The 57,671-nt window shown below is 51.6% G+C and carries 58 protein-coding genes (2 of these 58 cut by a window edge); 36 read left to right on the plus strand and 22 right to left on the minus strand.

Annotated elements, in window-relative coordinates; translation table 11 throughout:
• The 5 genes from B1728_RS29700 to B1728_RS29720 form a co-directional block, all read right to left on the minus strand.
• On the minus strand, positions 1–1,308 hold the 5' portion of the coding sequence (locus B1728_RS29700; RefSeq protein ID WP_079914052.1) for a hypothetical protein. Its footprint begins 966 nt before the window's first position; the window shows 1,308 of its 2,274 coding nt (coding positions 1–1,308); it begins with the start codon at positions 1,306–1,308; its stop codon lies off the left edge, out of view.
• Between the two features lie 405 nt (positions 1,309–1,713).
• Positions 1,714–3,366, minus strand: coding sequence for a hypothetical protein (locus tag B1728_RS29705; protein ID WP_079914053.1), 1,653 nt, complete (start codon positions 3,364–3,366; stop codon positions 1,714–1,716).
• A gap of 39 nt (positions 3,367–3,405) precedes the next feature.
• Entirely contained in the window at positions 3,406–3,840 is a 435-nt protein-coding gene (locus B1728_RS29710) for a divergent PAP2 family protein (protein ID WP_179136257.1), read from the minus strand.
• A gap of 114 nt (positions 3,841–3,954) precedes the next feature.
• Positions 3,955–4,308, minus strand: a complete 354-nt coding sequence (locus B1728_RS29715; RefSeq protein WP_256865581.1) for an EamA family transporter — start codon at positions 4,306–4,308, stop codon at positions 3,955–3,957.
• 22 nt (positions 4,309–4,330) lie between these two features.
• The gene (locus tag B1728_RS29720; RefSeq protein WP_377740202.1) at positions 4,331–5,188 is read right to left on the minus strand and encodes a decaprenyl-phosphate phosphoribosyltransferase; all 858 of its coding nucleotides are present in this window, start codon (positions 5,186–5,188) and stop codon (positions 4,331–4,333) included.
• A gap of 384 nt (positions 5,189–5,572) precedes the next feature.
• On the opposite strand from B1728_RS29720, the gene B1728_RS29725 reads away from it, so the two are divergent.
• Genes B1728_RS29725 through B1728_RS29750 form a run of 6 tightly spaced genes read left to right on the plus strand, consistent with a single transcriptional unit; the run spans position 5,573 to position 13,577 of the window.
• A complete protein-coding gene (locus B1728_RS29725) occupies positions 5,573–5,884 on the plus strand; it encodes a helix-turn-helix domain-containing protein (protein ID WP_079914056.1) in 312 nt (103 codons plus the stop codon).
• Positions 5,885–5,915: 31 nt separating this feature from the next.
• Positions 5,916–7,745, plus strand: a complete 1,830-nt coding sequence (gene glmS / locus B1728_RS29730) for a glutamine--fructose-6-phosphate transaminase (isomerizing) (RefSeq protein ID WP_079914057.1) — start codon at positions 5,916–5,918, stop codon at positions 7,743–7,745.
• Between the two features lie 37 nt (positions 7,746–7,782).
• The gene (locus B1728_RS29735) at positions 7,783–8,997 is read left to right on the plus strand and encodes a HEAT repeat domain-containing protein (protein WP_079914058.1); all 1,215 of its coding nucleotides are present in this window, start codon (positions 7,783–7,785) and stop codon (positions 8,995–8,997) included.
• Positions 8,994–10,454 carry a glycosyltransferase family 2 protein gene (locus B1728_RS29740; RefSeq protein ID WP_079914059.1) on the plus strand — a complete coding sequence of 487 codons (1,461 nt, stop codon included), beginning with the start codon at positions 8,994–8,996 and terminating at the stop codon, positions 10,452–10,454. Before B1728_RS29735 ends, B1728_RS29740 begins: the two co-directional genes overlap by 4 nt.
• 54 nt (positions 10,455–10,508) lie before the next feature.
• On the plus strand, positions 10,509–11,324 hold the full coding sequence (locus B1728_RS29745; RefSeq protein ID WP_079914060.1) for a response regulator transcription factor: 816 nt from the start codon (positions 10,509–10,511) through the stop codon (positions 11,322–11,324).
• 36 nt (positions 11,325–11,360) lie between these two features.
• Entirely contained in the window at positions 11,361–13,577 is a 2,217-nt protein-coding gene (locus B1728_RS29750; protein ID WP_079914061.1) for a hypothetical protein, read from the plus strand.
• Positions 13,578–13,613: 36 nt separating this feature from the next.
• Here B1728_RS29750 and B1728_RS29755 read toward each other — a convergent pair whose 3' ends face one another.
• From B1728_RS29755 to B1728_RS29765, 3 genes are all read right to left on the minus strand, one after another.
• Positions 13,614–13,946 (minus strand): helix-turn-helix domain-containing protein, encoded by a 333-nt coding sequence (locus tag B1728_RS29755; protein ID WP_079914062.1) that lies wholly within the window; start codon positions 13,944–13,946, stop codon positions 13,614–13,616.
• A gap of 163 nt (positions 13,947–14,109) precedes the next feature.
• The gene (locus B1728_RS29760) at positions 14,110–14,280 is read right to left on the minus strand and encodes an anti-repressor SinI family protein (RefSeq protein ID WP_079914063.1); all 171 of its coding nucleotides are present in this window, start codon (positions 14,278–14,280) and stop codon (positions 14,110–14,112) included.
• Between the two features lie 231 nt (positions 14,281–14,511).
• Positions 14,512–14,895 (minus strand): MerR family transcriptional regulator, encoded by a 384-nt coding sequence (locus tag B1728_RS29765; protein ID WP_079914064.1) that lies wholly within the window; start codon positions 14,893–14,895, stop codon positions 14,512–14,514.
• A 227-nt stretch (positions 14,896–15,122) separates the two neighbouring features.
• On the opposite strand from B1728_RS29765, the gene B1728_RS29770 reads away from it, so the two are divergent.
• From B1728_RS29770 to B1728_RS29795, 6 genes are all read left to right on the plus strand, one after another.
• Positions 15,123–16,061: an aldo/keto reductase gene (locus B1728_RS29770; RefSeq protein WP_144028052.1), complete on the plus strand. Its 939-nt coding sequence runs from the start codon at positions 15,123–15,125 to the stop codon at positions 16,059–16,061.
• Between the two features lie 235 nt (positions 16,062–16,296).
• Complete coding sequence (locus B1728_RS29775) at positions 16,297–17,154, plus strand: sugar phosphate isomerase/epimerase family protein (protein ID WP_079914066.1); 858 nt, start codon at positions 16,297–16,299, stop codon at positions 17,152–17,154.
• A gap of 197 nt (positions 17,155–17,351) precedes the next feature.
• Positions 17,352–17,573, plus strand: coding sequence for a DUF2905 domain-containing protein (locus B1728_RS29780; protein WP_079914067.1), 222 nt, complete (start codon positions 17,352–17,354; stop codon positions 17,571–17,573).
• 265 nt (positions 17,574–17,838) lie between these two features.
• Positions 17,839–18,942 carry a DUF3048 domain-containing protein gene (locus B1728_RS29785; protein ID WP_179136258.1) on the plus strand — a complete coding sequence of 368 codons (1,104 nt, stop codon included), beginning with the start codon at positions 17,839–17,841 and terminating at the stop codon, positions 18,940–18,942.
• Between the two features lie 103 nt (positions 18,943–19,045).
• Complete coding sequence (locus tag B1728_RS29790) at positions 19,046–20,326, plus strand: Gfo/Idh/MocA family protein (RefSeq protein WP_256865571.1); 1,281 nt, start codon at positions 19,046–19,048, stop codon at positions 20,324–20,326.
• A 294-nt stretch (positions 20,327–20,620) separates the two neighbouring features.
• Positions 20,621–21,502: a glycoside hydrolase family 43 protein gene (locus B1728_RS29795; RefSeq protein ID WP_079914070.1), complete on the plus strand. Its 882-nt coding sequence runs from the start codon at positions 20,621–20,623 to the stop codon at positions 21,500–21,502.
• Between the two features lie 45 nt (positions 21,503–21,547).
• Here B1728_RS29795 and ahlS read toward each other — a convergent pair whose 3' ends face one another.
• Positions 21,548–22,396 (minus strand): AhlS family quorum-quenching N-acyl homoserine lactonase, encoded by an 849-nt coding sequence (gene ahlS, locus B1728_RS29800; protein WP_079914071.1) that lies wholly within the window; start codon positions 22,394–22,396, stop codon positions 21,548–21,550.
• Positions 22,397–22,512: 116 nt separating this feature from the next.
• On the opposite strand from ahlS, the gene B1728_RS29805 reads away from it, so the two are divergent.
• Positions 22,513–22,887 (plus strand): winged helix-turn-helix transcriptional regulator, encoded by a 375-nt coding sequence (locus B1728_RS29805; RefSeq protein WP_079914072.1) that lies wholly within the window; start codon positions 22,513–22,515, stop codon positions 22,885–22,887.
• A gap of 150 nt (positions 22,888–23,037) precedes the next feature.
• Here the strand turns inward: B1728_RS29805 and B1728_RS29810 are convergent, their stop codons facing one another.
• From B1728_RS29810 to B1728_RS29830, 5 genes are all read right to left on the minus strand, one after another.
• On the minus strand, positions 23,038–24,177 hold the full coding sequence (locus B1728_RS29810; RefSeq protein WP_079914073.1) for a Ger(x)C family spore germination protein: 1,140 nt from the start codon (positions 24,175–24,177) through the stop codon (positions 23,038–23,040).
• Positions 24,174–25,706, minus strand: coding sequence for a spore germination protein (locus tag B1728_RS29815; RefSeq protein ID WP_079914074.1), 1,533 nt, complete (start codon positions 25,704–25,706; stop codon positions 24,174–24,176). The genes B1728_RS29810 and B1728_RS29815 overlap by 4 nt, the downstream gene beginning before the upstream one ends.
• Positions 25,703–26,791 carry a GerAB/ArcD/ProY family transporter gene (locus B1728_RS29820; protein ID WP_079914075.1) on the minus strand — a complete coding sequence of 363 codons (1,089 nt, stop codon included), beginning with the start codon at positions 26,789–26,791 and terminating at the stop codon, positions 25,703–25,705. Before B1728_RS29820 ends, B1728_RS29815 begins: the two co-directional genes overlap by 4 nt.
• Before the next feature lie 294 nt (positions 26,792–27,085).
• Positions 27,086–28,135 carry a hypothetical protein gene (locus B1728_RS29825; RefSeq protein WP_179136259.1) on the minus strand — a complete coding sequence of 350 codons (1,050 nt, stop codon included), beginning with the start codon at positions 28,133–28,135 and terminating at the stop codon, positions 27,086–27,088.
• Positions 28,110–28,700 (minus strand): sigma-70 family RNA polymerase sigma factor, encoded by a 591-nt coding sequence (locus tag B1728_RS29830; protein ID WP_079914076.1) that lies wholly within the window; start codon positions 28,698–28,700, stop codon positions 28,110–28,112. Before B1728_RS29830 ends, B1728_RS29825 begins: the two co-directional genes overlap by 26 nt.
• Before the next feature lie 203 nt (positions 28,701–28,903).
• Between B1728_RS29830 and B1728_RS29835 the strand changes: the two genes are divergently transcribed.
• Both B1728_RS29835 and B1728_RS29840 read left to right on the plus strand, forming a co-directional pair.
• Positions 28,904–29,542, plus strand: a complete 639-nt coding sequence (locus tag B1728_RS29835; RefSeq protein ID WP_079914077.1) for a TetR/AcrR family transcriptional regulator — start codon at positions 28,904–28,906, stop codon at positions 29,540–29,542.
• A gap of 32 nt (positions 29,543–29,574) precedes the next feature.
• Entirely contained in the window at positions 29,575–30,084 is a 510-nt protein-coding gene (locus B1728_RS29840) for a DUF4188 domain-containing protein (RefSeq protein ID WP_079914078.1), read from the plus strand.
• Positions 30,085–30,179: 95 nt separating this feature from the next.
• Here the strand turns inward: B1728_RS29840 and B1728_RS29845 are convergent, their stop codons facing one another.
• Both B1728_RS29845 and B1728_RS29850 read right to left on the minus strand, forming a co-directional pair.
• On the minus strand, positions 30,180–30,344 hold the full coding sequence (locus B1728_RS29845; protein WP_079914079.1) for a DUF1328 domain-containing protein: 165 nt from the start codon (positions 30,342–30,344) through the stop codon (positions 30,180–30,182).
• A 53-nt stretch (positions 30,345–30,397) separates the two neighbouring features.
• Positions 30,398–30,844, minus strand: a complete 447-nt coding sequence (locus B1728_RS29850) for a YflT domain-containing protein (RefSeq protein ID WP_079914080.1) — start codon at positions 30,842–30,844, stop codon at positions 30,398–30,400.
• A 321-nt stretch (positions 30,845–31,165) separates the two neighbouring features.
• On the opposite strand from B1728_RS29850, the gene B1728_RS29855 reads away from it, so the two are divergent.
• The 9 genes from B1728_RS29855 (at position 31,166) to B1728_RS29895 (ending at position 43,644) form a co-directional block, all read left to right on the plus strand.
• Positions 31,166–32,311: a SpoIIE family protein phosphatase gene (locus B1728_RS29855; protein ID WP_079914081.1), complete on the plus strand. Its 1,146-nt coding sequence runs from the start codon at positions 31,166–31,168 to the stop codon at positions 32,309–32,311.
• A gap of 31 nt (positions 32,312–32,342) precedes the next feature.
• Complete coding sequence (locus tag B1728_RS29860; protein ID WP_079914082.1) at positions 32,343–36,023, plus strand: response regulator; 3,681 nt, start codon at positions 32,343–32,345, stop codon at positions 36,021–36,023.
• Positions 36,024–36,067: 44 nt separating this feature from the next.
• Complete coding sequence (locus B1728_RS29865; protein ID WP_256865572.1) at positions 36,068–36,946, plus strand: CheR family methyltransferase; 879 nt, start codon at positions 36,068–36,070, stop codon at positions 36,944–36,946.
• Between the two features lie 36 nt (positions 36,947–36,982).
• The gene (locus B1728_RS29870; RefSeq protein ID WP_079914083.1) at positions 36,983–38,173 is read left to right on the plus strand and encodes an ATP-binding protein; all 1,191 of its coding nucleotides are present in this window, start codon (positions 36,983–36,985) and stop codon (positions 38,171–38,173) included.
• Between the two features lie 338 nt (positions 38,174–38,511).
• A complete protein-coding gene (locus B1728_RS29875; RefSeq protein WP_079914084.1) occupies positions 38,512–39,711 on the plus strand; it encodes a glucose-1-phosphate adenylyltransferase in 1,200 nt (399 codons plus the stop codon).
• Positions 39,712–39,788: 77 nt separating this feature from the next.
• Positions 39,789–40,343, plus strand: a complete 555-nt coding sequence (locus B1728_RS29880) for a hypothetical protein (protein ID WP_079914085.1) — start codon at positions 39,789–39,791, stop codon at positions 40,341–40,343.
• Positions 40,344–40,516: 173 nt separating this feature from the next.
• The gene (locus B1728_RS29885) at positions 40,517–41,566 is read left to right on the plus strand and encodes a Leu/Phe/Val dehydrogenase (protein ID WP_079914086.1); all 1,050 of its coding nucleotides are present in this window, start codon (positions 40,517–40,519) and stop codon (positions 41,564–41,566) included.
• Between the two features lie 443 nt (positions 41,567–42,009).
• A complete protein-coding gene (locus B1728_RS29890) occupies positions 42,010–42,432 on the plus strand; it encodes a helical membrane plugin domain-containing protein (protein ID WP_079914087.1) in 423 nt (140 codons plus the stop codon).
• A gap of 33 nt (positions 42,433–42,465) precedes the next feature.
• On the plus strand, positions 42,466–43,644 hold the full coding sequence (locus tag B1728_RS29895) for an NAD(P)/FAD-dependent oxidoreductase (RefSeq protein WP_079914088.1): 1,179 nt from the start codon (positions 42,466–42,468) through the stop codon (positions 43,642–43,644).
• Between the two features lie 130 nt (positions 43,645–43,774).
• Here B1728_RS29895 and B1728_RS36465 read toward each other — a convergent pair whose 3' ends face one another.
• Positions 43,775–43,933, minus strand: a complete 159-nt coding sequence (locus B1728_RS36465; RefSeq protein ID WP_179136260.1) for a hypothetical protein — start codon at positions 43,931–43,933, stop codon at positions 43,775–43,777.
• Positions 43,934–44,120: 187 nt separating this feature from the next.
• Here B1728_RS36465 and B1728_RS29900 point away from each other — a divergent pair, with 187 nt between their 5' ends.
• From B1728_RS29900 to B1728_RS29930, 7 genes are all read left to right on the plus strand, one after another.
• Positions 44,121–44,564, plus strand: coding sequence for a DUF948 domain-containing protein (locus tag B1728_RS29900; RefSeq protein ID WP_079914089.1), 444 nt, complete (start codon positions 44,121–44,123; stop codon positions 44,562–44,564).
• A gap of 216 nt (positions 44,565–44,780) precedes the next feature.
• Positions 44,781–45,035, plus strand: coding sequence for an STAS domain-containing protein (locus B1728_RS29905; RefSeq protein WP_306293561.1), 255 nt, complete (start codon positions 44,781–44,783; stop codon positions 45,033–45,035).
• A 20-nt stretch (positions 45,036–45,055) separates the two neighbouring features.
• Entirely contained in the window at positions 45,056–45,505 is a 450-nt protein-coding gene (rsbW, locus tag B1728_RS29910) for an anti-sigma B factor RsbW (RefSeq protein WP_079914091.1), read from the plus strand.
• The gene (locus B1728_RS29915) at positions 45,502–46,278 is read left to right on the plus strand and encodes a sigma-70 family RNA polymerase sigma factor (RefSeq protein WP_079914092.1); all 777 of its coding nucleotides are present in this window, start codon (positions 45,502–45,504) and stop codon (positions 46,276–46,278) included. Before rsbW ends, B1728_RS29915 begins: the two co-directional genes overlap by 4 nt.
• Positions 46,279–46,671: 393 nt before the next feature.
• The gene (locus B1728_RS29920; RefSeq protein ID WP_079914093.1) at positions 46,672–47,637 is read left to right on the plus strand and encodes a magnesium transporter CorA family protein; all 966 of its coding nucleotides are present in this window, start codon (positions 46,672–46,674) and stop codon (positions 47,635–47,637) included.
• 88 nt (positions 47,638–47,725) lie between these two features.
• On the plus strand, positions 47,726–48,043 hold the full coding sequence (locus B1728_RS29925) for a hypothetical protein (RefSeq protein WP_079914094.1): 318 nt from the start codon (positions 47,726–47,728) through the stop codon (positions 48,041–48,043).
• 10 nt (positions 48,044–48,053) lie between these two features.
• Positions 48,054–48,260 (plus strand): hypothetical protein, encoded by a 207-nt coding sequence (locus B1728_RS29930; RefSeq protein ID WP_079914095.1) that lies wholly within the window; start codon positions 48,054–48,056, stop codon positions 48,258–48,260.
• Here the strand turns inward: B1728_RS29930 and B1728_RS29935 are convergent.
• The 3 genes from B1728_RS29935 to B1728_RS29945 form a co-directional block, all read right to left on the minus strand.
• Positions 48,251–48,700, minus strand: coding sequence for a YtxH domain-containing protein (locus B1728_RS29935; protein WP_079914096.1), 450 nt, complete (start codon positions 48,698–48,700; stop codon positions 48,251–48,253). The two genes, B1728_RS29930 and B1728_RS29935, sit on opposite strands and share 10 nt — an antisense overlap.
• Positions 48,701–48,731: 31 nt before the next feature.
• Entirely contained in the window at positions 48,732–48,992 is a 261-nt protein-coding gene (locus B1728_RS29940; RefSeq protein ID WP_028549951.1) for a GlsB/YeaQ/YmgE family stress response membrane protein, read from the minus strand.
• A 148-nt stretch (positions 48,993–49,140) separates the two neighbouring features.
• On the minus strand, positions 49,141–49,521 hold the full coding sequence (locus tag B1728_RS29945) for a glyoxalase superfamily protein (protein ID WP_079914097.1): 381 nt from the start codon (positions 49,519–49,521) through the stop codon (positions 49,141–49,143).
• Between the two features lie 256 nt (positions 49,522–49,777).
• Here B1728_RS29945 and B1728_RS29950 point away from each other — a divergent pair, with 256 nt between their 5' ends.
• The 3 genes from B1728_RS29950 to B1728_RS29960 all read left to right on the plus strand — a co-directional run bounded on the left by B1728_RS29950 (position 49,778) and on the right by B1728_RS29960 (position 53,148).
• The gene (locus tag B1728_RS29950) at positions 49,778–50,614 is read left to right on the plus strand and encodes a GNAT family N-acetyltransferase (RefSeq protein WP_179136261.1); all 837 of its coding nucleotides are present in this window, start codon (positions 49,778–49,780) and stop codon (positions 50,612–50,614) included.
• A gap of 135 nt (positions 50,615–50,749) precedes the next feature.
• The gene (locus B1728_RS29955; RefSeq protein ID WP_377740205.1) at positions 50,750–51,685 is read left to right on the plus strand and encodes an MraY family glycosyltransferase; all 936 of its coding nucleotides are present in this window, start codon (positions 50,750–50,752) and stop codon (positions 51,683–51,685) included.
• A gap of 206 nt (positions 51,686–51,891) precedes the next feature.
• Complete coding sequence (locus B1728_RS29960; RefSeq protein ID WP_079914100.1) at positions 51,892–53,148, plus strand: M16 family metallopeptidase; 1,257 nt, start codon at positions 51,892–51,894, stop codon at positions 53,146–53,148.
• A gap of 153 nt (positions 53,149–53,301) precedes the next feature.
• Here the strand turns inward: B1728_RS29960 and B1728_RS29965 are convergent, their stop codons facing one another.
• Entirely contained in the window at positions 53,302–55,341 is a 2,040-nt protein-coding gene (locus B1728_RS29965) for a peptidoglycan D,D-transpeptidase FtsI family protein (protein WP_256865573.1), read from the minus strand.
• Positions 55,342–55,375: 34 nt separating this feature from the next.
• Positions 55,376–55,507, minus strand: a complete 132-nt coding sequence (locus tag B1728_RS37065) for a hypothetical protein (RefSeq protein ID WP_256865574.1) — start codon at positions 55,505–55,507, stop codon at positions 55,376–55,378.
• 242 nt (positions 55,508–55,749) lie between these two features.
• On the opposite strand from B1728_RS37065, the gene B1728_RS29970 reads away from it, so the two are divergent.
• The gene (locus B1728_RS29970) at positions 55,750–56,292 is read left to right on the plus strand and encodes an RNA polymerase sigma factor (RefSeq protein WP_079914101.1); all 543 of its coding nucleotides are present in this window, start codon (positions 55,750–55,752) and stop codon (positions 56,290–56,292) included.
• On the plus strand, positions 56,289–57,671 hold the 5' portion of the coding sequence (locus B1728_RS29975; protein WP_079914102.1) for an ABC transporter substrate-binding protein. The gene runs 162 nt beyond the window's last position; the window shows 1,383 of its 1,545 coding nt (coding positions 1–1,383); its start codon is at positions 56,289–56,291; its stop codon lies beyond the right edge, outside the window. Before B1728_RS29970 ends, B1728_RS29975 begins: the two co-directional genes overlap by 4 nt.

Genomic DNA, 57,671 nt, shown 5'->3' on the forward strand with positions numbered 1-57,671 from the left:
CTCGAGCGTGTTCCAGGTGATTTTGAACCATTCGTCCTGCCACGAGAACAAGACGGCGCCGTCGTAATTTTCGTTGTATATGCTTTGATATAGAGCGGCGTCGATTTCACCCTGCTCCTGCTCGGTATGCAGGCCCTGGTTGCGATTCAGCGGACCGTAGTGGGCGAGGCCTCGGGAGCTAGGGACACCATACTCCGCCACAATCAACGGAATGCCTTTGTGATGCTCTCTTAAATCATGCAAATAACCGGCGTACGGATTGATTTCGCCCGTACTGTCCTTATAGGTCTGGTACTTATCCTCGTAGCTCAGCAGATCGGGATAATAAGGATAAATATGGTAAGAAGCGAAGTAGCCTGCCTTCCACGATTCCTGTGGATGAATATGCATCGGATCGACAGATGCCAAATCTTCGTTCTCCGCCGGTTCATTCGGATGCGTAAGCGGGTCCGTTGTCACCCAGTTGGTGAATGAAACCGGATGCTGCCAGCCATATTTCATCTCCTCCTGTGCCACGGTTTCAAGCATTTGCGCAAGCCAGCTCTCGAATGCGGAAGCCTCCGGCTTGGCCTGGAAATACGTCCCTTGAAACGGCTTCAAATCCGGATGCGCATCATTGGTTGCCTTGACCGCATAAGGATCCCATTCTGTGCCTACAACCCAGCCCAATACATAGGGCGAAATGTCCGCATCGTATTTGCCGGAAGCATGTCCAGGCTTGGCCTTTCGGTTGAGATTGCCGTGAACGGCATGGACGGCGTCTTGAATCTCTTGTTTAAATACGGCTATCGTATCTTCCTGATAGGCATCCCTCCCTTCGCCGCCATTCCCGTTCAACTGGTCCTCCGGGGCCCAAATGCCGTGAAGCATGTAGAGCGGGTCTTGGCGGCCGCTGTTGAATTCCGCCAGAGCCTCGTAGAAGTAGGGCGGCAAAATCGTATAGACGCGGATGACATCGGCATGCATCTCTTTGATTTGCCCGAACCAGCGCAAATAATCTTCCTTGGTCGGGCTGAGCTCTCCAGGCGCATGGCCGGGAGTAGTCGCGCCCAGATTGACACCGGTCCAAAATTGCGGTGTCCAGCCGCTGCCGTTGTATACTTCCAAATGGCCGTCTTTAACCGAGGAGGTCTGCTTAATTCCCTGCTCTTCGAATACCGGCAGCACCGATTGCGGAGCGGTCTTGGCCGGTCCGGCGAACCAGCCTCTTGTCCCATGCGATAACGTCCATGCAAGCGCCGCAACGGCAAACAGCGCAAGGACCGCCAGAACGAGCAGGGGGCGTTTGTTAACCGAATTCACTTGCATGATATCCTCCTTTTAAAAAGCTCTATCTTCTTATCTATGAAGGGTGTGATGTTTAGATTGTTGAAAAACCTGATAATCTGAAAATTAGCTTCGGTACCCCAATGGGGTATCCCCCTCCGGTCGCTGTTGTTCTCAGGAAATAAGGATTATATTTGCTTTATAGTGGAAATTTCCTGAGAACAAAGGCGAACGCTACCGCTCCTACAGGGGATACCCCATCTATTACCTTTCGTATTTTCCGTATGACAAAGCTTTTCAACAATCTGGGTGTCGATAGACGGTTTTCTCTCCACAATAGAATTTATAAGATTCCGAGATCATCGGAAGTGAAAATTATATTTGGCGATAATAACTTCCGCTTAACGCGGTCGCTCATCTACGGAAGGACGCCAATAAAAGTTTTTCTTACTTCAAGCATAAGGAGGTGCCCGACTTTACGAGTGTCATTTTGTCGGTACTGCAGCTGAGCTCCCGTTCTTCCTTCACTTCGATTCCGAGAGCTCTAAGCCGTTCCTGATTGGACCAGCTGTACGTGAATTCAGCCGGAATCGGCTGAGGCACCTGACGCAGCTCGGCAAGCTGGCCCCTCAGCTCCTGATTCCAGGCGAACTGTTCCTTCGTGTACATGCCGGTGACGAGCAGCGCATTCGCTGCAATCAATACGGCCAAGGTCCAACCGGCGGCCTTTATGGTCCGGTAGCCGTTTTGCAGACTCAGCGCCAGCCAGACGCAGATCAGCGGCACGAACCATAGCTGCGGCACGTAGCGGGCCCACCACGCCGCCGGATTGACGAACGCCGAGGCCGCCAGCAGCAGGATAATGCCAATGGCCGCTAACGTCCAGCCGGTGCGCCTGCGAAAGGCGAGCAGCAGCACCAGCAGCGACAGGATCAACGTCCCGCTGAACAGAGGGCCGAAGCCGGATACCGCTACATCGGGCTCTCCGTACACTTGCAGTTCGCGGTCCGTGAAGGTGAACGGCCATTTGAATTGGGTCGGCCTTTTCTCCGTGCTGTTGCCGACGGTCGTCGCAAAATAGGAGGAAGCCGCTTGCTCGAAGCGGTTCATCATTTCGAGGTTGCGCGGGATGAAGTTTTTGACGACGTCAATCGCTTCTTCACTGGCTAGCGGGTAGAACGGATGCCCGTCCCGGACGGTATTCGTCACATACGGGTTGTAGCCGACCAGCAGGACGCCCGCTAGCCCGCCGATAGCGCCGATGCGGAACAATCGCTTCAAGAGCCCGAATTGCTCACTCATATACAAAACGATGAGCAGCCCGACGGTCAGCAGGCCTGCATACGCGATCGCTGTAAATTTGATATTCATGATGAGAATCATGGTCAAGGTATAGCCGAATAGCAGAATCCGGTTTGCACGTGAATAGATTAATGCGCCGAGCGCAACCAGACACAGCAAGAGGGACGCCAGCAAGCCATCGACATAGTAGCTGAATGCTTGATAGATGCTCACAGGGTTTAGAGCAAGCAGCACCGCAACGATCCAGGCTTGGACGCGCTGGTTCGGCCGCAATTGCAGCAGGGCCGACAAGCTGAGCAGAGCGGAGGCAGCGATGGTAAGCAGGTTGATGGCTTTGCCGCCCTCCAGCAGGCCCGTTGCTTTATAAATAGCCGCAGCCGCAGTCTCCGCGCCCTTGGCATAATGGTTGACCCAGATGCTGTTTCCTGTCGGCATGGACACGGGCGCATCATAGACCGGATTCCACCCGTTGGAGAGCAAAATAATCGCTTCCTGGTGGTACGCTTGTCCGTCGTAGGATAAATCGTAAAAATAGGCGCTGATCAGGAGACTGCCAGCAAACAGCAGAGCAGTGCACCCGATGGATGCTCCGAAGAGCCAGCGAGGCAAATCCTCTCCTGAAGCCTGGAACACGAGCCATGCCGTTCCGACTGCCGCCGCCGCAGCTAGCCAAAAATGCAGCGGCAATAGCGGCACATGGACCAGGAACAATAGTGACGGAATGACGAAGCCGGCTACAACCAGCATCAATAGTGCCATTCCGGTCATCAAACTAAAGGAAGCAAGTCGGTTCTTCATTAGGTCACCCCTCCATTTTCATGCTTATACAATAGGATTTTAAGAGAGGCATTGTGAAGCCGCCCAGCCCAGCATCGTGCCTACGGCCAGTCCGCCGAGCAGCTCCAGGCGGGTATGCCCTTGACGTTCCCGCAAACCGGCTTCCGCCGTCGGGGTATTGTCACGGACCAGCTTATTGATCCATTTGGCGCTATCTCCAACAGCCCGCCGAATGCCTACCGCATCGATCATGACGATATAGGTTAATGCTACGCCTAGTCCGAACATCGGGGTATCGAAGCCCTGATCGAAGCCGGTCAGCATCGTGACCGAGGAGACGACGGACGTATGGGTGCTCGGAAACCCGCCGTTCCCGATAAGATGACGCGCGTTCTGTCCATGCCGGATGCGGTTGATAGCGTATTTCAAGGTTCCGGACACGACCAATGCTATAAAAGGCAGAGCCGGATATAGGATGCGGGAGCTGATGTCCATGATCTGATCACCTCGATTCTTTTTGCCATGGAATCTTTTCTCTAAAATTCCGCGATTAAATCCGTGATTAAATAGGGTAGCGGGGGAAGGCCCGGAAAAGAAGGCTTACCCGGTTCATGACGCTCGGGCGATCACCAGCACTCCGGCTGAGATCAGGATCGCGCCGCACCATTTTTGTACAGAAAGAGTCTCTTGGAATAAGAAGAAGCTGAGCACCATGACCAGGATATAGCTCAGACTGACCATCGGATAGGCCGTACTGAGCGGGAATTGCTTCAAAGCAAGCAGCCAGAAAATCGAGCTGAGCCCGTAGCTTCCGATACCGGCGATCACAGGCCAATAGGCCTTCAAGCCCGTCCACGTTAATAAGGCAGCCCCCGCAGGCTTAACCCCGTCAACGCCCCATTTCATCAAAATCTGCCCTGAAGCACCCAACAAGACGGAGGCAATTAACCATATGTATTTCATCACACTATTGGTTCACTCCCTTTTAATTGCTGAAAAACAGCAGGATGCAGCCGACGGAAAGGCCGTACAGCACAACCGTTATTAAAATATGCTTGTCTTCCAGCAGCAGCTTTTCCGGACGTCCGCCTTTATCCTCGATATGAATCAAATACAAATAACGGAACATGCCGTACAGCACGAAAATGAGCGTCCACATCAGATGGATCGTGCGTCCCGACGTAAATGTAAACAGAGCGTAGCTCATGATCGTGGCTGTCGTAGCGATGGCCGACATTTGGTCCAGCATTTCCACCGAATACGACTCCAGCACTTTGCGGTGAGCCCCTTTGCCGCCTTCGAGCAGCGCCAGCTCATGACGCCTTTTACCGATTGCGAGGAATAAGGCCAGCAGCATGGTGCAGATCAGAAACCAGGGCGTAAGGGCCACACCGATCACCAGACCGCCTCCAACAGCCCGCAGAACAAAGCCGGATGCAATAATCAGCAGATCAAGAATGACAACATGCTTCAGCTTTAAGGAATAGAGCACGTTCAAGAAAAAATACGCCGACAGGACAACGCCGAACAAAGGCTGAAAGCGAAACGCTACAAGAACGCAGCACAGCAGCAAGACAAACCCGAACACCAAGGCCATCTGCGGCTGAATGGCGCCGGAAGCCAGCGGCCGATGCTTCTTCTCCGGATGCATCCGGTCTCTTTCCCGATCCACGTAATCGTTCAAAATGTACACGCAGCTCGAGACGAGACAGAACAGGACGAAGCCGGTCATAGCCCGGATCAGCATATTCAAGTCTGCCTGTTGGATGGAAAAGATGAGTGCGGCGAACACCAGCAGGTTTTTGGTCCATTGCCGCGGTCGCATTAACGCCAAGTAGTGCATCGGCAGCGCACGGCTTTCCCCTCGCTTCAGTTTGACTTGAGCTTTCGTTTGGTCCATACCCCATTCTCCTTTTCGTTTTGATTTTTGACACGTGCAGGGCAGAGGGGTGTCTGGGATTCCTTCGGTTCCGGCATTCATTATATCGAAAACGCTATTCGATAAAAAGAACGAAATCATGCCGTTTTTTGGAGAATTCTAGAGGATTTTTAATGATTTCGTTCTCTAAATCGAAATAATTCGCTATTTTGAATTTTTATTTTGGGTAATTCTGCGGTATACTCCAAGATATCGTTCTGTAGATAGAACAATTCGACTGTTCTCTGCATAGAACGATCTCGGCCGATACTCGACCAAGCATCTATTACAACAAAGGATCGATGGCGCATGTTGGGAAAGCGAGTGAGGAAGCTGCGCTTGGAGAAGGGACTTTCCTTATCCGAGCTGTCACAAGCCTCAGGTGTGGCCAAATCGTACCTGAGCACCCTTGAGCGGGACATTCAGTCGAACCCGTCCATTCAATTGGCGGTTAAAATTGCAGCTGCATTGGACATCTCTTTGGAGCAGCTGGTGCAGCCGGAAGTGAAGCAGCAAGCACCTTTATCGAGGCAAGACTGGTACGAGCTGTTCGAAGAGGCGGCGAATGCCGGCATTAGCCGGGAAGAGCTCAAGCGGATGATTGAACTGCAAAAACGATAGTGATGAAAACAACCACGAGGAGGAGTAAACAATGTGCGGTATTGTAGGCTATATCGGAAGCAGAGATTCGCAGCCGATTCTTTTGGAAGGATTAAAGAAACTGGAGTATCGCGGATATGACTCGGCCGGAGTGGCCATCTATACGGACAGCGGCCTGAAGCTGAAGAAAGCGAAGGGAAGAATTACTGAGCTGGAGCATCGGCTGCAATTCGAGCCTTTGGCGGGCTCGGCAGGCATAGGCCATACACGATGGGCGACCCACGGCAAGCCGTCGGATGAGAATTCCCATCCTCACACAGACAAGGATCGGACTATCTCTGTCGTACATAACGGCATCATTGAAAATCATATGCAGCTGAAGGAGGAGCTGGAGCAGCTCGGCTATACGTTCGTGTCCGAAACGGATACGGAGGTGCTGTCCCATCTGATTGCCCACTATTATGAAGGCAGTCTTGTACAGGCCGTTCGCCATGCAATTTCACGGATCCGGGGCGCCTACGCCATTGCTGTGCTATCGGCCTATGAGCCGGACAAGCTGGTGGCGGTACGAAATGCGAGCCCGCTAATTATCGGAGTCGGGCACGGTGAAAATTTCATCGGATCGGATATTCCGGCCATATTGGAATATACGCGGGACGTCTACATCCTGAATGATGGGGAAATGGCCGTATTAACCCGCGAAGGGGTTGATCTTATGACCCTGGAAGGCAATTTTATCGCAACACAGCTGTTTCATATTGACTGGGACCTGCTGATGGCCGAGAAGAATGGCTTCGATACGTTCATGCTGAAGGAAATTCACGAGCAGCCGAGAGCTTACCGGGATACGATGCGCGGAAGGATCGACGAGAAGCTGCAGAAGGTCGTGCTGCCGGGGATGCAGCTTACCGGGGAGCAGGTTCGTTCCATAAAGCATATTCATATCGTCGCCTGCGGAACCGCCTATCATGCGGCATTGGTCGGGAAGAACGTCATAGAACGGCTGACCCGCATCCCCGTGGAGGTGGATTTGGCATCGGAATATCGATACCGGATGCCTGTCATTCCGGAATCTACCATGGTCATTGCCGTCAGCCAGTCCGGGGAAACCGCCGATACGCTCGCAGCGATGCGCGAAGCCAAGGAGAATGGGGCACGAGTACTGGCCATAACCAACGTAGTCGGAAGCTCTGTCGCGCGTGAAGCCGACGATGTTCTATTTACGCTGGCAGGGCCGGAAATTGCCGTTGCCTCGACCAAAGCCTATACGACACAGCTGATCGGCTTCTATTTGCTCGGATTGTATATGGCGGAAGCACGGGGCACTATCGATAAAATTACGCAGCTTGAGATTCTTGCTATGCTCGAACGGCTGCCTATGCAGGTAGAAGGGATGCTTCAATACCTGCAGCCGATAGAACAGCTCGCCCATCAAATAACGCGTCACGAGCATCTGTTCTTTATCGGCCGGGGACTGGATTATTGCGTCGCGATGGAAGCTTCCCTCAAGCTGAAGGAAATCTCCTACATTCATTCGGAGGCTTATGCGGCAGGAGAGCTGAAGCACGGATCGCTGGCCTTGATCGAGGACGGAACCCCCGTCATTGCCCTGGCAACCGATGACCGGCTGATGGAGAAGACCCTCATCAATATTAAAGAAGTCAAGGCGCGGGGGGCGTACGTTATCGGCATTGCATTAGAGGGCAACACGGAGGTTGCCAAGACAGCGGACCATGTCATTTATGTGCCGTACACCCACTCTCTGCTGACGCCTGCCGTTAGCGTAATCCCGCTGCAGCTGCTGGCTTATTATACCGCTGCCCTCAGAGGCAACGATGTGGACAAGCCGCGCAATTTGGCCAAAAGCGTTACGGTAGAATAAATAAAAAATACAGCGTGCTGTTGGAGGAGAGAAACGTATGGAGATGGAGCCATTACAACAGACGGCTTCCGTATTGTACGTACTGGGAGCCGCAATAGCCGGCGGGTTCGGCATCTTGGGGCTGCTGCGATTCCGACATCAAAGCAACGCCAGGCAGCTGAACGAAGGCCTTGCCAAGCATCAGGACTACTTTGCCTATTTAAGTGTCCAGATGGATGAAGCCCAGGCTCTACTGCCCCCGCCCGGTTCTTTAACCCGTATGGAGCTTCGAGCGGTGCAATCCAAGCTGCTGGAATGGATCGAAACGATCCGGGGGCCGCACCGGGACAAGCTTACAGCCTTGTGCCGTGATATGGGACTGATCGATATGGAGCTGAGACGGTTGAACAGTCCTTGGCATGCCGTTCGCGTGGAGGCTGCATACCACCTGGGCGTTATGCGCGCCGGTGAATGCGCCGAAGCACTGCTAAAGCTTCTGGAGCGCGAGATAGCGGAGTCCACCGCGTTCGTGGTCGGACGTGCGGCGGCCAAATGCGCGCAGAGGCCGGAGGAGCTGCGGCGGCTCATCTCGCTGCTCATGGAGCGGCATCCCCATGCGCAGCAGCTGACAGCGGACATTCTGTCCGCATCATCGCTCGATCCGTCGCCCCTGTACGCCGAGATATTGGATACCGAGACGAATCCGGCGCTGCTCAAGCTGGCTTTGACCGGCTTGTCCGGCGGAAGCCGTCCGTGCAGCTTAGCATCATTGGAGCGACTCCTGAGGTCGGAGGACGCAGACGTGCGTCTCCAAGCGGCAAGACTGCTGCTGAGGTATCCGCAGGTTTTGCCGCCAGGCCGTGTCGGCGAGCTGCTTGCTCATCCTGATGGAGAAATCCGGGCCGCCGCTGCACAAGCGGTTGGCGAGCATCAGCTGTTGTTCTACACTGAACCGCTGAAGGCTTCCCTTGCCGATCCAGACTGGCGGGTGCGCTATGGCAGCGCCCAAAGCTTGATCCGCCTGGGTCTCGACGGCTTTGAAGTCTTGTGCGAAGCCGCCCGCGATATGCAAGCAGGGCCGGCCAAGGATACGGTGTGGAACGCCATTCATGAGGCAATGGATCTGTCGGCCGCTGCGGCCGAACGAGAGATGCGGCAAATCCCGCTGCATAGTGAGATGTCGCGCTTATACCGCACGAAGTTTCAACAAAATTACACGAGCCCTTCTGCTGCGACGGATTCCCATCGGTTCGTAGAAAGAGGGACAGGATGAGAACTTTTTTATTGGATTATGGAATTGCAGCCACTTATTTAATTATCGGGTCCAGCCTGCTCTACTTGTTCATTCTGGCTGTATCCCATCAGAAAATGCTATCGCTGGTCAAAAGCACGATGTACTCCCGCTATAGGGAGCTTGCAGGCTCAGAGCACGTACCGCCCGTATCGATTCTGGTCCCGTCCCATAATGAGGAGCTGACGATTATCGAGAGCGTACGCTCGTTGATGCTGCTGGAGTTTCCGGTCTACGAGGTCATTGTGATCAATGACGGGTCCAAGGACCGCACTCTACAGGTATTGATAGAGGAGTTCGACCTAAAGCCGACCCGCCTGACTCATTATCAGCCTCACCTAGAGTCCAAGCCGGTCCGGGGGATGTATCATAACCCTCTATATCCGAAATTGGTCGTCATCGACAAAGCAAACGGCGGCAAAGCGGACGCATTGAACGCCGGAATCAATGTCTCCCAATACCCTCTTGTTGCGACCATCGACGCCGACAGCTTATTGGAAAAAGATGCGCTAATCCGCTTGGTCAAGGTTTACATGGAAAACCCGGAGGAGCATATCGCTATCGGCGGCAATGTGCGCATTGCCAACGGCAGCACGGTAGAGGACGGCCGCGTCACCTCCGTTCGCCTGCCGGACCAATGGCTTCCCGCCCTGCAATATGTGGAATATATGAAAGCATTTCTCGGCGGGAGGATCGGCTGGAGCTCGGTGAACGGGCTCCTGATCGTATCCGGTGCCTTCGGATTATTCCGCAAGGACTGTTTGATTGAAGTCGGCGGCTATGAGGAGGATTGTCCGGGCGAGGACATGAATATCGTCATGAAGCTGCACCGGAATAGACTCGCCCGGAATTTGCCTTACAAGATCATCTTTTGCCCCGATGCGGTTTGCTGGACGCAGGCGCCTGATACGCTGAGCATCTTGGGCTCACAGCGCCGCCGCTGGATCCGGGGCACGCTATGGAACGTGATCCGATTCCGTTCGATGCTGTTCATCCCGAAGTATAAGGTCATTGGCTGGCTATCGCTGCCATATACCATTTTATATGAAACGATCAGCCCTTACATCCGCTTATCCGGGCTGGCCGCGCTGGCCGGGTATGTGCTGATGGACATGACCCAGCTGCCGGTACTGCTCGTCTTCCTGCTGGCGAACCTGCTGATTGGACTTATCTTCACACTAGGCTCCCTCATTATCGAGGAGATTGCCATGGGGCGAAAGGTCAGCGGTCCAAGCTTGCTTCGCATTCTAGGCTTATCCGTTATCATTTCCGTATATTATGATCCGTTAAATGCATGGTGGAAGCTGCACGGCCATTGGGATTATCTACGGCGCAACCAAGGCTGGGGGAATATGGTCCGGCGCAGCTGGACGACAGATACGGCGAAAGCTACCGCCTCCGCTGCGGAATCCAGTGCTTCCAAGGCACAGGCCATCTAATGGTTTGCTGACTATGCTCTCAATCAACTTTGAAACGAATGGAGTGAATCTGTTATGAAAGCTTCTTTGTTAACTCAATCCGTAGGATCAGACCATCTGTACCATCAAATTAACCAAGTGCTTCAATCCTCGGCAGGGTGGAGCAGCTGCGGTGTTATAACCGCCGAGTCCCACATGCTGAGCTCCATAGAGCATCAGGATTTGGAGACGCGATTGAAGATGGAGGACTTGAACTTGATGGTGCTCACCGAATATGAAGCGAATGAGGGTCTTCTAACCATTCTGCTCCCCGGACAATCGCTCTCCTTTACCCATTATTTGGCCATAACGGTGAAGGCATTCCTTCATGACGCCGGATTGCTGTCCGGCAGTCTTGCGGTTGCCAGCTTCCCCGAGAGCTCGCTGCTCACGCCGGAGGCAATTCGGGATTTTCTAGCGCTGATAGAGGATGGGGAACGTATGGGGCATGAAATCGCCATTTACTCGGGGCAGCCGGCCAGGGCATCGGTTCCAAGCATCGTCATGGTTGAGCCGAATGGCGATCTGCAGGAATTTCTCCATATGCGCCTCGGCCACCGCGGATATGACGTTCATCCTGCGCAGGACGGTCTGGAGGGGCTGCGGCTCATTGAGGCGGTCAAGCCCGATCTGGTTCTTACAGAGCTGATGCTTCCCGCACTCGACGGATACCAGCTTATTCACCGCGTATCGCAATCGGACCAGGCACCGGACTGTCAAGTCGTTGTAATGACGGATCTGGGTGTGGAGCAGGATGTATACAAATGCTTCGAGCTTGGCGTAGCGGACATTATCCGCAAGCCGTTCTCTCCCGTAGAATTGGAGGCTCGTCTGCGAAGATTGCTGGCTTGATCGAACTGAATAGGGAGTAGATAAGGAGCTTAAATTATGAAGGGTACCCGCTTCCCGGTCACTTGGCTGCTGCGCCTGATTGCGGTTGTTCTCGTCGGCACCCTCATCTGGCATTACTGGCCTGCCATGAAGGTCGAGAGCATGAAGAGCGCCGACGGATCGCACATCAAGTTTCGCACCCAGGGTGATCACATCGAAATGTACGATAAACAGCAATGGACTCCTTTTTTCGTAAAAGGGGTCAATGTAGGCGCAGCGCTGCCGGGGCATGATCCCGGGGAGCTGCCTATAGACAAGGAAACGTATTTGAAATGGTTTCAGCAAATTCAACAGCTTGGCGCCAACACCATTCGGGTATACACCATTTTGTCCCCGGTCTTCTATGAAGCGCTGGTGGAATATAATCAGAAGCATGCGGACAATCCGCTTTATTTTATCCAGGGTGTCTGGACACCGGAGGAAGAATTAATCGAGAAAAAAGACGCTTATCTGGACGACATCTACCAGCAATTCGAGAATGAAATTACGCTGGCCGTCGGGGCCGTCTACGGGACGGTGGAGATTCCGGAGCGCTTCGGCAAAGCGAGCGGCGCGTACCGTGCCAATGCCGGTCCGTACCTGCTTGCCTGGCACCTGGGTACGGAATGGGAGCCGAATATGGTGAAGAACACCAACGAGAAGCATAAGGATAAAACCCAGTACCAGGGCACCTTCATATCGGCCAAGCCCGAAGCAAGCCCGTTCGAAAATTGGCTGGCGCGTCTGCTCGATCATCTGGCCGTACAAGAAGAGCAGAACGGCTGGAAGCATCCTCTCACCTTCACGAACTGGGTGACGACCGATCCGCTAAAGCATCCTGGAGAAATCCTGATCCAGGAGGACATGTCCAGCGTGGATGCGACCCATCTGGATGCTGCCGGCTGGCAGGGCGGTTACTTTGCATCGTTTCACGTTTATCCGTATTACCCGGACTTTTTCCGGCTGGATACGACGCTGCAGGATGTTAAGAATGCCGACGGCACTGCCAATACCTACCGAAGCTATCTGCGCCAGCTGAAGGCCTATCATAAGGGGATGCCTGTTATGATTACGGAGTTCGGTATCCCGTCTTCCGTCGGGATAGGGCATCTGGCCAACATGGACCGGAATCAAGGCGGGCATGACGAAATGGAGCAAGGACGGATCAATGCCTCGCTGCTGCAGGATATTCATGCCGAAGGAATGGCAGGGGGCATTGTCTTCTCCTGGCAGGACGAGTGGTTTAAACGGACGTGGAACACGATGGAGTTCGAAATTCCTCAGGCACGCCGAAAATATTGGCACAATGTGCTGACGAACGAGCAGTATTTCGGGCTTGTTGCGGAAACGTCCGGCAAGGAGGGCGTGCTCAATATCGATGGAGACGGCAGCGATTGGAATAAGCTGAAGGCGGAGGACAAGCAAGTTCTCCCAGGCTCTTATCCAGGATTCCAATCGATAACCATGACGCATGATGAATCTTATGTCTATATCCTTGCGGAGCTCACGAAGCCGTTTGATCCCGAGCACGAGCTGCTGAATCTGGGAGTGGACACGCTGCCCGGAGGCAACAAGCATGCGAAGGAGCTTGGCGGACGCCAGTTGGATGAAGGTTTGGAGACGCTCATCACGTTAGGCAAAGATAGCGAGAGCGAAGTGAAAATCGCATCGAATTACGATTTCCATACCCGATTATACGGGAAGCTGTATGGTATGCTTCAGGTGAAGCCGGAGGAGATGAAGGATGATTCCGGACTGTTTCACCCGTGGAAGCTGGCCGTCGGATTGGAGATGATCCCTCCGGATTCAACCCAATACTATCCGTTTGAGGATGTGGCCGCTGGCCGCTTGACGAGAGGAACGACCGACCGTACTTCGCCAGACTTCAATTCTCTCGCGATGTGGCAGGCCAAAGGGAGTATCGTCGAAATGCGCATCCCGTGGATGCTGCTTGGTTTTACCGATCCGAGCTCCCTACAGGTCATGAGCTACGAAGAGAAGGACGGCAAGCTGACAGCGGTAACAACCCAAGGCATTCGTCTCGTTCCCTGGATTCAGCAGCGAAGCGGACCAAACGCTCCGACAGCGGGGGAGGCTGCTGCCGAAACGGTCGCCGTATCCAAGCTGCCTGTCTACAGCTGGCCTGTCTGGAATAAGGTCGAATACCATGAAATATTGAAGCAAAGCTATGATCTCATGAAAGCAGCGTTCGAACAGATAAAAAGCCCTTCCTGAACCGGAAAGGACTTTGCCAAGCCCCGGCCTTCGGGGCTACTTTTGTTTGTTGCGCGAGTTGCGCCATTTATTGAATTCCAAAAATTCCGCAAACTGCTCCTTGCTGACCCCGGATTCCTTTGCTTCCCGTAACAGCTCCATCCATTCCTCATCCAGCTGCCCTTGAGGGGTGGTGTCGTTATGGAATAAGGTTTCTACGGAAACCCCCAGCACTTGACTGATCTTTTCCAAAAAATGAACGGAAGGATTCGATCTCAGATCTCTCTCTATCGAGCTTAAATACGATTTGGCCACACCGGCCTTCTCCGCCAGCTCGGAGATAGAAAGCCCTTGCTCCAAACGCAATTGCTTGACTTTTTTGCCAATCATGGTCGTGACCCCTTTATGTTCTATCGTCAGTTCTACTAGTTATTTACACTAAGTATTTATTATATTTTAGCAAAGAATAAGCCGTCTGTGGCTTTATTTTAAATGTAACCGTTTTCAATGTAAAATAAAAAAGAAGAATCCGCAGATTCTATAAGAAAATAGCCTATTCTTCTTCTTGGTTACTCTTGTTTTTCATCTTTATGTTTGTTTTTTTACATTCATTGAAAAATTGCCGGACTTCCTCTGTGGAAAGTCCCGAATCACGGGCGGCGATCATCAGGTGAACCCAATTCATATCCTGTCTTTTCGTATGCACTGTCGAAGACAACGACATAGCCTAATCCCTCCTGGTTTCGGAAATTTGGCACATTATACTGTTCGTCCGACGATCCGGATTTTTGTCCGCTGAGGGTCATATTTGGGATTTTTTGCCTATTTATTTTAGGGAAATGAATCGTATGACCCAATAGAATCATACATTCAGAAGCCGCTTCGAATCCAAGGGTTGAGGGGGGAGGGCAGGTCATTCCGACATGACGATTTAGGTACTTTTATTACGAACGGGTCAAATTTTAAGCGTTTTGTGATCCATTTGAGCTTCAAGAACATCGTATAACGCCAATTTGTAATTGATTTTATCTAGATTGTAGTAAAGTTCTTTTATTTTTTTCTCAATTTCTGATTTATGGGTTAACATCATTTTTTTGCGTATTGAAATCGTGCGATCCCCCTCTTTAAATAGGTTTACATATTCCTGGATTTGAGTGATGGGCATTCCTGTTGCCCGAAGTGCGGTTGTAAAGCGAATCCACTCTAAATCTTCCTGGTCATATACGCGGTTCCCATTTTCGCCGCGCTTTACATAAGGGAGAAGTCCCTCGCTTTCATAGTATCGAAGTGCGGAAGCCGATAGTCCTGTTATCTTAGTAACTTCTTTTATACTCATCATAGTTCTTCTCTCCTATATTAAAGTGTACTTTAATACATTTTCAAACAACGTTAGATAGATATTTGTATGATAGCTGCCAATATCCATAAGAACCAAACTTGGTGCGGGGAAATATGGGGATAATTATACAAAATTTATCGAAAGGAATAAACGGTTGACTTCAAGTCCGCTTTAGCATGTACGCTATAAAAGGAATTAAATCCCGCTTTGGAAAGGATGAGAGGATTTTGAAAACTAGACAATTAGGTCATAGCCATCTGGAGGTTTCGGCAATTGGTTTAGGCTTGATGGGAATGTCAGAACTGTATGGAAAAGCGAATGATGAAGAATCGACTCGCACAATTCATCGTGCATTAGAATTGGGCGTTACGTTGCTTGATACAGCCGATTGCTATGGAAATGGCCATAACGAGGAATTGCTCGGTAAAGCATTAAAAGGACGCCGTGAACAAGCGATTATTGCGTCCAAGTTTGGTGTGGGACCCAATTTTGAAGGAGTATTCGGACGTCCCGACTATGTGAAAACAGCGATCGATAGAAGCTTAAAACGGTTAGGTGTTAATTATATTGACTTGTATTATTATCACCGCATTGATCCTGAAGTGCCAATTGAGGAAACGGTAGGAGCGATGTCCGATTTGGTGAGGGAGGGAAAGGTGCGGTATATCGGTTTGTCAGAAGCATCGTCAGATATCGTGCGCCGAGCCCATGCCGTTCATCCTATTTCCGCTTTGCAAACAGAGTATTCACTTTGGAGCCGGGAAGTAGAAACAGATATTTTACCTACTGTAAACGAATTAGGCATTACTTTCGTAGCGTATAGTCCATTAAGCAGAGGATTTTTGTCTGGAGGCGTTCGTAAGTTCGAGGATTTTGCCGAGACCGATTATCGCCGAGTCCTGCCGCGCTTCCAAGGGGAAAACTTCCAGAAGAACCTTGAGTTGGTTGACAAAGTGAAAGAAATCGCCAAAGAAAAAAATTGCACGCCTTCACAATTAGCCATTGCTTGGACGATGGCCAACGGAACTTTGCCGATTCCTGGAACGAAGCGCGTGTCCTATTTGGAAGAAAATATAGGATCGTTGGAAGTTGCACTGACTTCCGAAGATTTACGTCGTATAGAAGAAGTAATGCCCAAAGATTCTGTAAGCGGGGATCGTTATTAATGAAATTACTCATCGCGGCTTCTTGAATTCGGGCAATGACACCGACTACGGTGGGAGAGTGCATCGCTGAAAGCCCGGACGATAGAATAAGAGCTATGACGCGATCGACGTCATGGAACGGCATCAAATAATCTGAATATTAAAAATGTTCACGTGAACATAGATAAATGCTCTCCAGCCTGTTATAATTTTATTAGCAAAACCAAGTCTAAAAAATGAAGCTGGAGGTTCCATGATGAAGCTTTCCGTATTTACTGTCGTTACACCGGACCTATCCCCTGAAGAATTAGCTGCAGCTGCCAAAGAAGCAGGAATTGACGGCATCGAATGGCGCTTTAAAGAAGTTCCAGAGGAATTTAAAAATGAGAAGCCTTCCTTCTGGCGCAACAATCTGTGCTCGATCGATCCTTCCGCTACGGATGAAGAGATTGAGCGTTTTGCACGCGTAGCCCGTGAGCATGGCCTGCAAACGATTAGCGTTACGCCTTATTTGAAGGCCGGAGATATTGAAGCTACGGAGCGTGTCCTTCAGGTAGCCCAAAAGCTGGGTGCCAAAGTGATCCGCGTCGGCGTACCTAACTATGACCGCTCGACTCATTATAATGAGCTGTTCGATCTGGAGGTTCGTTATTTGGAGGCGGTAGAGCCGCTGGCCAAAAAATACGGTGTCAAATGTCTCGTCGAGACTCATCACAACACGATCATCGCCAGCGCATCCGCCGCGCTTCGTTTGGTGAGCCGCTTCGATCCGAATCATATCGGCGTACTGTTCGATCCGGGCAACATGATTCATGAAGGATATGAGAACTTCCGCATGGGAATGGAGCTGCTGGGACCTTATCTGGCTCATGTTCATATTAAAAACACAGGCTGGAAAACGGCGGATGTTCGCGAAGACGGTTCGCAAGCCTGGACCTCCTATTGGGAGCCGAATCTGGAAGGTATCGTGAACTGGAAGCAAGTGCTTGCCGATCTGAAAGCGGTAGGCTACGACGGCTACCTGGGGGTAGAGGATTTCAGCGGCAAATATGGCTCCAAGGAATTGCTTAAGCAATACGGAGAAGAGGTTCGCAGCATTTTGGCCTCCATTTAATAAATGTGCAGCAAGCCCGCTGCCGGCAGATGCCGGCAGCGGGTTTTTTCATATTGATTTCGGGGTTCTCCACAAAGCACCTTATTCAGCTTAGATACCGAAGGCGTCTGCTTCTTGGGTTTATTTTGGTTTTTTGGGAAACGATGATAAGATAGAAGCATAAATTTGAAGGGGAAAAAGGAGTCTGAACGAGTCCGATGAATCCTGTTGCCAAATTGCTCATTATCGGCGGCGCGGTCATGATTGTCGCAGGCCTGCTCTGGGCGGTCGGAAGCAAGTACTTGCAGCTGGGCCGGCTGCCCGGCGATATTGTCGTGGAGAAGGAAAACTTCAAGTTTTATTTTCCTGTCGTGACCTGCATCGTCATCAGCGTCGTTTTGTCACTCATTATGTATGTGATTCGATGGTTTTCGAAATGAGTGGAGGATGCGGCGGAATACACGGAATACCGAGAACGGCGCTCACCATGGAGGTTGAGCGCTATTTTGCATGATCAAGCGGAGAAAGCGGGTTAAATAGATGTTGTTATGTGAAAATGTTCACAATAAAACAAAAACAGGAAATAGTTTGCTTGAGGGTAAATAGAGGGATAGAAGCTAGCATCATTTTGATGAAAATCCATTCTATTATCGTCCTTAGTAGAATATAGATTAGTAGACAATGGTTATCCGAGGTGAAAATCTTATGATTCGTATACGCAACAATCCCGCTTCGAGCGGCAGGCCTCGCAGCGGCCTGCTGCTCGTGCTCGCGTGCAGCCTGCTGACGGCATCGGCAGGCTGCACCGCCAAGCCCGCCGCCGCGCCGCCCGGCGTCGATGCCGGCTCCGCAGCCGCCGTGACCCAGCCTCACGGCGGCGGCGAGACGAACCTGCCGACTGCGGCGCAGCAGTCGGCGGGGTACCGCTTCCCGCTGACAGGACTGGTCAGCGGACAGCCTGCCCATGACCGCCCGGTGGTGGTCATGGTGGAGAATGCGCCGCAGGCCCGGCCGCAAAGCGGACTCGATCAGGCCGATCTCGTCTACGAGATCCTGGCCGAGGGCGAGATCACGCGGTTTGTGGCCGTGTATCAGGCCCAAGCGCCGAAGGTGATCGGGCCGGTGCGCAGCATCCGGCCGTATTTCGTCCAGCTCGGCGAAGCGCTGGACGCGGTCATCGTGCATGCGGGCTGGAGCCAGGATGCTATGGACCTTATCGCCGAGCATAAGCTGGAGCATCTTGATGAGGTATACGGCGACGGAGCCTATTATTGGCGGTCCGGCGACCGCAAAATGCCGCACAATCTGTACACCAGCATGGACAAAATCCGCCAGGGCATAGCGAATAAAAAATTCCGCACGGAGTGGAAGGAATCGGGACTCTCTTACGCTTTTGCGGCAGGGAAGCCGGAGCTTGCCTCCGGCGGCAAGCCAGCCGCGAAAGCAACGATTCACTATATTCGCGGGTATAATGTTTCCTACGAGTATGACGTCGAGACCGGCTTGTACAAACGGTTCATGGAAGGGAAGCCCCATAATGATAAGGAAACGGGCAAGCAGCTGACCGCCGCCAATGTCCTTGTATGTGAGAGCAAGCATCAGGTGCTTGATAACGAGGGACGCCGTGATGTTGATGTAACAGGCCCGGGCAAGGGATATTTGCTGCAGGCCGGACGGATGAAAGAAGTGACATGGGAGCAGCACAACGGGATGATCCGGGCCTTCTCGGAGGGCAAGGAGCTGGCGATGCTGCCCGGCCAGACCTGGATACAAGTCATCCCCGAAGGATGGGGAGTGGATATGCAATAACATGATTGAATATTTCAAAAATAATGATTGAATCCATCATAAATCTGCGTTATGATTGCCTCGTAAAGATGTTATCCAACGTTGAATAAAGGAGAGGATTCGGTTGGCTAATGAAGTGTCAGTGCCGCTTTCCGCGGTGTTAATAGGAGCGGGACAGCGATGTATGATCTATGCTTCCTATGCGGAGAAGCATCCGGAGCAGCTATGTATTGTCGGTGTCGTGGAGCCGGATGCCGAGCGGAGGAAGCTGGCGGCAGCGCGGTTCGGCATTGCAGACGACCGTTGCTTCGATACGGTGGAGCAGTTAGCAGCGCTTCCCCGCATTGCGGATGCGGCTATTAACGGAACGATGGACGAGCTGCACGTGCAGACGACCATTCCGCTCCTTAGAGCCGGATATGACGTCCTGCTGGAAAAGCCGATCGGCGTAACCGAAGAAGAGGTTATGGAGCTCAAGCGCACTGCCGATGAGCACGGGCGCACGGTCATGATCTGTCATGTGCTGCGTTACGCTCCTTTTTATACAGCAATTCGCGAGCGGATTGCCGCCGGAGAGATCGGGGAAGTGGTGAACATCCAAACCTCCGAGCATGTCAGCTACCACCATATGGCCGTATCCTTCATCCGCGGCAAATGGGGATCCCAGGAGCAATGCAAATCGTCCATGCTCATGGCCAAATGCTGCCACGATCTTGATTTGATTACCTGGCTGAACGGAAATGCGCGGCCGGTCAAGGTCAGCAGCTTCGGAAGCCTTTCCCATTTCCGTTCCGATAAAGCTCCGGAAGGAGCGGGAACCCGCTGTCTGACGGATTGCCGGATTGAAGAATCCTGTCCGTACTCGGCCAAGAAAAATTATATTGACCAGGGCCGCTGGGGCTTTTACGTGTGGAACAACCACCACTTGGGGGCAAAGCTGACCACCGAGGAGAAGCTGGAATCGCTGCGCACCGATAATCCGTACGGGCGCTGCGTATGGCATTGCGACAATGACGTTGTGGACCGTCAATCCGTCATTATCGAATTCGATAACGGCAGCACCGCCTCGCATAACATGATCGGGGCTACTCCCAAGGCCTGCCGAATCCTCCATATTATCGGTACGAAGGGCGAAATCGAGGGGGTTATGGAGGACGGGCATTTTGTCGTCCGCCATCCGGATCCGAGACCGGGACAGGGCTATACCGAGGAGCATGTGAATATTAACATCACCGATGACGGGCATGGCGGCGGTGATTTAAGGCTTGTCGAGGATTTTGTCAAAACGCTTCGCGGTGACCAATCCTCCGTCATGTCGACGACGCTCGATCAGTCCATTTCGGGCCATGCCATCGGATTTGCCGCCGAACGTTCGCGGCTTGAGGGACAGGTCGTATTCCTATAGCTGTTTTTTGTAATATAAATGAAATCTATTTTTCATCTTAGATTAATGTTGCCAGCCTATAATAATAAACGACCCCCCTTTTCATATAAATACATTGGATAAGATCCGCAGCCACCGTTTGGTATGCGGGTCTCTTTTTGTTTATTTAGTCCAAGGGCATCTTCATATCCGAGCTTCTCTTGCCCGGAAGGATACTGCAATAATTTCCAGTTTGGAAGTATAATAAAGAGGAATATTGGAAGTGTTAGTAGCTAACCAATGACACTACAGCCGAGCCTGGAAAGGGAGAATAGGATGAAGAGACTGGATGATATTCATCTTCGCGATCCGTTCATCTTGCCCGTAGAGCAAGAACGGAAATATTATTTATATGGCACCTCGGGGGAAACCGCATGGTCTGGAAAGCCGCAGGGCTTTGATGTCTACATAAGCGATGATTTGGTGAATTGGGAAGGGCCGTACCCTGCGTTTCGGCCTGAGGCCTCATTCTGGTCGGACCGTCATTATTGGGCTCCCGAGGTTCATGAATGGAAAGGCAGCTACTATATGTTTGCAAGCTTTAAATCAGAGGAACGCTGCCGCGCGACGCAAATTCTTGTATCGGAACGTCCGGAAGGCCCTTATAAGCCGCATGGCAGCGGCCCTGTGACACCCGAGGATTGGGAATGTCTTGACGGCACGCTGTATGTGGACCGGTCCGGAGATCCCTGGATCGTGTTCTGTCACGAATGGGTGCAGGTTAAGGACGGTGAAATATGCGCCATGCGGTTGTCCCCCGATCTGACCGAAGCACAGGGTGAGGTCATGACGCTATTCAAGGCCAGCGAGGCTCCCTGGGTAAAGCCAGTCCGGGATGGGGACACGTACGTAACGGACGGCCCGTTCTTCTACAGCTCCAGAACAGGCGAGCTGCTGCTCCTATGGTCCAGCTTCGGGGAGCAGGGCTACGCAATAGGGGTTGCTCGTTCTTTGAACGGGGATATCAGCGGCCCCTGGGTTCACGATCCGGAGCCGATTTACCGGAAGGACGGCGGACATGGGATGCTGTTCCATGGCTTGCTGGGCGGGTTGATGCTCACGATTCATTTGCCGAACAAGAATCCGAATGAGCGCCCTCATCTATTTCCTGTAGAAGATTGCGGAGACACACTCAAGGTAGGGGCCGCGATCGTCTAGCTGTTAAAAAGTATGCAGACCCTCAGGAAGCCTGAAGATACCTTCCTATTCGTAGTATCCTTCTGTGGATTTGCGTAATTGGTTGAATTGATCCGCATCATGCCCGAACCATACTTGGGAATTCGTTCGGGCAGCAAGCGTGCGGACTTTCTCAACCGAGTTCCGGTAGCCTATCAAATCGTATAAAATGCCTGGCGGCTTGACGGGGGGACCGTAGCTCTCCGCCGTATAGATGGTATCGGAAGCGAGGATGATCCCGCCTGTTTCCGGCATATCTATGTGCAATCCTAGCATGCCCCAGGCATGGCCGCTCCCAAAGTTCATAACCCTGATGCCTTCTGCCAGCTCCAGGTTGTCTTCATTGCGTTTGACGGTCCGCCATTGCAATTGGTTTTTGATCCAAGCATCGATGTCCGCCCATACATAGGCACCTTCTTTTTCGTTGCGAGCATAGCTTTGCAGCGCTCCATTCAGCTCATCTTCATGGACGATGATCGTAGCGTTCGTGAAGATCTCCAGGCACCCGGCATGATCCAGATGCAGATGGGAGGCAACGACGTACTTGATTTCCTCCGGTCTGATTTGGAGCTGCTCCAGCCGATGATGCAGATAGCATTCCTCGCTAGCTGCCCAAGGGGACATTTGCTGAGTAGATTGGGCCCAGCGTCCTTCGCTGCCCATTGAATTCGGGTTGCAAGCCGTATCGAACAAAATTTTTCCTTCCGGGTGATCGATCAATACCGTATAGATCGGAAATTCTACGAATTGTGCCGGTGGATTAGGATTGCTGACCGTAGCTGGATTATGCATGGCGATAATCCAGTTTTTATCCATACGCATACGTCCGTTATCCATCACATACAGCTTTGGGCGGGCTTTAATAATATTCGTCATGTTCATTTCCTCCTTTTTTATCCTGTGCTAGACATACAATAATACATAAACTAAACTTAAGTAAGTAGGCACTTTAAGGTGTCCTGGGAACTTTGAAGTGTACAGGAGGGGACCATTTGACATCTTCAGCCAAAACAAAACAACCCGATATCTCGTTGTCGATATGCGGCTACAGCAGAGTTCTTGAAATCATTTCTAACAAATGGACGGCACTTGTCATTTATGCATTGGAAAACGGAAGCATTCGATACGGAGAAATGGAAAGAAGAATCGACGGTATTTCCAAAAAAATGCTTACTCAAACGCTGCGGAAGCTGGAATGGAACGGTCTGGTCCAACGCCATATTACAGCAAGCGTACCCCCAACCGTTGAATATTCGCTCACTCCTTTAGGGGATAGCTTGCTTCAACCGATGAGAGAGCTAAGACAGTGGGGTAGGGAAAATTACTGGCATGTCGAAGCGGCAAGAGCCAATTATGAGCAAACATAAGGCTGCCGACAATTACTTATAACAGCAACAGACCTTCCTTATAGCAGGAAGGTCTGTGTTTTTTCTCTCGATAGGGAGGTCCCGCCTGAGCTGCGACACAATACGTCGAAAATCCCCCCAGACTGCTTTTATCTAAGCCCCCGTGAACGTTTATTTCTTCTCCTTCAGCATGCCGGAATGCAGCAGCTTGAGCTGGATATCGATTCCATCCAGGGAGCTCTTGTCTAAAGCGAGCTGATCTTCCGACATCCTTTTCCAATCCTTATAATGCTGGAGGTAGAGGGCATATTGGAGCTGAAGGACATCGGCATGGATAGCGATTCCCTTTTCATAAGTGAACCGGATTTCGTTCTCCATCATTTTTTTGGCTGCGGCAACAAGCTCCTTTTCCGGCGTATCGCCGAACAATTCCACGACATTCCCCTGCAATGAAATCCGCAGATGATATTGGGGACGGCCTGACGCCTGCTTTACATCAATATGGACCAACGGATCCTCGAGCGATACGACTCCAAGTAATTTTCCGTTCTCTTGCACTTTCAGCGGGGAACGGACCGTATTTCCGATAACCCAGCGAAGCCCCTTCAAATCTTCATGTTTTAAGGCTCCTTTGATTTTTTTGCCGCTCATGATGAATGCCCCGTCCCAGGTCAGCTTCGGGTCCGGTTTTTCGGATTTTTCCCATTGGTCCGGATTGATAGAAAGGATAGGCAGAATCACGGTTCTTGCGGGCTCGTTGTAATCCCCTAAGAAAGTCATGTACTGAATCGGAAGTATCCAGGAGTGCTGCATATAGTTGGCGGCCGGCGAATGTGAAATCGTATCGCGGGGAGACAGATTGAAGAAAGCGGGCGCGTTCATGATTTCGGTTATAGGCTGTTTGGTCGCGAACACCCATGGGGTAAGCCGAATTTCCCGAAATCGGGTCAGAGCGTCCACATACCCTCCCGGCCATTGCTTGAGCGCCTTCTCCCCGATAAAGATAGTAGTTACGTGACTCCATACCATTCTTTGCTGTGCCGTATTATAGAGGTCATTCATGGCCAGGTTCAGCGATTCTCCTATTCCTTTGCCGACCCAGGTCTTTGTCCCTCCCCTGCTCTCAGGGCTTTCCTGCTTCGCAATTGCGGAAAATTCCAGGAGCTGCGCATAAACGACGTAATTCGGTTTCTCGTAATCCAGCCCGATGGCGGAGATATAATTGATCTTTTCCACATTTTGGGCATCCCAGCAGCCGGTGATGAGCGCCATGCCGACAAGAAGAGCTGCCATGATCGGTATCCGTTTCATTCCTTACTCGTACCTTCCCGGGTGGAATCGATGGTCTCCAGCATCCCCGGCCTGCTTTTCTCAGCGCTCCATGGAAGTGCCAGCAGGGCAGGAATCAAGCCCCGGAAGGTAATAGGGGATAAGGGGGCAAGATAGGGAAGACCGAAGGAGCGCAGACCGGACAAATAGACGACAATAAAGAACATGGAGATGAAGAAGCCGAACAACCCCAGTATAGAGGAGCACACCAGCACGAAAAGTCTGAGCACGCTCACGGTTCCGCTTAAAGACTGGTTGACCAAAGTAAAGGTGGCGACAGCGGTCACCGAGGAAGCAATCAGCATGGTGGGTGAAGCCAGCCCGGCCCGGATAGCCGCGTCCCCGATAATAAGTCCTCCCACGACGGCAATGGTTTGTCCGACGGCCTTCGGCAGCCGGATGCCGGCCTCCCGAAAGATCTCGAACAAAAACAGCATCAGAAGCGCTTCCAGCGGTGCCGAGGTGGGCAGCCCTGTACGGGAGGTTACTACGGTAGCCAGCAGCGGAAATGGGAGCTGCTCCATATTGAACGTGCTTAAGGCAACCCAAAAGCCGGGAACAAAAATGGCCACGAACAAGCCGATGAGCCTTAGCGCTCTTTCAAAGCTGACAAAGTAAAAGGTGAGGTGCAGGTCCTCCGGCGATTTGAGCTGAGACGTCAGGTTAGACGGCGCGATCAGAGCCATCGGGGAACCATCCACCAAGACGGCGAAGCGGCCCCGGAGCAGGGACTCGGCAATAAAATCGGGCCTTCCTATATAGTCGATCAGTGGAAACAACGAATAGGACCGGTCGGATAACCCTTCCTCCAATTGGGCGCTGCTTAGAAGGGCATCGACACAGATGTTATTGAGCCGGTTGCGCGCTTCCTGGATCGTATTCGGATTGGCAATGTCGCGGATGTACATTAAAGACACCTTGGTCCGGCTCCTTGTTCCTATTTCGAAAGGCTCGTTGCACAAGGTGGGCGTCCGCAGTCTTTTACGTATTAAAGCGACGTTCGTAGAGATTTCCTCTGTGAAGGCATCCCGGGGGCCTTTGAGTGAAATTTCCGTGGCTGATTCTTCCGGGTTCCTCTGCGGGATCTGCGGAATAGAGACGGTGTAAACCAGGGAGAGGGCTTCGAAGACAATGACAAGATGACCGCTGAACAAGCGCGTAAACAGGCTCTCGTCCGACCGTATCGATTCCAGCTGGAGCAGGCCGCCCAAATGATCCGTGATGGTCTCCCACTTCGAATGCTCCTTGATGCAGACGGTGACATTGGGGATGACCCATTCTTGCAGCTGTTTGGAATCGATCATTCCTTCGCAATAGACGAATATGACCTTGGGGCAAGCCGGATTGGAATAGGTATGGGCGGCAATGCATATATCATCGGAATGGGCGAAATAGGAGCGAAGCGTCTGCTCATCCCAGCGTGTCAGCATCTTGGAGGGCTTGCTTCGGGTTAAAGGGGACGTTGTACGCCTGTCTTCCAGCCTGCTGCGTATCCAATGAAGAAGGTTCATAGGCTTCGTCCTTTCTGCCTGCTTTTTAGAGCGACAAGGGTGATAAGAACAAGCGAGATCACAAGTGCCGCGTAGAAGGTTATCGCGTAATAGTTGTGAATGTAGGCGACGAAAGTCATGTCGCTGACCGGCAGCATACATAGAATAAACAAGCATAAGCTGATCAGATTAATCGATAATTGGCGTCTCCGGGGCAGTCTGATCTGGAACAGCTCGACGATCAGAAAGATCGATAGCGCGATGCGGATGAAGCTTCCGGAGAGCCACTGATAGATAGAGAAAAAGTCGACATGGGCGATGTACTCGCCAATTGTGACGAGCCTCCACTGCTCATAGGCAGGGTAGCGCAGATTGGCGGCCTCCTCCGGGCCGAAGGCGGCAATCGATCCTGTCAGCGGGCCTAGAGTCAACCCGCAAATGACGGAGAGCAGCGCAAATAAATGGCCCCATTTGAGGGGACGGCTTAATAAATGCTGCATAAACAAGATGATGATCAGCTCGATAAATCCGCCGCCAATATAAATCGTGCATTGGGCAATGGCGGACAGCTGGCTTGTCATCATCGGAAACAGCAGATTATATCGCTTATATTGAAAGTTAGCGGCCATGACGAAATAACCGAGCACGATGACCATGGGCAGAAGGATGCCCGCCGCAATCGCAATGGATTGGATGCCTTTGCTAGCGGTATAACAGCTGAGCAGAATCAGAGCGGCAGCAATAATGATTACCGGAGTTTGGGGTAAATACGTTACTTTGGTCCAGGTTACCGTTTCTTTCAGTGAAATGAAGGCGATGCATCCTATATAGATAGCGGCTGCAAATTGTATGAATCGTGTAAACCAGACTCCCGTATGGTTCTTGAGCCAATCGACAAGATTCGCTTGCCTTGTTTTTTTTGTTATGGCAAAAGGGATCCAAATCCAGGCTGCGAGCAGGATGAAGGCGGCAATGACGCTGATCCATGCATCCCGCTTCGCGGTTTGCAGAAGCAGGGGAATGACGGTAACATGATTGGCAAGTCCGACGGTCATGGTTAGTAGGATGCTTAGCTGCAGTATGGAAATTTGGTTGGACGAATTCATGTTGTTCAGCTCAGCCCCCTTATTCTCCCCTTAGAAGTGATACCCAAAAAAGGGATGTTTTACACCGGGAATTTGTCGAATGAGGTCAAAATAAATCTTTGATCAAAGCAGCAATGACCCGCAGGAGGGCATCTTTTTAAAATGCCTCCTACGGGCCACCGAGTCGGAGTTAAGGCTATTTATTGTACTTCTATTCCTGCCCCACCTTTTAAGGCGGCAGCCGGCACACTTTCATTTTGAACAAGCAGGGCTCATCGCTTGCTTACAGCATTCACCCGTATGGCTCTTCCAACCTTACCATGGTGTTTCCGTTTTATGTTCGATAACCGGCAAAATTTTTGGCTCAAGAGCTTTTTTCATTTGTTCCTTTGAAGGATGGCTCTTAGGGATTTCCCCATTTTGTTCAGCTTGAATCTGTCCTTCAGCCTGCGTATTCGCAATCACATCAATCACTTGCTGTTTAGAGACATGCTTAGATGCTGCAATATCAACAACAGATTGCCCTTTTGCCAATTGCTGCTTTAATTCTGCTGGGCTCATGTTTAGTAATGAAAGCAGGTTTTCATCGTTCAAAAAGGCATCAGCAGTATAATCGGGCTTACCATTTGTGGAGAAGAAGCCTTCTACTTTCATGTTTGAAGGTGCAGTCTCACCGCCGATCAGAGAAATACTGATGGTATTGCCCTGGACAAAAGCCTGGTAGAATGGCGCTTTCGATCCCTTTTTGGTGTAATTTAACATCCATGTTTTTTGTTCCGGGTTCTCCATTTGCTCCATAGCAGACTCATACTCACCGATGCTGCCGTACATTTTATCAATAAGATCATCTACCTTGGTCTTGATTTCCTGATCCGTTAAAGCAGTGAGCGGCCTCTCCTTAGGCTCCCAATTCTCTTGAATCACGTGCTCGATCGCACCCGTAACTGCGTTGGTATGAAGAGTAATCCTTTTGCCGGTTCCACCTTTTTCCTGCAATGTAATACTGGTTTGGATACCTTGAACGCGGCTTGCATCGATAATCTCAAACGATTTTGTTACGGGCAATGCGCTGTACAGCTTCTCAAGTGCTGCCTTGCCAGCCTCATCCACCTTGACTTGTTCCGTAGTCATTGGTGTTCTAGTAAGCATTTCAATCAGGGGAGGGGCCGCAAATGCTGCAGTTGGAATCAAAATCGCAGCCGCAGCGATTCCGCTAATAAGTCGTTTTTTCATAGATAGTTCTCTCCTTTTTCGTTGCAAATATTGCGCATAGGATTGTTCTATGCGTTTGGAAATGGCCGGCGGGCATTCCATCGCTTCTGCTGCTTGATGCAGATGTTCACGGATTTTGCGTTCCATAGTCATGAAGCTGTTCCATCCTTTCCGGGGGGAGATTCCCTACATGTTTTCGAAGCGCCTGAAGGCCAGCATGATATCTGGACTTGACTGTACCCAGCGGAATATCGAGCAATACTGCGATTTCCTCAAGAGTATAGTCATGGAAAAAACGGAGGATAGTCACCGTTCGCTGCTTGTCGGTCAGTTTTTGAAGTGCCTGCAATATCTCTTGGTTAGTCCCCTCCGTCACCACAGCGGGATGATCCCAATGATGCTCTTCCCGGGAGAAGATACGGATGCGTTCAAAAATTCGGAATCTCCGCCAGCCCTTGACTCGAAATCTCTGCACTTGACGGATGACCAATCCGTGCAGCCAGAAGTGGAAAGGACGGTTCATATCATAGCTGGCAAGTGAGGTCCACATTTGCATATAGATCTCGTTCATGATGTCTTCCCGATCCTGCTGGTGATCCACCAGAAAGGAGACTGTGCGGTAGACGTCCTGATAGGTGGCGTCATACATCGCTTGAAACGCCTGTTGGTCACCATCCTTCACTTTGGCGAGTAATTCGTACATGTATTCACTTTGCATTCAGAGGGCCCTCCTGAGTAAGCAGCTTACACCCTATATTGTCTCTGTATCCCAAAAAGGTTCGGTTCTATTTAGTTTTTAGTTTAGGTTATATTCCAGTGCTAATAAATATGGAAAAAAGATCAGAAGCTTTACTTGACTTAAAAAGTTAACTCGTGTTAATCTATTTATATGAGTTAACAAAACTTTGGAAGGAATTCATAATGGCAGAACAAAACGCTATACCATTGCGGGAGCTCAAGAAAGCCCGGGCTAAGCTGGCCTTGTACGAAGCGTGCCTCGAGCTTATCGGAGAAAAATCGTTTCGCGAGGTCTATTTGGAAGACATTTGCCGTAAGGCGGAAATATCGAAGGTCACCTTTTTTAAATTTTTTCCGCAAAAGGAGGATGTGCTCGTTTATTACATGCGGGTCTGGCTGACAGACCGGATGATCGAGCTGGCGGAGAAGCCGAAGCGGGGATTTGCGGCGCTGCGCCATATATTCGCTGACGTGGCAGAGCGCTCGAAGAAATGGCCTGGCCTGATGCTAAGCTTGATCAGCTTCTTGTCCGAAATGAAGATGCATCCGTGCATGCCGGAGCTTAGCGAAGCCGAAATTTATTTGCTGTTTCCCGAGCATAGGGAGATCGGCCGGCAGGATCCGAACCTGTTCGAGCTGTTTCGGCAGTTTGTAGAAGAGGCCCATGCAGATGGAGAATTAAGAGAAGGCATAACGCCGGGTATGGCCGTGCAAATGGCGTTTACGATTTTTTACGGGGCGTTTCTAACCGCGCATTTGTACCGGTCCAACGATGTAATGGGAGTATATGAGGCTCATCTGAAGCTATTAATGCGAAGTTAAGCTATAGAATAAATAAAAAGGATGTGGGTGCAATGTCAAAGGTTATACCGGGAAGATATACGGCCCAGATGGAAGGGTCCTTTGTCGTTTTTATGATTGGAATGCGCATTAACAAGCTGTGGGCCGTTCACAAGTGGCTGCCGGTGATGAAGGCGATGCCCAAGATGTTAAAGGAGCTGTATCAGCATCCGGAGCTCGGTTTTTTGTCGGCCTCTTATTTCCTATCCTGGCGCGGTTTGACGATAGTGCAGTATTGGCGGTCCTTTGAGCAACTGGAGCATTACGCGAGGCATGGGGCTACCCATCTGGAGGCTTGGCGTGAATTTAATCAGAAGGTCGGAACGAGCGGTACGGTTGGTATTTATCATGAATCGTATTTGATCGACGAGGGCAAGCATGAATGCTTCTATAACAATATGCCGGTCTACGGATTGGCCCAAGCCGGCTCCCACCTTCCCGTGGCCAGACGGCATGAAAGCGCCCGCGACCGGTTGAGTTCCGGCCGCGGACACAAGCAAGAGAATACGGAAATTACCGGATAAAGCTGGCATGCAAAAGGAGCTGCTCCCGACAACTCGGGATCACAGCTCCTTTTGTTCATTTATCAAATGGAATGCCCTGAATGGGCTGTCTTGGGTCAGGCTGAAGGTCTACGCCCCAAAATCAGCGTGATGACAAACAGGATCAGGAACAGAACGAACAACACTTTGGCAATCCCCGCTGCGGCGGAAGCAATGCCAAGAAATCCGAAGATTCCGGCGATGATTGCAATAACCAGAAACAATAATGCCCAGCTTAACATTTGCCTCACCTCCCAATAGGATTCCGTTCATGTTGATGTCTTTAGCCTAAGCGTTATCGCATCGTGCCGTCGGGTCCAATACTGTCGGACATATAGAGGCCGGCGGGCGGAATAACCGGCTCGTCCCGATGGAGATTGCGGCGGCGGGCCTCCTCCAGATCATGGCGATCGATATCGTCGTACCATACCATGACAAGGATTTTTCCTTTGTCGAGCTCAGCCTCGAAATGATCGGCCTCCGCTTTCGTCAAGCCCAGCGAATGCATCTTGGAGCGCAATTGGTCTCCCCTGGAGCGGAACAAGTTCGCGAATGTATTCGCGATGCCTTCCTCATACAAGCCTACTTTATTGGTGTCCATAAGATTGGCCAGCCCTTCGGTGGTCTTGTCGTCATGAGCCAACACGTAGATTTCCTCCAGCGCATAGCCTTCCCTTCGGAAATCGCGAATGGCTTCGATTGCCTGCTCCTCTGTCATTACCAGCTTCACCTTGTTGTTCATGGTAATCCCTCCTTAGAGTTTTCGCTAGAAAACTTTCTTCGTGAGCGCCTACTGAGTTTTCGATTAGAAAACTTTCTTCGTGAGCACCTACTGAGTTTTCGCTAGAAAACTTTCTTCGTAAGCGCCTGCCGAGTTTTCGAGTAGGGCACTCACTTGAGCTATCGAGCCGCCGGGATCGGCATGCCATTTTTTAACCGCTTGCCCCAGGAATGAAACAAGAAGCGAAGGTGATTCAATCCCGCGGAGATTGGTTACATAAATATAGAGTTCTATTTATAATAGAAAGCAAGTAAGACGCAAAACGATAGGGGACTATTGACGATGAATATCGTAATCGTGGACGACAATCCCATTAACCTGATGGTGATTGAAAAAATATTGAGCAATACGGGGTATTCGCATTTTATCAAGCTGTCATCCGCAGTGGAATTGCTGGACTTGTTAAATGTAGGGACCGGGATGGGACCCAAGGAACCGGTCGATTTGATTTTGCTGGATATGATGATGCCTGAGATAGACGGTCTTGAGGCCTGCAGACGCATTCAGGAATGCGAGGAGCTGAAAGACATCCCCATCATCATCGTGACGGCATTGGGAGACTCCAACCTGCTGGCGGAGGTGCTGGAGGCGGGGGCTTCGGATTATGTGATGAAGCCTGTCAACAAGGTGGAGCTGATCGCGCGCATACGCGTAGCGCTGCGCTTGAAGCACGAGAAGGACTGGCATAAGGAGAACGAAGCGCGGATCAAAAGCGAGCTTGAGCTGGCCAAGCAGGTGCAAAGCAGCGTGCTGGGTCAGCCGGTCCATACGGATAGGCTGGATATCAGCGCCTCCTACCATCCCTCCTATGAGCTGGCAGGAGATTTGTATTCCTGGTACCGCATCGATGACCACCGGTACGGCATCATTTTGCTGGATATGATGGGGCATGGCATTTCCTCGTCGCTTGTATGCATGTTCATTTCATCCGTCATGCAGGATACAATCACGCGGTTCGTCTCCCCGGATCTGGTTGTCGCCGAGCTGAACCGGTACATGAACCAGTTGAACAAACGGAATAACAACGGCTTCAGCTATTATTTTACGGCTATCTATCTGCTGATCGATACGGAGGCCCGGACTATCGAATATGTCAACGCCGGACATCCGCCCGGCATGCTGTTCGAGGAAGGGCAAGCGGTCCGCCTTTTGGATCAGGGAGGCTGTGCCGTCGGATTTTTCGAGCAAATGCATATTCAAAAAGGGGTGCTCGAATACAAGAGCCCGATTCAGCTTTTCCTGTATACGGACGGCCTGCTGGAGGCGCTGGAAGAGGAAGGGCAGGAGGAAACGAACCCGCTTATCAATGAGCTGTCCGCATGCAGCGGAGAGGAAGAGCTGTGCAGCATCATCGATCGGCTTCTGCCGCCTGAGGTCAGGAAGGAGCAGGAGGACGATATTTGCATGGTCCTGGTTCGAGCGAGGTAAAACGTCGGAGGGGCTGTAAGGAGAGAGTACAATGAAGATAAAAACAAAGCTGTTTCTCGGCTTCGGAACGCTGATGGTGCTGATGTTCACACTGGCCGGAATCGGGATTAACCGCTTGACGACGATAGACGAAAGCATGAAGGAGATTTACAGCAACCGGTACAAGAAGGTGCAGCTGACCGCGGAGCTTCACAACGGGACGACGGAGCTTGCCAAGTCGCTCGCTAATTTGCTGTTGATTGCCGACCCGGCGAAATCGACCCAAAGTCTGGAGGCGATTCGTTCGCAGAGCCTCATTGTCTCTAAAGCCCTTAGCCAAATGGATACCGAGTTCAAAGGGGGTATGGAGCAGTCCTTAGCGGCCGATATTTCGAATAGCGGCAAAACGTTCTTGAAATACAAGGACGACGTCCTTCAGCTGTACAGGGCGGGCAAGCAAGCAGAGGCCAACGAGCTGCGAACCGCAGTCGGCGTCGGTTACCAGGATGATTTTGTAAGCAGCATCGGCAGTATGACCGATTACCAGGAAGAAGCGATGAAGCAGGCTCTGACAGCGGCGGAAGAAGAAAACAGCCGCGTTTATACGTATACGATGCTGCTGGCCATACTGAGCCTGTTGATCGGCATTGCCATCATGTTCTGGATTGTTCTTAGCGTGACCCGGGGATTGGGAATGCTATCGGGTATCATCTCGAATTTCGGATTGGAAAAGGAGCAGGGCAGATGGATGGGCTCCTATCGCATAGCGATTACGACAACGGATGAATTCGCCGATATCGCCCATATTTTTAATGAGATTGCTGAGGATTTGGAGGAGTCAACGGCCAATGAACGGAAATTAAGCCAGCTTAATGCCGATCAGGCTTGGCTCGAATCCCATATCTCGTTCATTTCTACGGAGCTTCAGAGTGTCCGGCGGTTCGAGGAGATGGGGCAGACGTTCATCGGCGAGCTCTGCCGCATCATTGGGGCTCACAGCGGGGCTATTTATATCGCCGAGAAGGAAGCGGGTCCCAAGCAGGATGCACTCCGTACATTGGAGCTAAAAGGAATGTATGCCCGTGCAGACGGGACGGAGCCGGTTCAACAGGTCATCCCCGGACAAGGACTTATCGGTCAATGCGCCTTGGACGGGAAGCCGATCGACCTCGCGGAGGTGCCGGCCGATTATTTGAAGATCCGGTCCGCCTTCGGAGAGGTGGCCGCGCTATCGGTAGCCATTCGTTCCGCTGTCTCTTACGATGAGGTTGTGGCTGTTTTCGAGGTAGCCTCTCTTCAGCCCTTCAGCCTGCTGGAGCTTCAGCTGCTGGATCGGCTCAGCGAGATCGTTGCGATAACGGTGCAGCGAATCCGGGCACAGCTGCGGGTAGAGGAGCTGCTGCGAATTTCACAGTCGTTGACGGACGAGCTGCAGAGTCAATCGGAGGAGCTCTTGACCCAGCAGGAGGAGCTTCAGGCATCCAACGAAAAGCTGGAGGAGCAGACCAAGGCTTTGCAAGCCTCGGAGGAGCTGCTGCAGCGCCAGCAAGAGGAGCTCGAAAGAAGCAATGCCGATTTGCTGCGCAAAACGAAGCAGCTTGAAGAGCAAATCCTCGAATCCGAAGAAATGAACCGGCAGATCGAGCATGCCAACGACGCGCTGGAGAAGCAGGCGATAGAGCTGACCTACGCGTCCAAATACAAGTCGGAATTTCTTGCCAATATGTCTCATGAGCTGCGGACGCCTCTCAACAGTCTGCTGATTTTGTCCCAGCTGCTGAAAGAGAACAAAGAGGGTAATCTTAACCACAAACAGGTTGAGTATGCCGAGACGATTTATACTTCGGGCAGCGACCTTCTGAAGCTGATTGACGATGTGCTGGATCTGGCCAAGGTCGAATCCGGTAAAATGGAGCTTCACACCGAGACGGTTGTCATCAAGGACGTGACGGACGCTCTGTACAAAGCTTTCGTCCCGATGGCCCGCAAGAAGAAGCTGTCGTTCGATATCCACATCGATGAAGGGACTCCGCAAGACATCGTGACCGATTCCCTACGCCTTCAGCAGGTGCTGAAGAATCTGCTTTCCAACGCATTTAAATTTACGTCCAAGGGAGGCGTATCCATTCATATTCATTCGCTGACGGGCGGCAGCCCTATGATCGGATTTACGATAGCGGATACCGGAATCGGCATTCCTGCTGATAAGCAGAGAATGATCTTCGAAGCATTCCGTCAGGCGGACGGCACGACGAGCCGCCACTATGGCGGGACGGGACTCGGCCTGTCGATCAGCAGGCAGATAGCGGGACTGCTTGGAGGCTGCATTGAGCTGGAGAGTGTGGAGGGCGAAGGAAGCCGCTTCACCTTGTACATCCCCCAAAATCATGAATCGCTGCTGAGCGAAGGCTATGCGCAAGCGGCTGCTGCCAGGGACGTCGAACCGCTCTTAGCGGAGCCGGTTCCGCCTATGGCTCTGTTGAGGCCGATGGAATCCGCCGCCATGCCTTCTGAGGAGACGCAGCAGCTTCCGGACGATCGAGGCTCTATTGAGGAGGGCGACAGGGTTCTGCTGATCGTGGAAGACGATATCCATTTTGCCAAAATCTGTATGGATACCGCCCGCGAGAGAGGCTTCAAAGTCATCGTCGCACTCCAGGGAGACACGGGACTCGAGCTGGCCAAAGCTTATAAGCCGGATGCGATCCTGCTCGATATCCAGCTTCCAGTGATCGACGGCTGGTCCATTCTCGTTCATCTCAAGAATGATGCCGCCACGAGGCATATCCCGGTGCATATCGTTTCGGTAGTGGACGAAATTCAACAAGGCTTGTCCATGGGAGCGATCGCTTATTTGCAGAAGCCTTCCAGCAAGGAAAGTCTGGAGCAGGCGTTCGCCCAAATCGAAGCCTTCCTGGATAACGGCTTGAGACGGCTTTTACTTGTAGGCAAGGACGAGGACCATCGCAGCACCATAACCGAGCTGATCGGGCATGATGATGTTCAAATCGTCAGTGCATCGGGCGGAGCCGAAGCTTGGGACGAGCTGAAGAAGCAGTCCTTCGATTGCATGGTTATCGATATGGGACCGGCGGATCTGGCCGAGTTCGAGCTTCTGGACCGGATTAAATCCGAAGAAGGCCTGCGGCGTCTGCCTATTGTTATTTATACGCAGCATAGATGGGACAGCAAGGAGCGGCTCAGGCTCAAGAAATATGCGGAATCGATCATTATCAAGGACGTGAAATCGCCGGAGCGCCTGCTGGACGAAACGGCCATGTTCCTTCATCGGGTGGAGGCCCGTCTGCCGGAAGCCAAACGCCGTATTCTGCAAAAGCTTCACAGTAAGGAAGCGGTGTTCGCCGGTAAAAAGGTGCTCCTCGTGGACGACGATATCCGCAACGTCTTCGCCCTGTCGAATTTGCTGGAGGGCTATGATATGCAGGTAGCCTTTGCGGAAACGGGCAAGCAGGCATTGGAGCGTCTGTCGGAAAGCCCGGATATTGATCTTGTGCTCATGGATATTATGATGCCGGAGATGGACGGCTATGAAGCTATGCGCGCCATCCGCAGCCAGCCGCAGTTTGAGCACCTGCCTATCATAGCCTTGACGGCCAAGGCCATGAAGGACGATCGAGAGAAGTGTGTCCAGGCTGGGGCATCGGACTATATTACGAAACCGGTTCATACGGAGCAGCTGCTTTCCCTTATCCGTGTCTGGTTATGCAAGTGATGAGCGGTGCAGGAGAGAAGCGGAGGCTGGAAAGGAGAAGCAGTGTGAATTCGAATGCTTGGGTGGCAGACACAACTGTAGATGCGGAACCCCTTGGGGATGAGGAGGACGAACGTGAGCGAATAGAGATCGAGCTGCTGCTGGAAGGGGTGTTCCGCCTGTATGGATACGATTTTCGCCAATATGCCTACCCTACCCTGCGCCGCCGCATATGGCACCGGCTGTACGGGGAACGGCTGCAGACGATTTCCGAGCTGCAGAGCCGGGTGCTGCATGACAGGGCCTGCATGGAACGGCTCGCATCCGATCTGGTCATTCATGTCACCGAAATGTTTCGCGATCCGGGCTTATTTGAAGCCTTCCGCAGGAAGGTGGTCCCTCTGCTCCGGAAGCTCCCGTCGATCCGGATTTGGCATGCGGGCTGTGCTACAGGGGAGGAAGTATATTCCATGGCCATCCTGTTGCATGAGGAGGGCCTGTATGACAGGACGAGACTGTACGCAACGGACATGAATGAGGAAGTGCTCCAATATGCAGAACGGGGAGTCTATCCATTGAAAAAGATGCGGGAATACACCAAAAATTACATTAAGGCCGGAGGCAAGGAGGAGTTTTCCCGTTATTATACGGCATCCGGGGACAGTGCGACCCTTCAAGCCTTTTTGCGCAACAATATCGTCTTTGCCCAGCATAATCTGGTTACGGACCGCTCCTTCAATGAATTTCATGTTATTTTCTGCCGCAATGTATTGATTTATTTTAACTCCGGGCTGCAAAGCAAGGTGCATGATTTGATGTATGAGAGCTTGTGCCGTTCGGGCATCTTTGTGCTCGGAGACAAGGAGACGATCACGTTCACCAAGCATGCGGCCCATTATGAAATGCTCGATCCGCAGCAGAAAATGTATTGCAAGATCAAATAAGGATGCCAGCGATAACGGAAAGGAATGGGAAGCTGCATGAATGAACCGATTCACATCCTGCTTGTTGACGATCAACCGGAAAATCTTCTGGCTTTGGAGGCGATGCTTGGCGATCAGCCTTACCATTTGGTCAAGGCACATTCCGGTGAGGAGGCTCTTCGCTGCTTGCTCACCTATAATTTTGCCGTTATTGTGCTGGACGTACAGATGCCTGGCATGGACGGCTTCGAGACGGCCAAATGGATTAAATCCCGGGACAAATCGAAGGCAGTACCGATCATTTTCGTTACGGCGGCCTATCATGAGCAGGATCAATCCTTCACGGCGTATTCCGTCGGTGCGATTGACTACATGGTTAAGCCCGTCATGCCTCATGTGCTGCGCTCCAAAATCGAGGGCTTCGTTCACATTTACGTGACCCAGCAGCAGCTGCAAAGGCAGACGGCATTGCTGCAAGAACGGACCCGGGAGCTGCAGCAGGCCAAGGAGGAGGCCGAGAAGGCCGCGCGGGCCAAGTCGGAATTTCTGGCGGTCATGAGCCATGAAATTCGTACCCCTCTCAACGGAGTGCTGGCTATGGCGGATCTGCTGCTGGATACGCAGCTTTCCGGGGAGCAGCGGGAGTATGCCGAGACGATCCGCAAGAGCGGCGCCTCGCTGCTGACGATCCTGAACGACGTACTGGACCTGTCCAAAATCGAATCCGGTAAAATGGAAATTACCGAGGAGCTGTTTCATCTCCATTCCTGTCTGCAGGAGTCGGTAGGCCTCTTTCAGCTGGAAACGCGCAGCAAATCGTTGAATATCGCCTATGAGATCGATCCGCGGCTGCCTGAGCTGCTTGTAGGAGATGAATCCAGGTTAAGGCAAATTCTCGTGAATTTGCTCGGAAATGCCGTCAAATTTACGGAGAGCGGCTGCGTACACGTGTCGGTCAAAGAGCTGTCCCGCGAAACGGATCAATACGTGGAAATTGAGTTTGCCGTGCAGGATACGGGAATCGGCATTCCCGCCTCCAAGCGCGATATTCTGTTCAGACCCTTTTCCCAGCTGGATTCCTCTACAACCCGCAAATATGGAGGTACAGGGCTGGGGCTTGCCATCTGCAAAAATTTCACCGAGCTGCTCGGGGGCACGATTTATCTGGATACGGAATATACATCGGGAGCCCGATTTGTGTTTACGATACGGCCGAAAATAGGCTTGCTGGAGCATCATACCTTATAATTGCTGAAGCAAAACGATAGAAATCGAATACCTCTCCCTTACGTCAAAAGGGAAGCCATGACATGCCTATAACGAACCATAGGCTTTTTTTGTTGCCTTCAAATTCATATCGTCCGAGTTCGGGCGGCGCATGAAGTGATTCACTCCCTCATCCGCCTTCCCTCCATCCCTGGGATTTATTTTCCCCGTCTCCTCCAGATTGAAAAATTGATTATAGACCATACTAATCAGGAGTGCCCAAAACCTAGAAGCGCTTGTTTCAATGCGGTCCCCTTCGTTTAATCAATACTATGAAGGTCAGGCAAACTACATAAACGGAAAGGTTTGGTGATGACGGGATGACACAAAAGCAATGTGTGGCTATGCTTCTTGCCGGAGGGGAAGGGAAGAGATTGGGCATACTGACGAGTCAAAAGGCGAAGCCTGCCGTTCATTTTGGCGGTTCGGCCCGAATGATTGACTTTGCGCTTAGCAACTGCCGGCATTCCTGCCTCGATACGGTTGGTGTAGTGACACAGTATCGTCCCGAGGCTCTGCATCGTCATATCGGTCTGGGCTCCGCATGGCTGGAGAAGCCGGAGCAAGGGGAGATAGCTCTCTTATCGTCCCGCCAGTCCCAGATCGGCGAAAGAGGGTACCTTGGGACGGCCGATGCGATTTACCGCAATTGGTCCTTTATCGAGAAGTATAACCCGGATACGGTGCTCGTCCTTTCGGGCGATCACATTTATCATATGGATTATCGCAAGCTGCTGGAGCATCATTTGACAGCGGGCGCGGATGCGACCATTGCCGTAACTCCGGTACCTATATCGGAAGCAAGCCGCTTCGGGATTATGAAAACCGATTCCAGCGGACGCATTACGGAATTCGCGGAGAAACCGAAGGCTCCGGCAAGCAATTTGGCTTCTATGGGCATTTATATATTCAATACTTCCTTCTTACGCACATTCCTGGAACGGGATGCTCAGGATTCGTCTTCCAGCCATGATTTCGGGAAGAACGTCATACCGGCCATGCTGGAGCATAACGCCAAGCTGTATGCATATGAATTCGCCGACTATTGGAAAGATGTCGGAACTATTGAAAGCCTGTGGGAAGCCCATATGGATTTGCTGGGCGGAAGCCCCGCCTTCGTTGCAAGCCGGGACTCCTGGCCGCTCTACAGTGCCAATGGCTTGGCCCAATCTCGCTTTGTAGAATCGCTGGGACTCGTAAGGCAATCGCTTATCTGCTCCGATTGCACCATTCATGGGCAGGTGGAGCGCTCGGTGATTTCCACGGAAGCTGTTATAGGGCAGGGCAGCCGTATTTTCGACAGCGTCATTATGCCGGGAGCACAGATCGGCAGCGGAGTGACCATTTACAAATCGATAGTCGGTGAAGGCGCCGTTGTACGTGATGGCACCACTTGGGGTTCGGCCGACGGGGAGATGATCTCCGTGATCGGCGACAGAGAAGTCATCAGCATTCAGGGGCAAAAGCTGCCGAAAATTTTCGTTTCGGCTAATCAATTGCAAGCGGAGCTCATAGGCTAAATAATAAGTCTATTGTTTATGATTTCCCGGCAGCATGTTTTTGGGTCCTAACACCACACATTGGGGAGGGAAGGAACATGAACAGGATGTCTTGGATGATTACAATAACGACGATATTCCTATGGACGGGCTTGGGAGTTGTTCAGCCCATTCACGAAGAGGCTGCTTTGGCCATGACGGATTCCGCCAAGCCGGGGGGCCGTTCGGACATGTCGGTCCAGCCGCAGAAGACGAATCCGGAATCGGCCCAGCCCCGCTTTCAATCCGTGAATGGATTGTCGCTAACGGATGATTTGAAGACCGTGTTCGAAATGAAAGGCCAGCCCCTATCTATGAAGCAGGATGAAATATTACCTTCCTTAAAAACTTACACCTTTAACGATTGCAGCATCATTATGGTGGACGGCGAAATCGAGTACGTGGTGGTGCCGGCGTCAACCGGGAAGCTGGATATCGATGGGGACCAGGTTCCGATGGATATCGACAAGCTTAAGGTTAAGCTGGGTCAGCCCTATTTTGTCAGCGAGGACGGTATCGTCTATAAGGATGGAAGCCATGTCTTAAAAATCTACACCGATGTAGTCAGCGGCAAGGTGACTTCGGTTCACTATTTTCAAGAAGCCGTTCAGTAGATGCAAGAGCCTAACCCCTGTTTCCGCATAGGAACAGGGGTATTTCTTATATGAAACGTTCTTAGCCTCCCATTTGGAGTCACCAGCGTCCATGCCTTTGAATATGTCTATAGTAGAGTCATGCATTTGTGATGAATACCCTGAACAATCGGCTTGGCGAAGGGGACCTCTCTATGGAATTATGGAAAGCGATGGAGCTGGATGATACGGAACAGCTTGTCCTATGTCAGGATAAGGGCAGCGGCTTGAAGGCGATTATAGCAATACACAATACCCGTCTGGGACCCGCACTCGGGGGGTGCCGCATATGGGACTATACCTCGGAGGAGGAGGCTATTCGGGACGCGCTTCGTTTGGCAAAGGGGATGACGTACAAATGTGCCGTTTCGGGCCTCCCCTATGGAGGCGGCAAGGCCGTCATTATGGGCAAACCCGACCCGGCAAGGCGGGAGGCAGTCTTTCGCTCGCTCGGCCGCTTCATTGAAACGATGCAGGGGAGATATATTACCGGCATCGATCTGGGGACGACGGTTCAAGATATGGATGCCGTCAGGCACGAGACCGGTTATGTAACGGATACGACGGGGTCCTTATGCGCAACAGGGGAATTCACAGCGGAGATGACGGCATATGGGGTTTATTTGGGGATACGTGTTGCCCTAAAGGAAGTGTACGGAACCGATGATTTGAACCGCATCACGGTGGCGGTGCAAGGCCTGGGCAAGGTGGGCACCTTCTTATGTCGATACCTGAACGACGCAGGCGCCAGATTGATCGTGGCGGATGTGGACGAACGGCGAGTCCTCTTCGCGATGAAGCAATTTGGCGCGAGCGCCGTCATGCCGGATCAAATATACGCCGCCGCGTGCGATGTGTTTTCCCCTTGTGCGCTCGGGGGGATCTTGAACGATACGACGCTAGGACAGCTTCGCTGCCGTATCGTAGCGGGCGCCGCAAACAATCAGCTCGCCGAACCGAGACATGGGGTGCTGCTGAACGGGGCAGGGATTCTTTATGCTCCCGACTATGTGATTAATGCAGGTGGAATCATTGTTACCGCGGCTGAGCTGAACGGCTGCAACGGGGCTCAAGCCAAGCAGCAGGTGGAACGCATCTCGGCCAATGCAGCCGGCGTGTTCCAATCAGCCCGGACAGAGGGGATTGCCGCATCTCTTGCAGCCGATAGACTGGCCGATCAGCGGCTTGTCGGTGCGGCGCCTTAAATTATAGATAAGAGCCGCCGTTTGTTTCGTCCGAAGGATGGGCATGAACGGCGTTTTTAATATTTTCAGGGTATTTGTTTCATTTTCAGAAGAATTCGCAGGCAAGTCTAAAAAAAGGATGATTCCGTGCCATAAATAGGGCATGAATCCGTAAAATAGCTTAATTTGTTCGCAGAATGTTCACAGATGTCGAAAATTGCTTTTTTCTAATTGACGAAGTAGGAGTATAATAGGAACTACATAGGATTCCGTTCGCACCTGTTCTATCGCAAGGAAAAAGTTAAATGCTGGACTTCTGTCTTACTTGTGAAAAAAGTTACAATTAGCAATTAGCCTGAAATCCAATTTTCATAAATCTCCTTGAGACGGAAAAGCTATAATGAATGAACAGGGATGCAAACACTGGCGGTTTTCTATCTCAATGCAAAGGAGGACGTTTACTTATGTCAGAAGCAACACAAACGATTTCACGTGAATCTGCGGATGTTCTTGACCAATTGATGAAGCCTGAGGTGCAGCAATCTCTAACCGTCCTGGTAGAGAACCTGCCTAAGCTGGCTGAATTGGTTACTATCCTGACCAAAACCTACGACGTGGTACAAAACGTAGTGACGGACCAAGTGCTGATCGAGGATATCAAGGGTGGTATGGAAGAATTCGTAAAACCGATTCAAGATGGTGCTAAAAGTATTGCATCGGCTGCTATCGAGGCTAATGATCGTGTAGCGACAGCGCAAACCACTTCTGTCGGTCTGTTCGGCATCTTGAGAATGCTGAAAGATCCGCAAGTGCAAAAAATGCTGCAGCTTTCCCAAGCTTTCCTGGATGTTATGGCTGAGCGCCGTGAACAAAAGGAACAGCGTTAATCCATTGGATTTACCATAGAACGGAGGATAAGTATGTCGAAGCAAATTTTAATTTTGGGCGGCGGTTACGGCGGATTGTTGACTGCGCTGACTGCACGCAAATATATGACAGCAGAAGAAGCAACCATTACTCTTGTGAATCGTTTTCCGACTCACCAAATCATTACCGAGCTTCATAGATTGGCTGCAGGTAACCTGTCCGAGCAGGCTGTAGCTCTTCCTTTGGAGAAGCTGCTTCGCGGTAAAGACGTAAATCTGCGCATTGACACCGTTGAGAAAATCAGCCCGGACGAGAAAAAGGTTCTTATGGCCAGCGGCAAAACGTATGAGTATGACGTTCTTGTCATTGCATTGGGCAGTGAAACGGCATTCTTCGGAATCCCAGGTTTGCAAGAAAACAGCTTCGTTCTGAAATCGGCGGCTGACGCTAACCGCTTGCGTGCGCATGTGGAAGAGCGCATCGATGCTTACGCGAAAACCAAGAACAAAGCGGACGCAACGTTCGTTATCGGCGGCGGCGGTCTTACCGGTGTCGAGCTTGTTGGCGAATTCGCGGATATGCTTCCTGGCCTGTGCCGTAAAAAAGGGATCGATTTCAACGAAATTTCCTTGTACTGCGTAGAAGCGGGTCCTTCCATTCTGGCAGGCTTTGCTCCTGAATTGGTTGAGCGCGCTCAAACCAGCTTGGAAAAACGCGGCGTTCAGTTCTTGACCGGCGTACCTATTACGGAAATGACGGAAACTACCGTATCGTTGAAAGACGGAAGTTCCATCGATACGAGCACTTTAGTATGGACCGGCGGCGTTCAAGGTAACTCCGTTGTGGCTAACTGTGGTATCGAAGTAAACCGCGGTCGTGCAACCGTAACAGACTTCCTGCAATCCACATCCCATCCGGACGTATTCCTGGCTGGCGACAGTGCGGTTGTGTTCGGCAAAGAAGGCCGTCCATATCCTCCTACCGCTCAATTGGCTTGGCAAATGGGCGAAACGATCGGCTACAATATTTTCGCTTACTTCAACAACGGACCAAAGCAAGAGTTTAGCCCTGTATTCTCCGGTACGCTTGCAAGCTTGGGCCGCAAAGACGGCATCGGTACGATCGGCGCGAACCAAACCCGCTTGAAGGGCTTGCCTGCTACCCTGATGAAAGAAGCAAGCAACATGCGTTATTTGTCTCATATCAACGGCCTTTTCACGCTTGCCTATTAATTCATATGCCAAAAGCCTTGCCCGGAATTGCTTTCCGCAGCAAGGCTTTTTTGCTTTGATTACATAAAAAACTTCGCCCCATTCTTGGATGAAAACGGAGGGGGCGAAGTTTTTTTGGTTTGTACCGGTTTTACCGGAACATAGGGAAGATATAGCGCACAATGAAGTATAAGAAGCCAAAGAAGATGACGATGTAGGCTGCGTATTTAATGAAGGTGGAGGCGACAAGCCCTTTATCATATTTTTGTTCGATACGCTTTTGTTCAATATCTACATTGTTCGGTTCCATGCTGCATCGCTCCTTTACATTCATCTCGAATTGGGTGAAGCGCTGTAGCATGTATTACCCCGGCTTTGTGAGAATGAATCAAGTTTCATTATGCGCCTGCGGAGGGTAATAGCCGAATAAGGATGAATAAGCGGTACCGGCTTACGGGGCTGAAGCTGACATTCATGAACTCTGGGGAGGGAAATCCATGATCATTCAAATCAGTGTAGCTGTCATCGCCATCGCGTTTGTGGTTTTGGTCGTTTTTCTAATTACGACGTTGCGTTCCGTAACATCGCTGCTGGGCCAGACGAATACGACCATTCGTGAGCTGCAGAACGAAGTGAAGAATATGACGCAGGAGGCATCCGAGCTGCTCGGGCATACGAATGAGGTGACTATGGATATTTTGCAAAAGCTGCATGCTCTGGAGCCTGTATTTGATTCGGTCAAGCTGGCAGGTGAGGCGGTCGAGGAGGTCACTTCCTCGGTGAAGCAGGCATCGGCTGCGGCGGCCCGTACGATCAAGGAAAAGGTGACGGAAGAAGCGTGCCGGCCCATGGCAGGGACTATCGCCAAGGCACTGCAGCTGGCGCCGGTGGTGCTGGAGGCCTGGCATCAGATCAAGCGGCGTCAATCGCCAGCCCCTTGATGCAGCATCCGGAGCACGGGGAAAATAAAAAAAATCATGACAACATCCGGTTTCGGCTGTTTCATTGGTTCCCATTCGGGGTAATGGTATGATAATGGGAAACAAGTTTGGATGTTAGAGAGGAGCTTAAAAGAATGAATCGAAAGCATACGTTCGAAATAGAAAAAAAAGGTCACTCCAAATAGCAATCTGGTTTATTTAAAAGGCGAGCTCGACTTGTCCAAGGCGGCTGAATTTCGAGCGGCTGCGGATTCCTTCGTAGCGGATACGGACCGGTTGATGGTGCTGAATCTGAAGCATTTGGGGTATATCGACAGCATGGGGATCGGGGTGATCCTATCTTTGCTCAAAGCCCGACACGTACTGAAAGCTCCGATCATTGTAGAGGATATTCCTCCCAAAATTAAAAGGCTGTTCGATATGACCGGGTTAACCCCGTTTATCCAAGAAACCAAGAATAACGCGATATAAGAAAGGGTAGAAGAGAAGATATGAACTGGGAAAATCGTACGGTTAATATGACGTTACCTGCCGAAGCGGAGTTTATAGACCCCGTGCGTTTGACCTTGTATGGCATATGCACCAAGCTCGGCTTCTCCTACGAGGAAATTGAGGACATGAAGGTTGCCGTAGCCGAGGCATGCAACAATGTGGTCGTCCACGCCTATGATCCGGGCAGACCGGGAACGATGGATATCCGTTTCGAAATGCTGGAGAACGGGGTACGTATTTCGGTTAAGGACCATGGTCACAGCTTTGATTATGAAGAGAAAGCTCAGCAGGCCACATCGCTTCATCATAAATCAATAGAAGAGGCGAACATCGGAGGCTTGGGCATTTATTTGATGCAGGCGCTGATGGATGAAGTGGAAGTGATGAGCGAGAGGGGGACCGAGGTCATATTGACCAAACGTCTTAGTAAAAGTGAGGAAATGGTATGAAAATAAATTCAGAGAGACCGGCATTCCATATTCACGATCTGATTGCAAAATATCAGCAAACGGGTTGTAATGAGGTCGCCACCTCTTTGCTGCTGCAGTTTGAACCGATGGTCAAGATGGCTGCGGGCAAAATGTCGCGCAACCGTCCGGACCTCTATGAAGATTTGTACCAGGTGGGACAGATGTCCATGCTCCGGCTGTTTAAGCAGTTCGATACGGAGCAGGGGGTTCAATTTGAAGCTTACATGATGAAAAGCATCATAGGACATATGAAAAATTACTTGCGCGATAAGTCCTGGTATATCCAGGTACCGCGGCGCGTTAAGGAAAAAAGCGGCCGTATTCAAACCGCTATCGATATGCTGACGGTTCGGCTTGAGCGGTCACCCAATGTGGAGGAGATCGCTCAAGAGGTGGACCTTTCCGTCGAGGAGACAATCGAGATTCTGGCCGGCCGTGAATATTATCACTATGTTTCTTTGGACACGCCGTTGTCTACGGAGGACAATGGGGCCACTATCGGCGATTTGCTGAGCGAGGAGAAAGATGATTTTCAGCAGCTCGAGCGCAAGCTGGATTTGGAAGATGCGATGGCGCGGCTGAAAACCCAGGAGCAGCAGGTGCTCCACCTTGCTTATGTAGAAGGCCAGTCCCAGCGGACCATAGCGGAGCAGCTGAACGTATCCCAAATGAGCGTATCCCGTATTCAGAAGCGGGCGATTGACAAGCTGAAGCAGTTTTTCACGGAATCCCGTGAAATTTCGGACGCTTGATAGCCTAGTGGACAAGCCTTCGTGTAAGCGCGTTCAGATTGCAGATTTTCAACAGACTCACGCCCTCTCGAGGGCGTAAAGTTGTTGAAAAACCCGGTCATATAGAAAAATGTAAAAGGTGGTAGGTGGGTATCCCTCGTAGGAGCGATAGCGTCCGCCTTTGTTCTCGGAAAATACCCGCTGTAAAGCGATATAATCAAAATTTTTCCGGGAACAACAGCTAAGGGCTTTGCAAAGCAAAGCCTGCTTCGGAAGCTTGGCCGGAGGGGGATACCCCACCGGGGTACCAATGCTATTTTTCAAGCTTTACAGGTTTTTCAACAGACTCACGCCCTCACAAGGGCGTATTTTTATGCGCACCTGGTTAACACGCCTGGAGGGAGGAGATGGACAATGACAATTCGACAGCTCAACATGCCTGGCGGGTGGAGATGGCATGTCGGCGATGATTTGGCCGCAATAAAGGTGGATGAGGCCTCTCGGGATGATCTTCATTCGGTCAACGGCCTTCAGCAGCTCAAAAAGCACAGCACGGTCCGCTTCCGGACACCCCGGATCCGGATGTATGATAACGGCTCGAAAGCTTTGTACGGAGCGATTCTGTACGGCAGCCCGGCTCCGCGCGAGGATCAAGAGGCTCTCTATGTGTCGTTTTACTTGGCTGAGAACGAGTTATTTACTTCCGAGCTGGATTATTCCAGCATGAGTCCTCATCTGGATGAAGAAGGACTCCATGATAGGATGAAGGGCTGCCGCACGGCGGCAGAGGGCTTCTTCGTGCTGCTGAGTGAGCTGGCTTTGGTCTGCCTGCATGGTCTGGATCTGCTCTCCGCCAGGCTGACCAAGCTGGAGCAGCGAATGAGAAGATTTAATAACGCGCACCTGCTGGACCATTTGATAGAGCGGCAGTACGATCTGCTGCATTGGCAGCACCGGATTACCCCTCTGGAAGAGCTGCTGGTAGCCGTGAAGGAGCTTTATGATCCTGAGCAGCTGGCGCGCTGCGAAGCCTATCGTGTGACGTGCCTGCGGGTGGAACGGCTTACGCTTCGAATGGCGCATTTTAACGACGAGGTGAGCACGCTTCTGGCTATGGATGAGAATATAGCGTCGTACAGAGGGAACGAGATTATGAAGACATTGACCGTATTTACGGTCGTCTGTACGCCGGCGACGGTCTTTGCGGGCTTGTGGGGTATGAATTTCAAAGAAATGCCCGAGCTGGAATATCAATGGGGCTATCCGGTATCCATTGTATTCATTCTGCTGCTTACCCTTATCGTCTACGGATGGCTGAAGTGGAAGGGCTGGACAGGAGATTTGATCCGCGGGAAAAAGAAGGATTCCAACCTGTTTTAAACGCCGCCTGCTTCGTTTCAAGCTGTCAGGTACAGGGTAATGATACTTAAGCAACACATTATCCTATTGTACAAAGGCGGTGTTTGCCATGACAGTAAAACACAGTATCCCTTGCGGGGGCAATGAGGTTTCCGTTCGTCAGACCGACTCGGACAAGTTTCAAGTTACCATTCAATCCCAGGTCAATCCGCTGGGAACAGGCAATGTGTTGGAAACGTTCTCAAACCTGGACGATGCGATTCAAGCGGCAGAGCTGTTCTGTAAGCTGCACGCAGCGGCCAAGGAGCTCGGCTATCATTTGGAAGACGGTCATTTTGTAAAGCCGGACAGGCCCAAGCTGCATGTAGGGATGCTTTTGCACGAGCAAACGATGCCGGATGAGCTGGTACTGCTGCTGGAACGATAAGTCCATATAGATGAAGCTTAAACAAGTAGGCGCAAGCAGGCGGCTGTCAAATGGAGACAGCCGCCTGCTTGCGGCTTTATTACATAACATCGAGGTCCTCGTAAAAGCGCCGCGCTATGCGGGGGCATCTCTTGCGGCCGGGCATAAAAAGCATGAAAAAGCGATGCCCCTGAAGGAACATCGCTGGTTTGAGAGAAGCATCGGAAGCTACCCCTGAGAGGCTGTCTTAGCTTTATCCAACGCCTCGTGAGTGTTAGCTTCGGCGTGATCCGCCGCTTTATGTGCGGTATCGGCCGCGCGATCGGCCAGACGGTGAGCGGTATCCGCCGTTTTATCCGCTGCTTGCCGCACCTTCTCTGCCGAAGCCTCTGTTACCTTGTGCGCGGAGTCCAGCGCCTGATTTGCGGCTTCCCTGGTTTTCTCCAGCAGCTCGGTGCCTTGCCCGCTCACGGTTTCTACCGTATCCGCCGCTTTGGTTTTCACCAGCTCCAGCCAATCCTGGCTCTTGGCCTGCAGGGATTGGACTTTGGTTACAAGGTCCTCTCGCAGCTCGCGGCCTGATTTCGGTGCCAATAGAAGAGCGATCAATGCTCCGGCAGCACCTCCGATAATGGTTCCCAAAACGACATCATTTCGTTTGCTTTCCGTTGCTGTCATCGTTATCCACTCTCCTTACCATGTAATGGGTTTAAGATTGTTTGCCGTTTAAGGTTCTGGACAATAGCGTTAGCAGGAAGACGAATAATGCCGCTCCTACAATGGCCGGAACCACGGCGAAGCCCCCGATGATAGGTCCCCAGGTCCCGAGCAGCAATGCCCCGAGCCATGCGCCGACGAACCCTGCAATCATCGATCCGATAATGCCCCCGGACATTCCTCCTGGCGCAATTGCCGAACCGATAGCCCCGATGACAATAGCCATGATGATCGTTATCAGCAAGCTGATCATCCCCATCACGCTCCCTTCCATTGGGTTGTCTTGCATGATAATTAGTACCCGTTAGGAGGAATCGTGAAACACAAGAACAGCCCGAAGCATCCCGGCGGGAAGCAGAAGGGCTGTTAGGGTTTAGTGCTCGTCATAATGGCGCAATAGGCTATTCATGCTCATAAAAGGTCAACCGATTGCCTGCAGGGTCCAGCACCGTGATTTCCTTTCCCCCCCAAGGTGCTGTTTCGAGTCCAGGCTTCATATATTTGTACTGCTTGGCGGAAAGCCTCGCGTAAAGGGCCTCAATATGCTTAGTTTCTATCCGAACGGCCGCACCAGGGCAGCAATCTCCGTGATGCTCGGATAAGTGCAGCACGCAGCTTCCGTTAGAGATTTGCATGTAGAGAGGGAAGTTATCTTCATATCGATGCTCCCAGTCGAGCTCGAATTCCAAATAATGCAAATAAAACTGTTGAGTCTTCTCGACGTCAAACATACGCAGTATCGGTATGACTGAATGGAGCTGGTATTGCTGCGGCTTATCCATAAATATTCATTCCTCCCTTGTCTTGCCGGGCGGTGTGTGCCCTGCATTTTCCTATATCCGCCATACTTATCGGCAGCTGTTACTAGCATATACAATAATTCCCTGCGGTACAATCCTGGTTATTTTCCTTTGCTTCACTACTGCTGCGGAGGAAGGCTTTATAAAAACGTAAGAAACGGTAGAATATGTCTACTAGATTATGTATAATAATTCAATATTATTTATTTTTATTCACAGCAAAAGAGGTGGTTCATTGATGGACATAGTCATTCGACCGATGCTATGGAATGATCTGGAGGCTGTAGGCCGGCTGCGTCCGGAGGGCTGGGGCGATATTGCACCGCAAATGCTTTATTACTGGAATGATCCCGGCTGTATGACCTTTGTTGCCGAGCGGGGAGATCGTATAGTCGGCGTGGCTAACGCAACTTGCTGGGGGCTGACGGGATGGTTAGGCCCCATTATTGTGGAGCCCTCGTCTCGAGGTCTAGGACTGGGTTCGCGGCTCACCCGGACCGTAATGGACGATCTCCATTCGAAGGGCTGCCGCACGCTTCAGCTTATTGCTACCGAGTTCGGCAAGCCGGTATACGAGAAGCTGGGCTTCACCGTAGAATCCCGGTACTGCTTCTTAAAGGCGGAGCCGGAGGCCGTGATGGAAGAAGCAGGCGGATCGGGGCAGCTGAGGGCCGTTCAGGCAGCCGATCTTCCTATGATCGCAGAGCTGGACCGGAGGGCAGCTGGAGAGAACCGCATGACTGTATTGGAGAAGCTGCTTCAGCATAACGGCGGCTGGGTCGTTCCGAAGGAGGATGGGAGCGGCATTCGCGGCTATTATTTGCATGGAGCTCCGTGGAGCCCCGGTCCTATTGTGGCGAGCGATGTGGAAGCGGGGAGAATGCTGCTGCGGCAGGCTGCAGTCTCAGAGAAGCATCGCTCCATCGGGGTAAGCGAGCTTAATACGAAGGCGATAGATTATCTTCAGCAGATCGGATTGACGATCGCCTCCTACGCCGATCGCATGGTGCTGGGAGAACGTTCGGCATGGCGTCCCGATATGATTTATTCCCGTATCAGCGGCTCCCTTGGTTAAGCAGGCTTCATTCGACAGCATGTTCACCCTCCTGCCTCTGTGATATAATGGAAATTGTCAGTTTATTCTTATCCATTCGACTCATGTGACAATTTTTGAGGAGGGATCGTTATTTCGTACTTTATTGCTGGACTGATATCGTTTGTGATTGTATTGGTAAGCATACCTCCGCTGCGCAAGCTGGCTTACCGGATCGACTTTGTGGACAAGCCCAGGCCGGACAATGAAAGAAAGATTCATCGGGAACCGATCCCGCTTACGGCAGGAATCGCCATCTTTGCAGGATTTGTCCTTACATACCTCTTGTTTATAAGAGATAATCTGTCCCAAACCTTAGCGATCATGGCGGGCGGATTGCTCGTGCTTATGATCGGACTTGTCGACGATTGGTACAAAACGCATGGCAAAGAGCTGTCGGCTCTGCCGAAGCTGGTCGTTCAGCTGCTGGCGGCCGTCATCGTATACAAATCCGGGATCGTATTTCATGGCTTCACGAATCCGTTCACCGGGGAAGAAATTCTTCTATGGACCTGGGCGCAATTTCTGCTGACTATCACCTGGATTTTCGGCGTAACGACGGTCATTAACTTCTCGGACGGCATGGACGGACTGGCCGGCAGCTTATCGACGATTTCTGCGCTGACGCTGTTCATTGTCGCTTTGGCGAAGAATCAACCGGATTCCGCCATGATGGCGATCATTCTGGTCGGCGTCGGCTTAGGCTATCTACGCTATAACAAGCCTCCGGCCAAAGTGTTTATGGGGGATGCGGGAGCCTCGTTCATCGGCTTTATGCTCGCGGTCATTGCTTTGAACGGCGCCTTCAAGCAGGCGACGGTCTTGTCTTTGTTTATCCCGATTCTTGCGTTAGGCGTTCCGATCTTCGATAATTTGTTCGTGGTCTTCAAACGGTTCCTGAACGGCAAACCGATTTATCAAGCGGATACGAGCCAGGCGCATTACCGGCTGTTGGCCAGCGGATTGAATCCGAAGCAGGTGCTGATGTTTTTATGCTTGATCAACGTATGCTTTGGACTGACTTCTATCATCATATTGATGCTAAAAGTATAATGTATGTGTACAAGCCTGCCGTGCTGCTTAGACGCGGACAGGCTTTTTTTGTGGGAAATTATATTTGGCCAAAAAGCAGAAAATGGGCCTGAAAAAGGGAAAATTAGCCTTTTGCCTGCATAACGGAAGGGGAAGGACAGGGAAGACCCGAATACGTATATCTTAAGCGGGATTTTTGTCGAGGAATCGCTGAGAGGAGACGGAATATGCAAAAGACGACTTTGGCTAACGGACTTACGATAGTGAGCAAGCACAACGAGCAGGCCGTGTCGACCCTGATCTGCTACTGGGTTAGGGCAGGGGGGCATTATGAGAAGCAGTATCCATACGGCATCGCGCATTTTTTGGAGCATATGCTGTTTAAGGGAACGAAGGGACGAACGAAGGAGCAGATTACGAACGATATCGAGAATTACGGCGGCAGAATGAATGCTGCGACCAGCGTGGACCGGACCCGCTATTATGCTCATGTTCCTTTTGATAAATGGAGGCAGGGCGTAGAGCTGCTGACGGATATGGTGTTCCATTCCGAATTTCCGGAGGAGGAGCTCCAGCTTGAAAAAAAGGTGGTGATCGAGGAGATCAAGAGAGCTCACGATAATCCGCGTGATCACGGGAGCCGCACGCTGCTGCGCATGCTGAGGGCCATGCACCCGGAACGGGCAGGGAATCTGGGGACGGAAGAGACGCTCACGGCGATGACCAGAGAGGATCTTATCAAGTACCATGGGCATTACTACAAGGCTAGCAATATCGTGCTGGTCGTCACAGGCAATATCGAGCATGACAAGCTTGTTGAATATATCAGCTCTCTGGATATTCCTGCATCGGAGCCTTTCACGGAGCCGTTGGATAAGCTTCAGCCGTACCAGCTCGGCGGGCGTGTCATTCATGAGGCCAGAGACATCCGGCAGGCGCATCTTCATTGGGGAATGTACGGCCCGAGCTCTTATGAGGACGATAAGTATGCTGGTTATGTGGCTCTCCACTTGTTGGGAGGCGGACACGGATCGAGGCTTAAGCGGCGTATTCGGGGAGAGATGGGGCTGGCCTACGAGGTGTGGGCTGCCATTAGCCCCATGGTTAGTGAGGGCTTCATCACGGGCTATGTCGGCACCGATCCGCTTCGGCTTGGGGATGCCAAAAACGTAATTCTTGAGGAGCTGGAGCGGATGCATCACGAACGTATCACGGACGAAGAACTGGAGAGGGCCCAGAATGCGATTATCGGCAGGCATATGATCTCTCAGGATCAGACGGAAGCAGTGAACAGCAGGCTGGCCTCCGAGCAGCTGTATCGGATCCAGACAGACCCGCACTATTTTGCCGCACAAATCCGCAGCGTGACGCCGGAGGACGTCATGGCGTTCGCCCGGAGCTACCTGCGCAAGGATCAAATGCTGTTCGTCCAAGTCAGCCGGGCGGAAGAGGCCGGGCAGGATGAGGGCCATAAGGCAGTATAAACAAACATAATAAGCCGGTTCCCTGTAAGGGATTCCGGCTTATTCGACTTACTTTCAAATTCAAGGGGCCCTTGCAAAGCAGCTGAATCAGCCTCGAAGCCAAGGCTCCACTTCCGCGTTGTTTCCACACCTGGTGCTTGTCATGGAAGCGGCTTACCGCTTTTTCTCCTTGCTGCTCAGACCGCCGATATATTGATCGTAGGCCTCGTAGATTTTGGCTGCGATCGGAGCGGCTCCGTACCGTCCGAACCTTCCTTCCGGAACGACGACGGCTACCGCAAGGACGGGATTATCGGCCGGAGCGAAGGAGATAAGCACCGCATTATCGACGGTTCCGCCGGGTACGGCCTGCGTGGACGTACCGGTCTTGCGCGCTACGGGGAACGGCAGATCCTCAATGCCCGCTGCGCCGCTCTTCATTCCTTTGATTACGATATCCCAGTAATTTTTAGGATAATTGACCTCGTTCAACAGGACGGGTTCAAATCCTTTGACAAGCTCGCCTTCCGCCGTTGTGATCTTATCGACGAATTGCGGCTGCATCCTCTTGCCCCGGTTAGCGAGCGTGGCGGCATATTGCGCCAGCTGCAGCGTAGTATACTTCTCGTTTTGCCCCCATGATGCATAGACCATGGCAGACTGCTTACTGCTCGTTTTGGCGTTTTGGAAAAAGTCGTTGGACCCGGCAATTTCGTTGGGCAAATTACTTCCGGTTTTAACGCCCAGGCCGAACTCTGCCAGATGCTCCGCCCATACGTCGAGCACCTTGGATTTCTCGCCGCCGTACTTGTTCCAGAGCGGGATTCCTACCATAGCGGACATATAGGTATTGGACGAATTGATGATTGCGGTTGTCGGATTCAGCGCACCGTAGGCATGCCCGTCTGAATTTCGGATCGTGGCGTTATTGCCTACCCCGAAGGAGAAGGAGCCTGAATCGTTATAAGTGCTGTTAGGATTAATGACGCCTTCCTTCAGCCCGATCAGAATGGTCAAGGGCTTGATGACAGAACCCATGAAGACGAGCGAGGAAGGATGCTTATTACGCTCCTTTTCCGGAAAATCAGGATAGGACGTCGTAATGGTGCCGTTATTGACGAACGGCATGATTTGGTTGTAAACCTCATTGCTGCTAATGCCGCCGGTCCACAGATTCGTGTCGTAGTCCGGCATGCTTGCCATGGCAACGACCCTGCCGGTCTGTACCTCCATGGCTACAGCGAACCCGGAGCGGGCATTCGGGGCATAGGCGAACTCCCCTGCGGCCGAGCGGTTTCGAAGGAAGCTAAGATGCTCGGTAATCGCCTTCTGGGTCGCAAGCTGAATGTCCTTATTAATGGTTAAGTATAAATTATGGCCTTTCTCTGGCTTAACGATTGTGGGGGGGCCTATAATTTTCTCGGCTGCATTGACCGGATAGGTCTTACTGCCTTTCTTCCCTCGCAGCTCCTCCTGATACATCAGCTCCAGGCCATCGAAGCCGACATCCTCGACATCCAGATACTCATCCGTCTTGCTCCTGTAGTAGGCCAGACCGGAGTCCGGATTTCGGGCGGCGTTGAACCGTTTCATATAGCCGACCAATTGGGCTGCGATTCTCTGGCTGTCATACAATCGGACGCTGTCCTCCAGGATTTCGATGCCCCGCAGCTCATCCCGGTGCTCCAGCAAATAGGCGATTTCCTTATTGGATAAATCGGCCTTAATCCTTCTTGGGATGGAATAATAGCTCGGATCCTTGGTCTTGTTCTTATTCAAATCAAAGCCGACATCCATCAGCTTCAAGATATCGGCGGCAGAGAGCACCTTGGCATCCGGGTTGCCCTTCTCGGCGAAGATCTGCTCGAGTTTATAAGCGAGCTCTATGATTTCATCCTTGTTCGTGGCACGGCCCTCTACCCGGTAGTAGAGTGACTGCATGGACCGGGACTGGGCGATAGCATAACCCGTCTGGTCGTAGATCGTGCCGCGGATGGGGGCGATCGGGCTTTCGCTGTGGGAAACCTTGTTCTCGATCTCTTTGAAATATTTTCCCTCTACAAACTGCAAAATGGCTAATCGAATAATCAGTACGCTAAACAGGGAAAACGTAACAAAAAAGAATAAATTCAACCGAATGGAAAAATGTCTCCGTTTCCGGATCTCCTGCTTCTCGGCCTGGTCCTCTTTATAACGAAAAAAGCCGCTGCCCACTTGTCTTTCACTCCTCAGACCCATGTCCCGTAAATTATTGCTGCGCAAACCAAATGATGGCTATCCATAGCACGACGGCCGCCAGAAATCCCATCATTCCGCAGACGGAAGCCCAGCGCCAATCGAACCTGCGATTTGTTTTATCCTGTAATAGACGTGTATCCATCCCGCATTCTCCTTTACAACCATAGTTTACCATGCCGCAAGGCTGCTGTGTTGAGTGGTTTACCACAACAATGAAAATTTTTTGGGCGTTATGGACATAAGAAAACGGGCTAGCGGACGTCTGTCTATATGACGAAGCGCTCGAAGGAAAAGTTACGGGTTATCCCCATTAGAAGAAAATATTTCCGATAAAGGGAACCTTCCTCCTGTTGGTTCGTCCAATTGTGTGTGAGGTGAACAGGGGTGGCCTTTGAATATTTAAAATCACTTTCCGGCGGGATGGACAAAAATGTCATTCTGGAAGACATCATGCTCGCTTACGGGGACGATGTGTGGAATTACGCATTTTTCATGACACGAAATAAAGAGCTTGCCGACGATATCACACAGGAGGTATTCGTAAGGGTGTATGAACGGCTGTACTCCTACCGGGGAGAGGCCTCGGTGAAAACATGGCTGCTTACCATTACGCGCAATTTGGTGAAGGACCATTGGCGCTCCTCCTGGATTCGCAGGGTCATCCCGTTTGGTCTTCAGACCAGGGAAGGCAGCAGTCCTTCGGCCGAGACGGAGGCCATGGGGCTTATGGTGGAGGAGGAGGTATGGCAGGTCGTACTGGAGCTGCCCCGCAAGCTGCGGGAGGTGCTGCTGCTTCATGCGCATCATCAGCTGACTCATGCCGAAATAGCCGGATTATTGTCTTTGTCGGAGGGAACGGTCAAATCAAGATTGTATCGGGCGAGGGCCAAAGTAAGCGGTTTGTTGAACAAGGAGGGCAAGCCATGAAGCAGATGGAACCGGAGCAATGGGAGAAGCGGCTCGCGGGATCGCCGTTACGGCCAGGCGAGGGGGGCTTTTCCAAAGATTTGATGAGGAAGATAAAGGAGCGTGTCGAAGTGGAGGGAAATCCAAGAAGCCGGCGCTGGCTTAAGCTGAGTCCGGTGCTGTTAGCTTGTGTGCTGTTAGCCTTTGCGTTTACCAGGCAGGAGGAGCTCGGGGGCTTGCTCGGGCAGCTGTCGAAGCCGGCCAGTCCTGCGGTGCTGTCACCGATGGATCAAGAAAAGGAGCTGACGCTGAAGGTCGCATATTTTCATGAAAATACGTTTTCAATGCGCTACGGCAAGGCCTACACCATCCGTTATCCGAACGTGGAGGTCAAGATCGTTCCTGTCGACACGAGCGGGTGGGGACAGGCTGATTATAAGGAGAAGATGGTCCAGCTGATCGATAAGGAAAACCCGGATGTGCTGTACTTGTCTCCCGACTTGTATAGCGAGCTTGCCAAGGAAGGCAGATTGTACCCGCTTGAGGCGGTCATGAAGCAGGATCATTATGATCTGCAAAATCTGTATTCGGGCGTAACCGATACGCTTCGAAGGCTTGGAGAAGGCAAGCTGTACGGATTGGCTCCGGAGTACGAAATGAACGCCCTGTACTATAACAAAAGCTTATTCGACAAATACGGGGTCCCGTATCCAAAGGATAAAATGAGCTGGGAAGAGGTGCTGCAGCTGGCGGCGCGGTTCCCCGCAGACGGCACCGGAGAGAACCGGATTTACGGTCTGATGCCGTCCTATTACAGCAACGCTTCAGAGCTTGCTATGCAAATCGGGAAGACGAACGGCATAAGCCTGATCGGTTCGGACGGAACACAGGCTACGGTGAACACGGACGCTTGGAAAAAGGTATGGGGAATGGCGATTGACGGTTTTCAGAAAGGGTATGTCTACAAACGGGAGCCGTCGCCCCAGCGCAATATGATGATGGATGAGGTATACAAAAGAAATCCCTTCATTTCGGGTAAAGCAGCGATGGCTGTCTATGGGTTCTCGCTTAGTAATGATTTGAAGCAGGCTGCCAGCAGATACAACATGCCTTCCTTTCCATGGGATATTGTAAGTGAGCCTGTTCATCCGGCCCATCCGGATGAGACGTCCTCCCTGTTTATCGGATCGGTGTTCGCGATCAATGCCAAGTCGGAGCATCTGCGGCCCGCCTGGGAGATGCTGAAGCTGATCAACAGTCTGGAAATCGCCAAGAAGCTGGATAAATCCTATGGCGGCGGTCTATCGGTCCATTTAAAGGCTTTAAAGCCTGACGAGGAGCATAATTACGCTCCGTTCTACAGCATGAAGCCTGCCGAGCTGCCGGATTCCTCGGTGCAT

This window comes from Paenibacillus sp. 32352 (assembly GCF_002042965.1).
Taxonomy (GTDB): domain Bacteria; phylum Bacillota; class Bacilli; order Paenibacillales; family NBRC-103111; genus Paenibacillus_S; species Paenibacillus_S vulneris.

Bases quoted from the DNA above. Each gene is read 5' to 3' on its own strand.
- B1728_RS29705 (WP_079914053.1), bottom strand. From the start codon at position 3,366: ATGAAGAACCGACTTGCTTCCTTTAGTTTGATGACCGGAATGGCACTA.
- B1728_RS29710 (WP_179136257.1), bottom strand. From the start codon at position 3,840: ATGGACATCAGCTCCCGCATCCTATATCCGGCTCTGCCTTTTATAGCA.
- B1728_RS29715 (WP_256865581.1), bottom strand. From the start codon at position 4,308: ATGAAATACATATGGTTAATTGCCTCCGTCTTGTTGGGTGCTTCAGGG.
- B1728_RS29720 (WP_377740202.1), bottom strand. From the start codon at position 5,188: ATGCACTACTTGGCGTTAATGCGACCGCGGCAATGGACCAAAAACCTG.
- B1728_RS29725 (WP_079914056.1), top strand. From the start codon at position 5,573: ATGTTGGGAAAGCGAGTGAGGAAGCTGCGCTTGGAGAAGGGACTTTCC.
- glmS (WP_079914057.1), top strand. From the start codon at position 5,916: ATGTGCGGTATTGTAGGCTATATCGGAAGCAGAGATTCGCAGCCGATT.
- B1728_RS29735 (WP_079914058.1), top strand. From the start codon at position 7,783: ATGGAGATGGAGCCATTACAACAGACGGCTTCCGTATTGTACGTACTG.
- B1728_RS29740 (WP_079914059.1), top strand. From the start codon at position 8,994: ATGAGAACTTTTTTATTGGATTATGGAATTGCAGCCACTTATTTAATT.
- B1728_RS29745 (WP_079914060.1), top strand. From the start codon at position 10,509: ATGAAAGCTTCTTTGTTAACTCAATCCGTAGGATCAGACCATCTGTAC.
- B1728_RS29750 (WP_079914061.1), top strand. From the start codon at position 11,361: ATGAAGGGTACCCGCTTCCCGGTCACTTGGCTGCTGCGCCTGATTGCG.
- B1728_RS29755 (WP_079914062.1), bottom strand. From the start codon at position 13,946: ATGATTGGCAAAAAAGTCAAGCAATTGCGTTTGGAGCAAGGGCTTTCT.
- B1728_RS29760 (WP_079914063.1), bottom strand. From the start codon at position 14,280: ATGTCGTTGTCTTCGACAGTGCATACGAAAAGACAGGATATGAATTGG.
- B1728_RS29765 (WP_079914064.1), bottom strand. From the start codon at position 14,895: ATGATGAGTATAAAAGAAGTTACTAAGATAACAGGACTATCGGCTTCC.
- B1728_RS29775 (WP_079914066.1), top strand. From the start codon at position 16,297: ATGAAGCTTTCCGTATTTACTGTCGTTACACCGGACCTATCCCCTGAA.
- B1728_RS29780 (WP_079914067.1), top strand. From the start codon at position 17,352: ATGAATCCTGTTGCCAAATTGCTCATTATCGGCGGCGCGGTCATGATT.
- B1728_RS29785 (WP_179136258.1), top strand. From the start codon at position 17,839: ATGATTCGTATACGCAACAATCCCGCTTCGAGCGGCAGGCCTCGCAGC.
- B1728_RS29795 (WP_079914070.1), top strand. From the start codon at position 20,621: ATGAAGAGACTGGATGATATTCATCTTCGCGATCCGTTCATCTTGCCC.
- ahlS (WP_079914071.1), bottom strand. From the start codon at position 22,396: ATGACGAATATTATTAAAGCCCGCCCAAAGCTGTATGTGATGGATAAC.
- B1728_RS29810 (WP_079914073.1), bottom strand. From the start codon at position 24,177: ATGAAACGGATACCGATCATGGCAGCTCTTCTTGTCGGCATGGCGCTC.
- B1728_RS29815 (WP_079914074.1), bottom strand. From the start codon at position 25,706: ATGAACCTTCTTCATTGGATACGCAGCAGGCTGGAAGACAGGCGTACA.
- B1728_RS29820 (WP_079914075.1), bottom strand. From the start codon at position 26,791: ATGAATTCGTCCAACCAAATTTCCATACTGCAGCTAAGCATCCTACTA.
- B1728_RS29825 (WP_179136259.1), bottom strand. From the start codon at position 28,135: ATGACTATGGAACGCAAAATCCGTGAACATCTGCATCAAGCAGCAGAA.
- B1728_RS29830 (WP_079914076.1), bottom strand. From the start codon at position 28,700: ATGCAAAGTGAATACATGTACGAATTACTCGCCAAAGTGAAGGATGGT.
- B1728_RS29835 (WP_079914077.1), top strand. From the start codon at position 28,904: ATGGCAGAACAAAACGCTATACCATTGCGGGAGCTCAAGAAAGCCCGG.
- B1728_RS29840 (WP_079914078.1), top strand. From the start codon at position 29,575: ATGTCAAAGGTTATACCGGGAAGATATACGGCCCAGATGGAAGGGTCC.
- B1728_RS29845 (WP_079914079.1), bottom strand. From the start codon at position 30,344: ATGTTAAGCTGGGCATTATTGTTTCTGGTTATTGCAATCATCGCCGGA.
- B1728_RS29850 (WP_079914080.1), bottom strand. From the start codon at position 30,844: ATGAACAACAAGGTGAAGCTGGTAATGACAGAGGAGCAGGCAATCGAA.
- B1728_RS29855 (WP_079914081.1), top strand. From the start codon at position 31,166: ATGAATATCGTAATCGTGGACGACAATCCCATTAACCTGATGGTGATT.
- B1728_RS29860 (WP_079914082.1), top strand. From the start codon at position 32,343: ATGAAGATAAAAACAAAGCTGTTTCTCGGCTTCGGAACGCTGATGGTG.
- B1728_RS29870 (WP_079914083.1), top strand. From the start codon at position 36,983: ATGAATGAACCGATTCACATCCTGCTTGTTGACGATCAACCGGAAAAT.
- B1728_RS29875 (WP_079914084.1), top strand. From the start codon at position 38,512: ATGACACAAAAGCAATGTGTGGCTATGCTTCTTGCCGGAGGGGAAGGG.
- B1728_RS29880 (WP_079914085.1), top strand. From the start codon at position 39,789: ATGAACAGGATGTCTTGGATGATTACAATAACGACGATATTCCTATGG.
- B1728_RS29885 (WP_079914086.1), top strand. From the start codon at position 40,517: ATGGAATTATGGAAAGCGATGGAGCTGGATGATACGGAACAGCTTGTC.
- B1728_RS29890 (WP_079914087.1), top strand. From the start codon at position 42,010: ATGTCAGAAGCAACACAAACGATTTCACGTGAATCTGCGGATGTTCTT.
- B1728_RS29895 (WP_079914088.1), top strand. From the start codon at position 42,466: ATGTCGAAGCAAATTTTAATTTTGGGCGGCGGTTACGGCGGATTGTTG.
- B1728_RS36465 (WP_179136260.1), bottom strand. From the start codon at position 43,933: ATGGAACCGAACAATGTAGATATTGAACAAAAGCGTATCGAACAAAAA.
- B1728_RS29900 (WP_079914089.1), top strand. From the start codon at position 44,121: ATGATCATTCAAATCAGTGTAGCTGTCATCGCCATCGCGTTTGTGGTT.
- rsbW (WP_079914091.1), top strand. From the start codon at position 45,056: ATGAACTGGGAAAATCGTACGGTTAATATGACGTTACCTGCCGAAGCG.
- B1728_RS29915 (WP_079914092.1), top strand. From the start codon at position 45,502: ATGAAAATAAATTCAGAGAGACCGGCATTCCATATTCACGATCTGATT.
- B1728_RS29920 (WP_079914093.1), top strand. From the start codon at position 46,672: ATGACAATTCGACAGCTCAACATGCCTGGCGGGTGGAGATGGCATGTC.
- B1728_RS29925 (WP_079914094.1), top strand. From the start codon at position 47,726: ATGACAGTAAAACACAGTATCCCTTGCGGGGGCAATGAGGTTTCCGTT.
- B1728_RS29930 (WP_079914095.1), top strand. From the start codon at position 48,054: ATGAAGCTTAAACAAGTAGGCGCAAGCAGGCGGCTGTCAAATGGAGAC.
- B1728_RS29935 (WP_079914096.1), bottom strand. From the start codon at position 48,700: ATGACAGCAACGGAAAGCAAACGAAATGATGTCGTTTTGGGAACCATT.
- B1728_RS29940 (WP_028549951.1), bottom strand. From the start codon at position 48,992: ATGATCAGCTTGCTGATAACGATCATCATGGCTATTGTCATCGGGGCT.
- B1728_RS29945 (WP_079914097.1), bottom strand. From the start codon at position 49,521: ATGGATAAGCCGCAGCAATACCAGCTCCATTCAGTCATACCGATACTG.
- B1728_RS29950 (WP_179136261.1), top strand. From the start codon at position 49,778: ATGGACATAGTCATTCGACCGATGCTATGGAATGATCTGGAGGCTGTA.
- B1728_RS29960 (WP_079914100.1), top strand. From the start codon at position 51,892: ATGCAAAAGACGACTTTGGCTAACGGACTTACGATAGTGAGCAAGCAC.
- B1728_RS37065 (WP_256865574.1), bottom strand. From the start codon at position 55,507: ATGGATACACGTCTATTACAGGATAAAACAAATCGCAGGTTCGATTGG.